Source organism: Prevotella sp. P5-92, assembly GCF_002251245.1.
Lineage (GTDB): Bacteria > Bacteroidota > Bacteroidia > Bacteroidales > Bacteroidaceae > Prevotella.
Map to the genome: position 1 here is coordinate 1 of NZ_NPJG01000007.1, position 57,671 is coordinate 57,671.

Below are 57,671 nucleotides of genomic sequence, written 5' to 3' on the forward strand. Positions count from 1 at the left end.
TTTTAATCTGCGTATTGCCTCAAGTCGCATTGTGGGGTAAGGGGAAGGTATGCACAAATCGGACAAAATTCACGCTCATACTATCATGATGCATAGTGTTCAAGCTCTTTACTGCAATTGAGATTGCCATTGAGATTGCTTGCGGATTTTAGGAATAAACAAAGGAATAGTTCACGTTGAAACATACATCAGACACCTTCATGGTGGTAATGACCATAGACCTATCCTCGGTGGTGAAACAGTATTGGTAGGAAGGTTCATCGGATGCAGATACGAGAGTGTAGTGTTTCTTCAGATAGTCTATTATCAGACGGCTGTTGGAGATAAGTTCCGTATCAATGACTGAATACAGGGTGCTGTCGCTTCGCAAGAAACTATAGAGAATAGCCTCGTTGCCATTACCCGTCTTATATGCCAACTGAAAACTATCAGCGGTCTTGTTCTCTGCCTCGAAATGGTAACGCATCATTGTAACACTCATGTAAGCTGTTACTTCATCCAAGGACGCACCTTTGATGTGATACGGCTCTACCCATACTTTGAGCTCGGATGATGGTTTTTCAGTTCCTTCGATAATGTCATTATCACCACAAGAGGTAAACACTGTTGCCACCAACAATGACAGGATGGCGGTTAGGAAATACTTTTTCATTGTCTTTTTATTTTATTGGTTACTAATGTTTTGAACTATGTTCTCACGTCCACATATATATATGTATTCATGTCTATATGTATTCATGTCCACATGTGTACACGTCCACACATATACATGGCTACTTATCCACATGGCTACATCACCTCATGAATTTCTTTCGACCTGATTTTCTTCACCTTTCCGTGCTTGGACTCATAAGCCTCTATACCTTGTTTCATTACATATTCCATAAAGGAACGGATAGTAAAGCCTTCTTTGTGGGCAATGGCTTGCACCTTGTCCACAAGGGCTTTTGAGCATATAAAGGAGAAGTGTCGCCAAGTGTCATCAGGCTTTTCCTTGGTTGTTGCTTTCGTAGATGGTGCTAGAGCATCATTCTCTGGTAAAGGAGCAGCCGGATCTTCATACCTGTCCTGCGGCTTGACGACAGCATTTCCCAAGATATTGCCAAGCAGGATGTCCATATTCTTCTTTCCCATGGTCTTTATTGATTACGTGAAATAATCTCCTCCGTCAACGCAAGGTAATCTTTGGCTCCATTGGAGTTAGGGTCGTACTCGAAGATGCTTTTTCCGCTTCCTGCCGACTCGGCGAGGGCTATGTTCTCACGGATTCGGGTCTTCATGGTGATGCTTTCGTAGCGAGACTTTACGGCTTGCTCAACCACCTTGTTCAGTTTTCGATGGTTGAAGCGGGCTATGAACACACCTCCCAGGCGAAGAGAGGGCTTCACTCTTTGGAGGTTGGTCACAAAAGCATCAAGCATCCTCATTCCTTTGAGCGGAAGCAGCTCAGGAGTCATTGGCACGATGATTTCATCGGCTGCAAGAAAGGCATTCGTGGTGACGATGCCCAATGAAGGTGGGCAGTCGATGAGGATGTATTCATAGTCCTGTCTGATTGGGTCAAGAAGCCTACTGAGCAGCTGTTCTCTTGCCAGGAGATTGGTCAGGGCAATCTCCGCACTCGCCATTTCAAGTGAAGATGGCACAAGGTCGAGATTTTCCCTAATATGCTTCACTGGCAATGGTGCTCCATCTACGAGAGCATCAAAGATGCTGGTCTCAATCTCATCTTCGTTAGGGATGAAATACAATGTGAGATTTGCCTGTCCATCGAGGTCGATGAGCAGGACTTTCTTTCCCATTTGCGCCATGCAAGCCCCGATAGAGGCTGTGGAAGTGGTCTTTGACACCCCTCCTTTGTGGTTGGCGAACGTAATGATTTTCTGTTTCATACTTATTTCCATTATGTATATATGTATAAATGTGTACAACTATACAAGTCCACAAGGCTACGTGGCTACTTGTATTAACGTGTACAAAGTTACTGACGTTACTTTGGTTAGCCTTGTCACTTCTCCTGACAGCCTTTATAGTCAGGAGAAGTGTTAGGTGGTCAGAGTATAAACACCTCGTCTCTGAGTACTGTCACCTCTGCACCATTGCTCACTTGTACAAGCAGTTCCTTTCCATAATCTTCAATGATTGTAGCAAAGCGGCAGCCTTTCCATGGGGTTCCCAGTTCGCAAGACTCTCCCAATAATTCTGATTCATATTCGTACATATTCTGTGTAGGTTTAATGCGAGAGCACAAGGCTTGCTCATGCTCTCGCTTGTTTCTTATTCAAAAGTGAAGACCCGAATATAGAAGTAGGTTTCTTCATTCTCATACTCATACTCGTTGATGAAGTCAACCATCTGTTCCTCTGTGCGTTCTCCTTGTTCGATTCCGGTCTTTGATACCCATTCGTTGATAGCATCCTTCACCGTATCGTAAACGTCATCATAAGCGTCCTCAAATGGTTTGCCGTTTGAACTGACACAACACTCTTCGGGGAAAAAAGAGCCTTCATCATGGACGTAGTAAACTTCGCATCCACATTAACAAACTCGGTAACTGATAGAGAGTTCATCGTGTAGATGATGGTTTATCTCCTCAAAGAGTTCGGTGCACGCATCCCATGCGCTTTCTGTCTCAAACGATAGAAGAGTATTCTCGTCATCTTCCTCATACTCTGCCCAATAGATATGCCCTCTGACGCTGATTTGCTTTGCTCCGTAGTCGATGCCATAGAAGTCTGCCAATTCGTTCAGCCATACATTCTTGGTGTTCACATTCATGCCCTGAAGGGTCTTCCAAAGGTCGCTCACAGCCTTGCGAGAACCTGTCACCTTGTAGGTGGTAGTTGCCTGATTTGCCATAACTGTCTATTTGTTTATTGTGAAATGTGGGCGGTAGATGCACCGCCACACTATTAGTATTCTGCTATTACTGCGAAGGTGGCATGATGTTCAAGCCATTCTCTTACGCATTCCATATTATACTCGCTTGTGATGACTGCCGTTTGTTCGTCTATTGCGGTGAAACGTGTGCTTTCGTAATCGTCAATCCACTCTTTCAGATTGCCAACTCCCCAAAAAGCCACATCGTTAAAGACTTCATCTATTACTGCAATGGGCGAGTTAAATCTGACAACAAGTGTCTTATAATGAGTAATCATCTTGTTCCCTCCTTCCTTTTCATCCATTCATCACGCTTCTTCCGGCACTCTTCAAGCGTTGCGCATACACAAGAGAAGAGTTCGCCGTCCACATGTCGGTAGTCATATTGTACAAGTGTACGTCTCTTTCTGCCTATGCCCGACTGATATTTCTCGTATTTCTCAGCACCTGCGATGGTGCAGGTGCTTACTCCATTGATAGTCATTTTCTGTTCCATATCTGAATTGATAGAATTGTTACCATTCTGTGTAATAACTCTGGTCATTGCTTTCGCATTCTTCTGCCCACTCTTCATCTGTGAAGTCACTATGTAAGCAATCCTCGCTGCAATAGTAGGCTACTCCCATATCCACACAATAGCCTTCACGCATGAGTTTGCCGCACTCAGAGCATCTACGGCAGGCTCTGTCAGTGTCCCACCAATAATCCACAAAGGACTCAGCAATTACGTCTTCGCTTGTGTTCTCGTCCCACTTGTCACGGTAGAAGTCCGCAAACTTGTTCAACTCATCCTTGCTGAAAAGTTCCTGGTCTGTGCCACTAACACCCTTGGTCAGTCGGCTCAAAATCGATTCTCTTGTCGTCATATTGATATTGTTTTTTCTCCCTTTCGTAGATCAACTACTTCGGGAATGGTTAAAAATTATGTTGCTTTCAGAAGGTGTTACGGCTATCTTGGCAAGGTTTTGATGCAAAATACTACCCGAAAGGTGTGGAGATTTTCCATCAAAGCGGGCAGCCTTGACCTTGCAGGAGATGAGACGTAACCATTACCTTCGCAACAGAATTTCTACCGATTCCCAGAAGTCGATGTATGGCAATCATTATAACAGGAACACCCATTCGGCAAAGAAAAGGAGATGCATAAAAAAAGCGACCCGAAGGCCGCTCTTTGATGACGAGAAGGGTTATTTGCCCTTCTTTGTCTTGCTCTCCTGTGGAGCAGGAGTTTCTTCTTTCTCCACAGCTTCGTAGAACTTGGTTGCGACGAGAACCACACGGTTGTGCTTAACTCCATCGGCATCCTGCCATTCCTCAGGCTTGAAGTAGCCTTCTACCGTAAGGAGAGTTCCCTTTACAAGGCGATCGAAGGAAGAGGTGTTCTCGTTTTTGCGCCATGCCTCTACATTCATGAAGGCTGATGTGCGGTTTGTTTCCTCGCCATTCTTCTCAGTACGGCTGATGGCCAGTGAGAAACGTGCAACGCTTGCTGTTGAGAACTGATGGATGCTTGCATCCTTACCTACGAAACCGCTTACTACGAAAGAATTTTCAATCTTTTTCATAACTTTGATATTTTAGAAGTGAAACATTTATTTTTTACGTTGCTATCAGAGTTGGCAAGGAAAGCAGGCAAGCAAGGAATTACCGAATTATTTCACCTTGGCACAGAAAAGTTTTTTGGATGATGTCAGACGAAAAAGTTTTTGAAATAATTCAGGTAATAAGGCACTGATACTTGATACAATGCGGCTTGCACTAACTTTGCGACGGAAAAAGTAAGTGTGTCTGCTTCGTCCAAAATAAGAAGTGGAGAAAAGTGCAGAAAATCAAGTAGTCGGTGTTAGGTAAAGGAAACAGGTATCTATATCAGATAAACAAGCGATGCACAAACATCGTGCCGATAGCCGTTGAAGTATGGTCGGAAACTGAGCAACAGCATGAAGAGATTGGGGATGCAAATACGATGAAAAAGACGGAGAACGCACAAGGAAGGGAACATGAGGAAGGCACACCTGGGGATTAGGATGTCGAGAGTAAACGCAATACGGTTCTCGCAACGATTCACAGAAGCTAAAGAAAGAAGTAATTCAGCAAGGAGAAAAAAGAAGGACTGACCCTGCCGTCAATGAGCAGCCATCGGGCTCAACTTATGGCATGTAAGTTTAAGTTTAGAAATACTCATGTATATATACATGTTCTCCAAACTCAAATGTTTTCATGGTTTCAAGTCTATTACCCATACTTTCGAATGTAAAAAAGACGATTTTCCTTCAGTAGGGAGAAGGTATAAAAAAGAGCGACCGAAGCCGCTCTTTATGTAGTATCAATATGTAGATTTACCTGGCAAGGTATGTTTCAACCAGTGTATGCAGTTGTTCTATCGAGAGGTTGGAAGTACCTGTTTCTTCAATCTCTGCATACGCTGCTTTGTTTTTTGATATAACAAACTTACGCTCTTTTCCTTGTATCTCGCAAAGAAGATGGAAATTGCCTTTGTAAGTTTGTTCTACACGTACATTCTCATATAGAATGCCATTAATATCAAATGATGGTGAACTGCTATCAGGCAAGAAGCCCCAATTTGCCAGATGGTTGTTCAAGCAAGTTTCAACAGCAGCTATCCATTGCTGACCTACACCACATTCTTCTGCGTATTTACGGAACTTACAGATAGCAGAAGCAACCTCTTTGATAATGGTTTCTGCCTTTCTGATACCATTATCTTTGGCGAGAGCAAGAGCATCTTCAAAGGTTTGACCTTGCAGCTTTCCTTGCATCATAAGGCAGTGCATAGTCTCTGGAAGGAAACCTCCGACATTGAAAATATAGGTCATGTCATATGCTGGCGATAACTGCCAATGACCGTTTTCGTCCATTAGGAAAGAAAAGTTCTTATTGTGGTCATCGGTGTTGTTGGCAAGGATGTTGAACACCATCCTGCGAAATACCTCTTCCTGTGTGGATTCAGGAAGTCGCATCTTACGACATACCATCAGCAGTTTCTCGTAGCTGTCTGCTTCGGGGTATAAGGCAGCCAGTGTCTGCATGTGAAGCTTACGTTCCTCATCACGATCGAAACGATGCGTTATGAAGTGATTCTGTCCCTCAACTTCAATAAGTTCACATGGCATCATGTTGATACCAGCAGCTGTAGCCATTTTGTAATAAGCCATTTCAAGCTCAGCAGAAGAACGTGAAGGATCACCAAACTTAAGAATACAGTATTCAAACTCTTTTTGCCCAGCTATCTGTCCGCTTCTTATCTCACCAGTCTTTGGATTTATGGCAATGATGGCTTTAGGCTGTCTGCCACCTGCAGAGGTGCCAACAGCTATCAAGGATTGCATCGTCAAAGACTCATCTGGCATTATCTTTACGTTCTCACGCTCAGTGAATATCTTTTGAGCCAAGTCCGTCAAAGCTTTAAGATTGAGTTGTTCGGACTTCTTAATGCCAGATGATTCAGGGATAAACTCCAATGCTCCCATTCCTCGCTTGCCAATGAAAGAGAGAATTTCAAGAGGAGTGATTTCCTGGTTTCGGATGCCGTTCTGTATTCTCCAACATTCGAAGACTTGATTTCCCCAAGCATCAGGAAGCGAATCAGCAAGAAAAGGAGGCAATTTACGGTAAAGCTTCATTTCCTTATCTCCCATGATAGGACGACGGCTTGCAGGTGACTTGGTAGAAGCAATAAGAGGGAAAGGATCTAGTTCGCCACCGATAACAGCAGGATTGAACTCGAAGTACGAAATTCCTTTCCTGCCATCCCATGACAAACGACCGATTTCCTTGTTCCAGAGCATTATTTTAAGGGAGCTTGTTATCATGATTTCTTATGTCTAATTCGTTGAACCTTCTTTTCTGACTTGATGAGATATGCAGAATCTGGAAGTTCTGGCATCAGTTCGTCTATAGTATTTATCTGGCCGATAGCCTTCATCAGCAATAAGAACGTACCAAGCGACATATTGCCTGACGTTCCGTTCTCAAACTTGTGAATGGTAGTAATGGTGATACCAGATTGCTCAGAGACATCCTTCTGCGTCATGTTACTACGCAGACGATAATCTTTGAATCTCGCTCCAAGCAGCTTTATCAATTCTGGTATGGAATATTCGTAATAGTCAGCCATAATGTCACACTTTTATTTTATATTTTGCTATAATTTATATATTGTTTTATCGTCTATTTTATATTATGCTTATATTTACGACTGCAAAATTACGCAATGTTTTTGAAATAAATGCATAACGGCAAGGAAAATGTTGGATAAAGAGCAAATTTTATGGTTCTGTAAGGAAAAAGAGAGCCCAAAACACAAAAAAAGCGACCCGATGGCCGCTCTTTGATGACGAGAAGGGTTATTTGCCCTTCTTTGTCTTGCTCTCCTGTGGAGCAGGAGTTTCTTCTTTCTCCACAGCTTCGTAGAACTTGGTTGCGACGAGAACCACACGGTTGTGCTTGACTCCATCGGCATCCTGCCATTCCTCAGGCTTGAAGTAGCCTTCTACCATAAGGAGAGTTCCCTTTACAAGGCGGTCGAAGGAAGATGTGTTCTCATTTTTGCGCCATGCCTCTACATTCATGAAGGCTGATGTGCGGTTTGTTTCCTCGCCATTCTTCTCAGTACGGCTGATGGCCAGTGAGAAACGTGCAACGCTTGCTGTTGAGAACTGATGGATGCTTGCATCCTTACCTACGAAACCGCTTACTACGAAAGAATTTTCAATCTTTTTCATAACTTTGAAATTTTAGAAGTGAAACATTTATTTTTTACGTTGCTATCAGAGTTAGCAAGGAAAGCAGACAAGCAAGGAATTACCGAATTATTTCACCTTGGCACAGAAAAGTTTTTTGGATGATGTCAGACGAAAAAGTTTTTGAAATAATTCAGGTAATAAGACACTGGTACTTGATACAATGCGGCTTGCGCTAACTTTGCGACGGAAAAAGTAAGTGTGTCTGCTTCGTCCAAAACAAGAAGTGGAGAAAAGTGCAGAAAATCAAGTAATCGGTGTTAGGTAAAGGAAACAGGTATCTATATCAGATAAACAAGCGATGAACAAACATCGTGTCCATAGCCGTTGAAGGATGGTCGGAAACTGAGCAACAGTATGAAGAGCTTGGGGATGCAAATACGATGAAAAGACGGAGAACGCACAAGGAAGGGAACATGAGGAAGGCACACCTGGGGATTAGGATGTCGAGAGTAAACGCAATGCGGTTCTTGCAACGATTCACAGAAGCAAAAGAAAGAAGTAATTCAGCAAGGAGAAAAAGAAGGACTGACCCTGCCGTCAATGAGCAGCCATCGGGCTCAACTTATGGCATGTAAGTTTAAGTTTAGAATTACTCATGTATATATACATGTTCTCTAAACTCAAATGTCATGACCTCAAATGGCTTAGAACAGGAACAGAGATTGAGTTTACAGGTTTATGAAAGCCATATATATGTATATGACGAAATAAACTTGTATGAATAGATGATACTCCATTTTTTCTTTCTCTTTACTGAAGAAAGTTAAATTTTGGGGTGTTTTGACTGATTTCAGTATAAAAATGTCACAATGAAAAGTATTTGTGGTAATTTTGCATCATCATTAGAACAGGTAATATAGATTGCAACTCATACATCTTATCGGCAAGATGTCGGGCCAAGATAGAATTGCATTCTCCAAAAAGCATGAAAGCATATGTCAGAATGAACACATACAAGTTCTTCGAGGTGTTCATGTTGAACAACTGGATCTGCAGAATAAAGCAAGATTACGCTACGTTTTGATATGAGCACATAGCAATATTGTGTTATTGAATGTTAAATATGTTAATTTTACAATCTGCAAAATTAGGTTCAAAATGAAAAGAAGAGAAAGCAAAATTTAGACAAATAGCTGATAATCAAGCTAAAATGTTTTCAAAAGGACAGCGGCTCAACTATCGTTCATTTATTTGTAATACACTGATATTCAGACGTGTTGAACATCTGCGTGGGAAAGTAGAAAATGTTAATTAGAAGACATCTCCCCAATGGAAGGTCAAATCATGGCAAAACAGCAAAACCGCTGATATTCAAAGGATTAACAGGGAAGTGCAGAGAGTGTGACCAACGGCTCAATTACCGACCGTTATACACTATATTCACTGATAGTCAGAGTGTTACACGCTCTGTATTGGAAAGTAGGACGTGAAAACAAGAGAAAACAAATAGGAACACTACGGCATATTGCGTTGAGAATCAGTGATTTACAGAAGTAAAACCACCGTTTCCAACAACGGCTCAAACTCTGTTCCTGCATTGTGTTTATATCTGATTATCAATGTGTTAGATGCTCTGCATCGGGAAATAGACTTTCCCTTCTTTAGCAAGAAAGCCATTGACGCACATTTTGCTGATCTCCTTGAAGAGATAGACATTGATAATTATTACACTGCAGACCAAATCATGGAGATGTATAATATGACAAGGACAGGCGTTATCACTTTTGTGATGCGTCACAAAGTTCCAAGAGTAAACCGTAACGGGAAAGCTTTCTACTCCAAGGTGCATATTGACTGATTAATCCTTTTGACGGTGGGAATTTATAGAACCCACCTTATGTCATACCAAACTACATCTTGGGAAGAATTGGCAAAGAAACCTTCAATCCGCAAGACACTAAAATAGGGAGTGTCGTTATACCAGCAAAAAGCGTAGCGTGAATTTCTCAATATTCAGTTAACAGGAGTTATCTCATTATTACAATTAAGCTTTTTTTTAATTAATTAGTGTTAATAGGGGGGGGTAATACGCTTGTTTCAAAATTTTATTAGTACCTTTGCATGCCAATATTAATATTGGCAACAATTAGCGCAACAACTAACGATAGTTGGGAAAAAGTAAAATATGATTTGGATAACAATGAGCGGTATTAAGAATCTGGGAAGAAAAGCCCTCTTGCTATTTTTGATATTGTTAACGGGCAACATCATTTCTGCTAAGGCGCAGAATATTGCTGTTAAGAACAATATCCTTTATGACGCAAGCACAACTCCGAATTTCGGAATAGAACTGAGGCTGTCCAACAAATGGACAGCCGGGATAAACGTCGCCCTTAACCCATGGTCTTTTTCCGACAACAAGAAACTCAAGCATCTGCTTGTTGCCCCACAACTTCGCTACTGGTTGTGCGAATCATTCTCAGGACATTACTTCGGAGCAAACATAGCTTATGTGCATTATAACGTAAGCGACATCAAGTTTCCCTTTGGACTTTATAGTGGTGTTGACGGTGAGCGCCGACAGGGCGACCTTGCCGCCATAGGTGCATCCTACGGTTATTCGTGGATACTCTCTCCCCATTGGAGTCTTGAGGCTGAGGCGGGTCTTGACCTCGGCTATACCTGGTCTGACAGGTACGACTCCCCTAAGTGCGGCACCTACCGTGGTTCCGACAACAAGTTTCTTGTTCTGCCCAAGTTGGCGTTGAACATAGTGTATATAATAAAATAAAGGTAAGGAAAGGATATATTTATGAAAAGATTTTTTCTGATTATCACTCTCACGGTTATGGCATGTATAGATGCCATATCGCAGACGTCACCGCAGATGTCACTGTGTGTTGACGGTGTGGAGCGCGAGGGCAATGGCTACCGTGTCCGCTATTCCTTCACCCTGCCTCAGCCGGCATCCGACTATTCCTATCAGGTGACTCCGCTCTTCACCTGCGGCACCGACACCATCTTTGAGGAGTCAGTCACTGTGCGCGGCAAGCTCAATGCCAAGAAGCTGCGCCGCCGCGTGGTGCTTGGCGACCGCAATGCCACTCTACCCTCGTATGTGCCTTCGGGTATCGACTCAGTCATCACTCGCACCGCCTATCTGCCCACCGACCGCTATCCCTGGGTAGTAGGCTCCACACTTCAGATCTGCACGTCAGTAGAGGGGGAGGGTTGCTGCGAGGTAAGTCCTGCCGTAGTCCTTTGCTGCGACAGTTTCCTCTGCGAGCGTCCCTTCCATCCCGTGTTCTCCCCGGTTGAGGACAACACCGGCAAGGCGGGCGAACTGCAGCGCAACAATCCCGTGCTTCAGCACATATCCAAGTATCGCCCTTACGACAGCAGCCGCATACTGCGCAAGGAGGAGGGAGCCTTGTATGTCTTCTTCCCCTTGGCCAAGTGGACACTGCTGCACGATTTCCGCGACAATGCCGCCACTCTCGACACCATCGTGAGCATCACTCGCCAGATTATGGCTGACTCCACGTCGAGCGTAAAGCTCATACAGATTATCGGTCTTGCCTCGCCCGAGGGAAGCGTGAAGCGCAACAACCTCTTGGGTCAGAACCGTGCTGCCGCCCTGCGCGACTATATCAAGCAGAGGGTAAAGACAGGCAATGCCATGTTTGAGCTATGCAACGGCGGTGAGGCATGGACAGAGCTGCGCGACCAGATTGCCGACAGCAATATCGAGGGACGCGACCAGCTACTCAACATCATCGACACCGAGAAGAACCCCGACGAGCGTGAGCGCAAGATGAAGCGACTCAATGGCGGAAAGACATATAAATACCTTAAGGACAACGTGCTGAGCGACCAGCGCAATTCAGGATACATCCGCATATACTACGACTACGTGCCCGATTCAGCCGCCGCGGTAATCAACCGTGCCTCAGAACTATTGCGTGAGGAGCGTTATACAGAGGCACTCACGATGCTCCGCACCATAGAGTCAGATGAGCGTGCGCAGAACGCCCTCGGCGTAGCCCTCTATATGACGGGCGACAAGCAAGAGGCTCTCTGCCGCTTCCGCCGTGCCGCAGCCTCAGGCAACGAGGATGCCCTCCGCAACATAGAGCAGTTGGAGTAGCTATTTGGGAGACAGGTGTATCTTCCGCAAAAACACCAATAGAATAGGTAAATAAATTAGTATAAATAAATCTTAGTAGTTATGAAGAGAATTAACAATTATGTTCTCAACGGTGCGTTAGCATTGTTGTCAACCGCAGGCTTTGTTGCCTGCTCGTCCTCCGACGACGTAACCGATGCTCCCGTCAACCCCACCTATGACGGCAAGAGCGTGAAGACCCAGTTTGCGATTAATATCGCGACACCCTCTAATGGTAAGACAAGGATGAGTGATGTGAATACTCAGAATAATGGCAATTATCTGGGTATGACTAATGTTAGATTGCTGACATTGGCAGATAGTCCTGCAGATAATATTGAATTGACAAGCGTTATTCCATTGGCAGATCCAAACACTGATATTACAACTCGAAGCAGTCATATTTATTCAGATGTTAATATACCAGTAGGAACATCTGATTTCTTGTTCTATTCTACACGCTCAATCCTTGGAACAGATATGGATAATAAGTTCAAAACAGGAGCTATTGTAAGCGACATGTTTACCAAGAATAGTCCCTCATATTTGTCAACGAAAGATATTAAATTTAACTCAGAAACGATTTTGAGTGCTTCAAATACAGTTGATACATATAAGGCGGCTTTTGAAAATTTCCTTAATAGCGTTATAGCAGTTTCAGGTTGGAGCACGACAAATAATAATACTTTGAAATCTGCATATAACAATATAATATCCTCATATTCTAACGGTCAATATGCGGGTTCTGCAAATGAAATTAAGAAACTAATGACAGATTTGTATAATGCTGTTAACCCAATATCAAGTTCCTCTACTGCTTCAGATGAAGATAAGAATTTGGCTAGTGCTATTATGGCTGCTATAAATAATTCAAGTAATGAAGTATATTTTGTAGAGGATGATGCAAATCCTGGTACTTTGAAATATGGTTCTACAGTAGCACAGTTCTATTATGATTTCCCATGCTATAATGGACTGCCAGAAGGTTCCGCCTTGTTGACTTTTGACAATAGTTCGAATAAGTTCATTTACGATGCTACTCCGCAGATAGGTGGTACAAATAAGGTGAATTCATACAAGCTAACATATCCTCTTCCAATTGTTTATTTCGACAATACACCTGCCAAGTGTATAGATAAAGAGTTGGAAACTTCAGAATGGAAGACAACAACATCCGATTGGGATTATTCTACAAATTGGACAACAGGTTGGTATAATAGTGTTAAAGCAACATCACGTTCTATAGCTCTTCAGAATAATATCAATTATGGTGTAGCTTGTCTTGAAACTAAGTTTTCTTGTGAGGGTACAACTCTCGAAGATAATAGAAAAAATGTTGTTACTGGTTCACAGAATCAGACGATAACAATTCCGTCAGAAGGTTTTCAGGTTACAGGTATTCTGATTGGTGGACAGCCAGAAAATGTGAATTGGCAGTTTATTAATGCAGGAACTAATAGAGATTATGTTGTTTATGACAAAGAACTATCAGATATCAAAGCAGGGAGGAATGGAGCATCTTCAGCTGCAAATTACACACTTGTGTTTGATAATTGGACTTCTGCTTCAACACAGGAACCAGTAAACGTAGCTATAGAACTTGTGAACACAGCTGCTGATTTCTATGGTGTAGATGGTATAGTTGCAAAAGGTCAGAAGTTCTATCTTATTGGTCGCTTAGATCCTACTTCTGCGGCTACTGATATTAAATGGCCTACCTATAATGATACTCAAGGTGAAAATACATTACCAACTTCATATCAAGGCAGATATCCAGTTAAGTTTAATACAAAACGCGTATTTGTTCAGGACTATACTACTAAAGCCAACTTCACTATCAATAGCTTGAAGAACGCATACGTAACAATTCCCGACCTCCGTGCAACGAAGCTCCAGCTCGGTCTTTCTGTTGACCTTAAGTGGCAGAGTGGTTTGACATTTGATGTTCCTATTGAGTAATACAATAAATACTCTGTTATAATGGCGTCACGAGATCTATTGTCGTGATGCCATTATAACGGTATTAACAACAACAATATCATATATATAATAAGGTAATGAGAAGCAAGTATTGTCTGCTGATGCTGCCCGCTGCGGCGGTGGTGCTCTCGTCGTGCTCCATCATCGACGAGGACAACTCCGACTGCGGATTGGACAACAAAATCGTATATCGCCTGAAACTCAGAACAAACATCCAAACCGAACTCGAAACACAGCTCGGCACGGAGGAGGAACGCCCCGTGGCACAAGCACTCAGCTCCTCACTCAGCGGTATATTCACTGACTGGGCACACGACATCTCTCTCTCATTCTATGACACCGACGACAAACTGTATAAAACGGAAAAGCATACGATGGATGCGTCGCAAGCCGAATACGTGGTGTATCTGCCAGAACGTGACTACCGTAATCTCGTTGTGGCAAATATAGCCGACGCTGAAAATATCCGCCCCCTCGATGACACCCATCCCGATGACATGAAGTTGCAGTATGACAACCTCACCGACACCCTCAACAGCCACACCACCGGTCTCTTCACCGCAAGACAGGTGATAGAGGTGTGCGGCTGCACCGAGACATATTACGTTGATCTGTATATGGCTAACAGCTGCGCCGCCCTTGTGGTGGATACCACGGGTGTGGATATACGCGGCATGAAGGTGTTCACCCAGGACTTAGCCACCTCCTTCGCCGTGGCTGACAGCACCTACGCCTTCACAGCCAATCCCGTGGTGCGCTCAACTGAGATACCTCTCCCTGGTCAGCACCGCACCTGCCATTATGCCGTTAGCTTCCCGTCGAGGAACAACACCGTAGTCACCGCTTCCGCCGTCAGTCAAGCCCCGGCAAGGGCAGACTCCCAGGCAGAGACCCTCTTCCGCATAAAGGCATACATAACCCTCCCCGACGGCTCTGTCACTGAGAACATCATCTCTGTGGAGCAACCCCTCCTCGCCGGTTATCTCAAGATAATAAAGATGAAGATGAAGCAGGACGGCTCGCTCACTCCCGAGAGTCACGACGTGGGAGTAAGCGTGACGCTGGACTGGAAGCAAGGGGGGACTTATGAGCCGGAGATATAGAAGCCTTGATTTTTTTTTAGAGATGATGATAACTGATTTGAAGAACATATTTTTTACTATGGCAGTGTTTTTGGCGGCTGCCTTCGTCACCTCTTGTTCGGATGACGACAGTCTTGCCTCGCGAGGTCTGGAGACAGTTGAGATGCCTATCTCCATCTCCATCCCCGCCGAAGGCTTCGTCAATCCCACTGATGTGGGCATAGGCAATGATGAGCCTGCTTCGACGTTAGCCGTCACCCGCGCCCTTGGAGACCCCGGTGAAGCGGAGTCCTTTGTCCTCCCCCAATATCTCTACATATACCTCGTTACCACCACAACCTCTGGTACCACCCAAGTCATCTTCAAGAAGCAAGAGGTGAACCCCGAGGACTGGAAGCTCTCCACTTCCGGAGGTAACACAAATGATCACTTCTCGGCTAAGGATGGCCTTTATGTCTATCAAGGTCATCTCTCCATCAACCTCCCGCTCAACCGCAAGGAGGGCAGGGTGTATGTGGTGGCAAGCAATCTGGACTTGGATGACAGTGGCACAGAAAAGAAATATAATCTCGTGACCGATGTCTCGTCTTGGAGTTCTTATACAGATGTCGAGGATAAAGTTACGTTCACCAACCAGTCTTCCTTGCGTAACAATATGCAGAACCTTTATTCCTCGCCATATAACCTCAAAAACAACGACGGCAAATATTACGGCATCATAAAAGACTATGCCTCAAATGTGCCGCACATCGACATGGTGCTGTATCATGTGGCAACAAAGGTTGACTTGCAATGGACTATCGACGAGCAGTTTCAAGGCACTAAGGCATGGAAGCAGGTGGAAAAGGAATCAAATGGTTCAGATGATACAATGCGCAGCACAATGGATAACACATCCGAAGACTACAACAAGGTGTTCTTCTCCTACATCGAGGCGCGACTCCTGCCTAAGGAACAACTGCCAATATTCAAGCCGATGAATGTGACGTCATACTCTGGGTCATTCGATGCGGCTTTTCTCGGAGAAGAGAAGGATACGGGAAATAGTCAGTCATATACAGATGCTAATGGAAAAACCAAAACAAGAAAGGAATACTACCAAGTGCTCCCGAAAACAGAAAAGTCGGGCATGTACTACGGTCGCAAGGCCATCTATGTGATGCCGAAATTTGTTGAATCAGATTCTGGAGATTATTACGACATTACGTTGAAGATACTGGTGAACAATTACACCACCTCAGAGAAAAAAGAGGATGGATCATATTCTTCCCTTCTCTCTAAAGAAGACCATGCCACCACAGGTCATCATGCCCAGATAAAGATAATGAAGTCACGCCTCGACGATGCTTCTAAAAGCACCGACGGCAATCCGATATTCACCCCATGGATAAGGGCGACAATCCATGTCAACATTGTGAAAGACGTGGAAAACATAGTGAAGTTTACCGATCCAGTTCAGTAAATAAAATAGATAATAATATGCTGATTAAAAGAAGATTATACACTACGATAATAGCCTTGCTTGCCCTCTGCACCACGGCTTTTGCGCAGACGGGTAGCTTCAGCGGTCCTGTACGATATGTCACAACGTCGGGCAACTATGCCAACGACGGAACATCGTGGGCGCAGGCTAAGAACAACCTGCAGGATGCCATAGAGTCGCTTCACGACTATATGACCCGAAACGGCATCACGGAGGGACGCGTGTATGTGGCGGCTGGAACATACCGACCCACCACTTCTACCCCCGGTGGCGATGGTGTGCTATATACTTCTTTTCTCATATATGAAGGCATAACGGTGTATGGAGGATTTGATGCTGCAAATCCCGAAGCCACTCCCGAAGAACGTATCGTCTTTGATGCTGACGGTTCGGAAAGGACAATCTCTCAGGCCACAGGATTGAAGTGGCGAATGAAGAACACCACCACGCTCAGCGGTAATCACAGTAGCTCTACGGAAGACCCGATGAAGTGGAACTCATTAAAGAACGAATACGACGAGTCGTTTACGGGCAACTCATACCATGTGGTATGGTTTGCCACCAACACCTCAACCCATTCCTCCGGTCTTAATGACAAGAACCGCGGCGTGGCTCTTGCCCATACCGCCGGTCTCGACGGCTTTACCATACGCGACGGCAATGCCTCCAACCGCACCGTGCCCGAGCAAACTGACGGCTCTCATGCTTATCACAACAGTTATGGCGGCGGAGTGTATATGGTGGGCAACACCGTGATGCGCAACTGTATCATCCGCCAGAACTCATCGTCGCTGCGTGGTGGAGGTGTGTATATGGACGGCGGAGGACTGATGGAGCAATGCTATGTCACCCAGAACCAGTCGGGTGGAGTGGGTGTTACCGACGGTTATGGAGGTGGAGTGGCTTGCGACGATGGCGGCATAGTGCGCCATTGCCTCATCGAGAACAATGCCGCAAGATGTGGCGGCGGACTCTCCATAGCTTTCTCCTCGCAGCCTGCCAACGACAATGCGAGATATGCTTCATTCGCCACAGGATGCGTGGTGAACAACAACACATCATCGGCAGAGGCAGGAGGAGTATTTATGAAGAATGGCGGTCTGCTCAACCACCTCACCATCACATACAACAAATGTGTGGGAGCGGGAGTGGTGTATAACAACCGGCGCTACGGACGCAGTGGCGGACTCTATGTGGATGGCGGCGGTATGGTGACCAACTCCGTGATATGGGGCAATGAGGTGGCTGCCAACAACAATGTGCAGTATGCCACATACCGTGAGCATGCCTCTACACCAAAGGTGAAGCTCGACTTCGTGGCTCTCTCCAAATACAACTACGTCGATTGGAGCGGTACGGTGAAGCGCACCAACGGAGTGTATTCCTTGAATGAGGAAAATAGCAACACCTCGACTCCGGGATATTACCCTGACTTCACCGACGTTCCCGGCTCTGCTGGTGTGATTGACAATACTACTGCCACGGGGCGATGGAATCCCCGCGCCTCGTCATATCTGCGTCATCAGGGTATGCAGCTCAACGACTATCCCACTTCCGGTAATTATGACACCAACGGCAATGACATCGTTGCTGCCCATATCACTGAGGATATCATAGGCAATCAGTTTGCCCCCCGCTGCGTGCTTGGGGCTTTTGTGGCCAATAGCCTTAATGGTGCAAGTGCCTCGGTGGCAAGTATTGAGGACAATACCACTCCGATAAGGACAGTGTTTATCGACCCCACCACCGATGCCGTAGTGTCGCTTGATAATGATGCGACGTTGGGAAGCTCTTGGGAGAACGCTTTCAGCAATATCAACGATGCTTTGGATTATGTGAAAACGCTTAAACCAATGGCAGACAGCCCCGTGCAGATTCTTGTCAAGCAGGGCACTGCCACAACGGCTGGAAATTCCTATCTGCCCCATATCCGCTCGTCTTTTATAGATCTTCCGAGCCACGTGCGACTGTATGGCGGTTTCGCCTCGTCGCTCACTAATATTGACATTTCCAAGCGCAATCCTAAGGCTTACCCAACCCGCATAACTGCCAACATCACTGGTAGCGACTATGCCGAAAACGGTTGTCATATCATCACAGTGCGCCATGGAGCGACCGACGTCATTGTGGATGGATTGCAGCTCTACTTCGCCAATGCCCAGACGAGCAGTGTGCTGCCCACCCTCGCTTTGGAGGGAGGTGCGGGCATAGCCGTCATCAACAGTTATGACAACCTTCCGATGAATGACATTAAGATACGCAACTGTATAGTAGCCAACTGCACCGCCTCGCAAGGCTCCGCCCTTTTCCTGCGCAACACTCCAGGAGCCGTGATGCAGGTGGATGTGGAGAACTGCATCTTCCATAACAATGCCGTGACCCGTCAGCAGGCAGCCACCGTTGAGGCTACGGGCAGCAACGCCACGCTCACCCTCAACCACTGTCTCATCCGTGGCAACGTGGGATATGGCGTGATGGCAACTGATAATGCCAACATCAAGGTGAAGAACACTGCCCTTCATGCCAATATCAATTATGGCTCAAATAGCGGCTCTTCTAATCTGAAGATTACCGACCTTACTGCCACGGAGTCCAATCCCGACCCTAATGTCGTAACCTTCACAACATCAAGTGGAAAAATAGAATTATCCGACGGAGCAACGAAAGCAAATAATATGATGGACTTGGGAGTTAGTGATGCTGTTGCAATCGCAGTAGCCACCTCCAAGTTCTCCTATCACTCCTCATATACCTCCACCTATCCCAAGTTCGTCAACCCCACGAGCAACATTGGAGTGAACAAGGAGGGCGACGTGACGATGTACGGTGGCGACCCCAACTGGATGCCGATGAACACCAATCCCATGGTGAATGCCGCAAACGAGACAGGTTCCTCAGCCACTGATTCTAACTTTGGCAAGGACATGACAACTGTATTCTTCCGCAACTATGGCGGTGCAGCCGACATTGGTGCAGTGGAGAACCACAATGAAGTGACAGAAGGTGACACTTCCAATGAGGATGTTGAGGGAGGCTACCAGCCACCTTACGGCAAGGTTATTTATGTGCGTGACTACCGCAATGCCGACGGAACAATAGACTACTCAAGGGATGGTGACGGTTCATCATGGCAGAATGCCATCAATGGAAACCTCGAGTCAGACAAATATACGAACAACCACAACTTTAGCGGAGTGGATGCCGAGTTGTATGAGGAAGGTTATCAGCTCACAGGTCTCCAGTGGGCAGTGGACGAGGCTTTTGCCCGCTCGTTGGAGAGGAATGCAGACAATTTAATCAAATACACAGAGATTCCAGGTGTGACGCACTTCAATCCCGGAAGTCAAAGCACAGTCAATCCTAACCGTACAACTATAGATGTCTCAACTGTTGACAAGAGTAAGCGAGTTCAAGTCTGGATAGGCGAGGGTGAATACATCCGTCGCGAAGGCTTCTTCATGCGTGATGCAGTGGATGTATATGGTGGTTTCCCTGGCAAGGGAGGCGACCCTCAATCCCCTGGTATGAAAGAGCGTGTACCCAAGACCTCTATCCTTGAGACATTGACAAATGGCGAGGTGACTGAGACAGGTGTTACTGGTACAGGAGCATGGGGGCCTCAGGTGGATGACTATAAAAACAATTTAGGTCTTTATAAGAATCAAATATCAAATTTTGAACCTGTTGATCGGACAAACTGGAGAATAAAGAGTTTTTCTTCAGAAGAGGTCAATGGAGAAGGCTCGAATGGTAGGGTAGAACAGGCTATTGATAATAGTACATCTACTTATTGGCATACAATAAAAAAAGGAACCAATCAACAGCACATAACATTGGATTTGTCGTCATCGCAAAGTTTTAATGCGGTGAAATTATATGCGAGAAATTATAAGATTAAGAATATTTTGATAGAGTATTGTGATAATTCCCCAGTCACTGATTATGACTTGTGGACGGATAACAAAAAACAATTCTCTTATACTATGTCAAACGAGAATCCATGCTATTGTTTTATGGGAGAGGCTGCTACAGCTCGTTATGTCAGAATCAATATCATAAATACTTATTCCAACAGCTATACCGATTTGAAGGAAATATATTTGGGAACAGGTACATCTTCTTCTGATTTTTCCCCTTTAGATAGAACTCAGTGGACTGTAGAGGAATTTTCCACTGAAGAAACTAATGGTGAGGGTACTACAGGAAGGGCTGCACATGCAATTGACGGTGATGAAAATACTTATTGGCATACAGCTTGGAAGGATCCATCTTTACCTACTTTGCCACAATACATCACTATTGATATGAGACAGGAGTATTCCATAAGTCAAATGAAATTGATAAGTAGAAGCTATAAGCCAAATTCAATAACGATTGATTATTCATCAGATTATTCTTCTTGGAATACTATATCAGGATTAACAGTTGATAATGAATTAGAGAGCCTTACAGACTTTGGTTCCACAATTAGTGCCAGATATATCAAACTAACAGTAAATTCTGTATATGGTGACGGAAAATATTTTGACCCCAAAGACATACAGTTTGGAAACAACGGAATATTTGTTAAAGGTGTTTCCGGGGGGTATACATACGATCTCAATGCATATCAGATGGCATACAAGACACAACGCGTATTGACCCAGCCATATCCTTATTTTAAAGGAAAAGGAAATATCAATGGTAGCACTCAAGGAAATAACCTGGAGTTTGATAACAACCCAATTAATCCATTCTGTGTCATTACCAGTTGGGATGGTTTTGTTATCCGCAACGGAAGAACCAAGATTACACATCAGCGTGACGGTGGAGCTGGAGTGGCTTTGCGTATCAATGGACGTTTGGCTAACTGTGTGATAACAAATAATATTCTGTCGTCAAAATCAAATACTCGTGGAGGTGGCATATTCCAAAATGGTGGAATAATTGAAAACTGTGAGATTGATGGTAATATATTAAATGGTGAAGGCGGTTCTGACAATAATGTCTTTGGTGGAGGACTTTATCAAAGAACTGGTACTGTATTCAACACTTCTGTCATTCATAATAAGATTACAGGTAACGGAACAAGGCAAGGTACTGGCGTGTTCTTTGAGAATGGTAGATTCTATAATAATACAATTACGGCTAATGAAGGACCATATACACTGTATTCTGGAAAATGGTTCTCAAATGGCCGTATAGATGTGTATAACTCCATTATTTATAATAATACAACAAATAATACCAAAGAATTCGACTGTAATACAGGCGAAGGTAATATAACTCTGAAAAACTGTCTGTTTAAGAATAAAACTACTCACAGGACTTTTGACAATTCCTATACTAATGTTGATGCTTCTTCATTCGTTTATATGGATGACAAGAGTTTGTCAGTCTCAGACCTCTTCAACGATCCGGACAATGGTGACTATAGTCTGAAAGAAGGGGCTATTGCCATTAACATGGGAACTGACCAGTTGGGTAAGAATATGGAGGGTACTGCCGATATTGTGCTTCCTTCATACGACGCGCAATATGCCGACCGCATCCAAGACTGTACCGTGGATATCGGTGCATACGAGTTTAATGGAGCTTATAGCATTACGCCGGATGAGACGACAAGCACAGACAAGGCGGTATTCTATGTCACTCAAAACGGACGCGGCACTGGCTCGGCTGCCAATCCTGAGAATGCCGCTTGCTGGACTAAGTTGCAGAAGGTGCTGGATGCTGCGGGAAGATATTTGTATTCGCATAAAGGCGATGTAGTCAAGAAACAAGTGATTGTGAAGTTGGCGGGCGATGCACCAACGGAAAGTGTGGAGAGCGGAAATAAAACCTACAAGTATTCTGGCTTTGTATATCGCCCCCGCCGCTCAAACAAGGTGACGGCTTCGGGACAGGAGGTGAACACACGCGACTATACTATCATCGTGCCTCATGGAGTGGAGGTATGGGGAGGATATAGCGACGCCTACACAAGTGCTGACGACAACGGATTCTATACCAAGGACTCTGAGGGCAACTATACCGACAACCGCGACGTGCTGAAAAACCGCACTACCCTCAGCGGTGTGTATCAGGCTGACGACCAGGATGTAAACGTATATAATGTGGTGACGTTTACCAATGATACATATACCGAAGAGGGAACACTCAAGACACAAGATGCTCTTAAAAACATATCAGCCCGTGCCGTGCTCGACGGACTATTCATAGAAGACGGTAATGCCGACGGCGAGAAGCAATCTACGGGACAAAGAACAGACACTCGTGTGGGTGGGGCTGCCATCGTCACGGGATATGCACATATACGCAACTGCGTGGTGCAGAACAACAAGGCTACGGATGCCGGGGGTGGACTGTATCTCGAAGAGGGCGCATTGGTGAGCGGAAGTATCGTGCAATATAACGAGGTAACCAAGGGTGACGGAGGAGGACTATACGTGGAAGAACCGGCATCGGCATCCTCTGAGAATGTCAACGCCGCAACCAACCCTGCCCGCATCTTCACGTCCGACATCATATATAACACGGCAAGCGGAGCGGGAGGAGGTATCTCGTTCACCACCGACGGCACGCCGAATGTCAGGGCAAACAGTGTGCTGTTCTGGCAGAACACGGGTAGCGAGCAGTCGAACGTCAACGGAATGGTGACACCCTCGGATGCAGGGAACACCAACCTTACCATCGACGACTATCCCATATCCTTCTGCGCCACAGAGACTACTCGTGAACCGGGTATCAACAACATCGCAGTGCATACCGATGTGGATAAGGGTGTGCGCTTCGCCACAGAAACGTACAACCATGACTATACCGACAGCGAGGGAAAGGCTGTCAATAGAATGCATAATAGTTATGAGTTCTATAATATAAAGAAATACAGTCTGTTGGCGCGTGGAGGTATGGAGTATAAGGACTATAAAGCCCTTGTCGAGAGTGATGCCCTTACCGCCGAAGACATGGCGAATGTGACCCGCACATTTCAGGGCAACGACTTCATTGACATCGGGGCCAGGGCCATCGGCGAACTGGTGCTGCCTGTGGCTACTGCCGGCAATCTCATGACCCGCATCTTTGTGGTGAAAAACGAGGAGGACGTGGCTACTACATCAGTGGAGGTGATGCAGAACCAGACAGTAAGCCCTTATTACCAGCAGGAAGGCTCGTCGTTCGCCTATCCCATGCGCTATCTCGACGATGCACTTGAATACGTGAGGGATGCACGTAAGCTGAAGAAACTTAATGATGCACAAACCGACTCTGTGTATGCATATAAAAACCAGGAGTTTGAGATTATCCTCAGCGGCGGTACATATTACCCCATGCGTAACATCAAGGGAGAATATGTGAACAGCCGCGGACGTACATATCTCGTGCCTGAAGGCGTGACCATCGTGGGAGGTGTGGAAGTGAAGCAGACAAGCACAAGCGATGGAGAGTCGTATTATGGAAATATCGCTTCTGTTGGAAATCTTCAAGAAAGCAATGTTGCATCGACAACATTTACTCATGGCAATTCAACCGTCGTTATCTCCCATCCCGAGATTAAGGACATCATAAATAGCAGAAAGCTCTCCGACATCAACCACAACAACATTGCTGAACCGTGGGAGATGGCAGTGCAGACCATTCTGTCAGGACAGGTGGTGAACGGTAATTCCAATGAAAATGTATATCACGTTATTGCTTGTATTGCTGATGAAAAACACGTAGGAGGACTGCCTGATGCTACGATTACATATCACGACAGCAAGAGTGAGAAATATGACTCAAATGCCGGCAACGGCACTGTTCCATGGGAGCGTGGTGTGCCTGTCATCATCGACGGTGTGGAGATCGAGGACGGCATGGCTATAGGATATGACGCAACAGCCGTGAACAGTAAATCAACATACTATAAGGGGGGTGCCATCTGTGTCGAAGGCAACTGGACTACAGGTGATTTCTTAAGAACATATACGGATGGTAGCGGCAATGCTATCGAGAGGCCTGTAGGATATAGAAGCATACCTATTGAGGTGCGCAACTGCAACTTCCGCAACAACGGAGGATGCCTTGGAGGTGCCATCTTCACCGACAGCGAACTGAAGGTGTTCGCCTGCAACTTCGTGCAGAACTATGCCAAGGTGGAGACTGACAAAGTCAACGGCACCAACGTGACATACGCAGGACGTGGCGGCGCCATCAACGCCAGCTACAACACCGTGATAGTAAACTCGCTGTTTGCAAACAACGAGGCTGACACAAACTATCCAAATGACGGAGGCGACCTGACAGGTTTGGGAGGTGCTGTGCTGCTCGGAGAGTATGCCTCGCTACACATGATAAACTGTGACGTGGTTCGCAACCTTGCTTACGGTTATCCTGCCGTTTATTGTTATTCAGCAAACAAGGGCGGAGACACTACGAACCCCGACCTCGTGAAAAACAATCCGCATAAGATTGTCAACACCATATTCTGGGGCAATGAGGTGACGGGTGACAGCGGGATGGACAAGGTTGCCAACTTTGCCCAGGACTTAAATAGTAGTACCAAGAACGCCGAGATGCTGTGGTTCTGCGCTTACGAGGCAGGTAAGGGCAACGCCCCTGTAAACTCCAATAAAAACATAGATTACCGACTTCAGGATTATACGGGATTCGGAACTTTCATACCTTCGCTGTGGACTGGCAAATATAACTATCTCGATGCGGATAACACAACTATCAAAGAGTCAACAGAAGATAATCCCGACAAGGATCCCGGGACAGGGCTCAACCCCGTGACTTGCAATATCATCATAGACTCTGACAACGACGCCATCAACGGACCGAACTTTATCAACCCGTCGTCAAAGGCAGGAAAGGCTGGATATTACACCTCTGCCGACTGGATGATAGGTCGTATCAACAACCTCGTGGATAATGGATGGACATTCCTCCAGCAAGACCTGAAGGGTGATGACCCTAAGTTTGTCTATATTGACGATGAGGGAAATACCGTTAGTCAGAGCACCTCAGGGGCAAAGGCGGCGGGTGCCGGTATCTACCGCCGCACTGCTTACGACTATGACAATGTCAACACGGGTGAGACGGCTGTGCCTATAGGCAAAGACGAGTATATGACATACGCCGATGGTACGGGCAAGGCGATGCTGCGTATTTCCACTGACCCTAACCCTACTCACCACCAAACTTACATTGATCTCGGCGTGTATGAATACCAGCACGTTAAGCTCGACCCGTCGGTGGAGGACGGACATATCGATGTGCTTTGGGTGACGCAGCAGGAGAGAACCAGTGCCTCGGTGGCTGACGGCAAGACTTGGGCAACGGCTACGAGCGACGTGCAGCGAGCTATAGAGACCTTGCTCGCATCGCGCAACGGACACGACAAGGAAATCCGTATGCTCGAAGGACGATACCAACCCGTATATACCATCAACGGCAATCTCGGTTTCACTATCACTACCGACATCACCACGGGTGTAGTGCCGCCCGATTGGAGTGGCTCGACATCCAAGGGTGTGAACTCCCTTACTATACGTGGAGGCTATAGTAAGGATGTGCAGGGATTGGAGAACATTCACGACTATCCCGTATATCTTTTTGCTTCAGAACGCTCAGGTGTGGATGGCAATCTGCTCGGACATGTGTTTGTGATAGGTGATGTAAGGCAGAGGGAATCGTCGGGTTCTTCTACAGATAATAAGGTTACTACCAATGTGAAAGACTATGTAGTTCCTGTATATCTCGACGGATTGACCTTCTGTAATATTAAGTCTAAGCCGCATAAAGATATTGCCGGAAACAGTTGCTCAGGCGGAGCCGCTGTGTTCTATAAGGATCAGAAGATAGATGACAATACTTTTGTTGGCAAATCATACGTTACGGAGAATGGAGAGAATGTCAGCGATAATGGTGTTGAATATACACAATATCCAATCAGCGGCACAGAATCTAAATATCCTCTCTATAAGCTGACGATGAACCGCTGCGACTTCCTCATCAATGGAGCAACCTCAGAAGTGCCGGCAGTAACGATAGGCGAGGGTGGAGGTGAGGCTCTGATATATAACTCCGTATTCCATAGTAATACGGGTAGTCCGCTCGTCGGTACAGACACTAAGGTGGTAAACTGCACTTTTGCTCTCAATGGCGGTAGTATTCAATTCAGTAACACTGAACAGGGCAAGTCGGAAATGCATAACTCTGTGCTTTGGAGAAATAATGGATATGAGACTACTGATGAATGGACAGGACTTTCCTCTGGAAGTATGACATATAATGCCATATCGTCGCTCAGTCCAGAATATGAAGTCAATAATAATGTGACCTTGTCATCTGACAACAACAACGTGCTGCAAGGCCCGAACTTCTTTGACCCCGCATTGTCTGCTGCCGATGATGACAATTGGGCTAAGGCTTCGCGTGACTTCCGTGTCAACCCGAGTGCAAAGATTATCGGTAAGGCATCGCCTAAGAAATATGTGGAACTCGTGAAGGACCTCACGGGAAGGTATCCTTATACTTCTGACGTGGCTATTTCGAATGCCAATGATGTCAACGACCCATATTATGTGGACTTGGTGAAGCAGGACTTCGACCTTGCCGCCAACACCCGCCATTACGGCTCTGCCGGTATGGAGCGTGGAGCTTACGAATGTATTGCCACTCTGAGCCGTGTGCTCTATGTCAATCCCGAACGTGTGTCGTCAAGTGCCGACTACAATGGATTCTCATGGGAAAAGGCATATACCAAGGGCAATCTCCAGAAAGCCATCGATGCCGCAGCCGTTTATTCTAACGTACATAATAAAGAGAAATCGTATGTCTTTGTCAAGGGTATGGCCACATCTACCGGTGAGACCATCACCATGCGCGACAACGTAACGCTTTATGGAAGTCTGCCGTCAACCACAGGCATCAATACGGGAGTAGTGGAGACAACGCATGATGACGGAAGTAAGTCATACGATGACGACAAGATTATAGATTATATCAAGGCAATGGATTCCGACCGCGACGGTATGGCTTCTTCTTATTCCAAGCATACCATAGTCAATGGAGTCAAATCGACAGAGGATTTGGACTATTGCCTCTTCGACGGCCTTCTGATTGGTAATGCCGATAACGGTGATGCAAACTCATCCGCTTCGCCCGTGGTGGATATACAGAAAGGCAATGTGGCTCTACGCAACTCCATCATTGCCAACAATGAGATTACTTCCACTAACCAGCCGCTTGTCAATATGAAGTCGGGACTGCTCTACAACACGCTCATACGTGACAACAAGGTGGCTGAAACTTCAGATGCTCTCGTCTCGCTTGAAGCTAACGGCTATATGCTCAACTGCACCGTAGTAGGAGGTGACTTGGCTCAAGTCACCCCCGCCTCAAATGCCATTAATAATATAATGTATAAGGAGACAGACGCGGCCATGCCTTTCGCCCCGTATTTCCGTCATTCTTCTACGGCTTATCATGGAAAGATACCTGAGGCTGATGTAAGCAACCGCAACCTCTGGTATCAGTTGCATGAGAGAACTACTAATATTGAAGGAGGCGACAATGGCACGTCAAAAGATGCCGCTGGCAAATACGATGGTAAGAGCCATGTGTCAGAAAACCTCAAGCAGTATGTTGATTATACCTCAGACCGTGACCTTCTCGGCAATCCCCGGTTCCTTGGTACCCGGGTGGATAAAGGATGCTTTGAGACATGGTCAACGGGTGCGATGACGGAGTCAGGCACTGTAGATCCCAATGATCTCTTTGTCGATGCTGACCCTGATAATTACAACAGACAGAATTATCCGCACGAGGGTTCGGTGGTTTATCTGCAGCCAGCAGGTAAATTAGTATGTAAGAATATAACCGACGGAGCGGGTAATGTGACATCGCATTACTTTACCGATGACAATCCTCTGCGCCCTGGCTACGTCCTTTCATTAGAGGGCGGTTCGCTCTACGGTCAGGGCAACACAATCCACCTCCGCTATGTGTCTGCCGAGAGAACAATTGAGGGACAATACTCCCTCTTCTCACTGCCATTTGACATGGACTATGGGACGGACGATAAGGGCGTAATGCCTTTCGTTACTACCACCACCTACGATTCAAATAACAATGTTACGGAAAAAGCCGTTGCCCCATTCTCTCGATACGAGTATGACGGTGAGGCACGAAGCCACTATAAGTACAGCTTTGCAGAGAGCAACTCTACATGCTGGAAACAGCTCACTACAGCTACCCGAACAGCTAACGAGGGTATGCTCATCGACCGAGGCTCTACAGCTACAAAGCAAACACTTCGCTTCACCGCATACGGAGCGACTGCCGCTGACTATCCTTATCGCGAGTCTGCCGATGAGGATTATGTCACCCTCACTCAATATGACGACCGCACATCAACCGGCGGCGGCTCTGACTTTACCTCTGTATATAATATGGGATGGAATCTCAAGGGCATGCCTTATCTCATCAGTGCATATCCAATATCCAAACAGATGGAAGATGGCTCCTATGCCATGAATGTGCCGCATGTCATATACACTATGGAACCCAAGGGAAGCTATGTGACGAAGCGATCGTGGGAATCTGATAACACACTCTCGCCCGGAGATGCCTTCTTCACACAGACGGCAACCATCAACGATGTAGAGAAACTCCAATTTGCCCAGCTCTTCTATACCTCTTCTGCTACTCCTAACACGGCCAGCACCCGTTCCGCCCTCAACATCTACTTGTCTTACGCAGATGCAACAAGTGAGGATGCCTCTAGGAGCGTTGGCGTTTCACATGCGGCTGGCGTTGTCAGTCTGCAGCCAGTGGATAACACCTCTGACGAGTACGCATCCTTGGTATATTCCATCAACCGCGACGGAGCGAAGTTCATGTCGATGAATCCCGCTATCCCCGACATAGCCGTATGCGGAGCAGGAGGCGAGATGATGTCGTTGGTAGGTGCTGCTCCTGTTGAAAAGGAAATATCCTTGGCTACGAGGGTTGGCTCAACCGGTCGTTACACCTTCTCGCTCGATAGGAGTGCAGGCGTTTCACCCGCCACCACCGAGGTATGGCTAAAGGACTATCAAACGGGCATTGTCACTAATCTCATGGAAGAGGCTTATACTGCCGAGATTACCGCAGGCGAGACTCCTGCATCCCCGGTGCTTACCACAGGTAGATTCTCATTGACAATCGGCGGTGTGCGTCCTGACATCGGTGAACGTGATGAAAACAGTGCCAGATGGACAATATCCATCAACCATTGCCGTGTGTCGGTCTCTGGTCTCTCCACAGATTCCGATGTCCTCTTCTACACCACCGATGGCATACTCCGCCATCGTGCCACTCCATTCCTTGGCAAATGCGAGGCAGAGCTTTCTCCTGGTGTATATGTAGTCAGGGCAGAGGGAAATAGCAAGGTTATAGGGCTTGTAAGGAGAGATAAATAGGGAATTTTGTAATATGTCATAATAATACCTAATCATAATTTTAGTAGATACCCAGTATAATTTTAAGTAGATAGCCATTATAATTTATAGTTGATACCCAAAGTAAATGTATCACAATAGGGCAAATGGTTTATGTTCCGCAGTGCGGAATGTACGTTCCGCAGTGGCGTATGTACATTCCGCAGTGGTGAACGTACGTTCCGCACTGCGGAATATAACTTAATTCCCCGTTTTATCCAAATTCACTTCCCCTTTCCTTATACATTTCCATCGAGCAAGATGATACATTCACTTCAGTAATTCACAAAAACCTTAAATAAGATAAATTTTCTTTGTATTTTCGAAGATATTTATTACTTTTACGTATTTAATTCGAAATAAATCGATATACTAATGAATATACCTCAATCAGACATATTGTCAACAAGTCGCCTTGGGAAAATATTCTCAAATACGGTGGCTACATACAAATACTTTTGGTTTGTATCCATTATGCAGATACATGCCAAAGAGGACTGCCAAGTCATGGAGTCTCATCCCTGGCTATCCTGTGTCGCCAGGTCATGCCCTCATTATTCCCAAACGTCATGTTGCCTCGTATTTCGATCTCACCAATCACGAGCGCGAAGCGATGAACGTAATGCTTCAGTATGTACGTCAAAAGGTTGAAGAGCGGTATCATCCCGATGGATTTAACGTTGGTATCAATATTGGCGAGGCTGCCGGACAGAGTGTCTTCCACTGCCATATGCACCTTATTCCTAGATACAAGGGTGATGTGCCAAATCAGAAAGGCGGGGTGAGGGGAGTTATTCCGAGTAAACAGAAGTATTGATATAAAAAAAATTATAAATATATATCATCAATATTGTTTGTCTCGCAAATTATCATTATTTTTGCAGACGCATACCAAAAGGTATTGCAAACTAAAGTTGAAGGCTATATGACGAAACGTGAAATATCCAAACTGTTTGAAGACAGAAAGATTCGTACCGTATGGGACGATAAGGAAGAGAAGTGGTACTTCTCTATTGTTGAAGAATGAAAAGCAGGGACGAAGGTCTTAATGTCAACTGGGGTACAATTTGTACCCTGGTTCCGTTGGTCAGCGAAGATGGCAAAAAACACTTGCAATCTATCGTAGAGTGACTGCAATGAAAAGGATTGAAAACGGTCGGATTTGAATCATAGGGGACAGGTACATTGGTTCACTCTTTCGGGTCGATGAACTAAGTGAACCTATCCCTATGATTCGCTTATAGTTTCATTATGTCATTTTCTGACAATCCCGTTGCCTTAATGATATCTGCAATGCTTAAGCCCATCGACTTTAAGTTCTTGGCTGTTAACATAATACCTTCTGCACGACCTTCTGCACGGCCTTTTGCACGGCCTTCTGCACGGCCAATTTCTATGCCTTTTATAACACCCTTTTCCTCCGCTGTGTCCAAACTGTTCTTCATATCACGATAGGCCTTGAGGCTATCCTCGTACTCACGAAGTTCTGTTGGGGTAAATCTTGCTATTTCTGCCACCTGGAACAGACGGTCGAAAATCTTGTCTCGAAGTGCAGCCGGGCGGTCTGTGAGTTTGGCAAGATTCTTCAAGGCGTAAATCCACTTGTCATATAGAGTGACAAGTTCGTCCTCAGTCTTGTTGAACTTGGTCACTTCAACATATATAAACTCCAACTTGTCGTAGAAGACACGCTTTGTTGCGGTGTCGCAGAGCTGAACCTGATGGCTAATTGCCTGTTGGTCAAAGGCTTCTTCATTCATTTCGTAATTGACCAAAGCAACGGTATAGACTGGGTCAAGCTTAAAATCCCAATCTCCCTTAGGTGCCTGTTCGCGTATAGGGTATGTAGAATAGAATACTGTCCTGTCCTTCAAATACTTCTGCGATGCATTCTGCATCTCGACAGTGAACTTCTCTCCATCGACACTCTCACAATAGACGTCAAAAATGGCCTTGCGCTCGGTGTATATGTCACCAACGTGTTCGGAGTTATTGTATTTCAAGTCCTTGATTACCTTACGTCCGGCGAACAGGCAATTAAGGAAATTTATCAGCAGATCCTTGTTGGGGGCTGTGCCGAATATCCGCTTAAAGCCGAAGTCGGTGAGCAAACTGATGTATCTGTCTTCTATTGCTGCCATATCATTATCTCTTTAATTGTTCTTCGGCGGCAAAATTATAAAGAAAATATGAAATCTCCAAATTTTTGGCGGAATTTCTTATGCGCCGGGGGCTTTTTATTACCTTGATTATTAGCCGCTGGCGAGATTCCCACGCTCCCAGTGGCTGCGCTGCGTTACGTAGTAGTTTGCGATATAGGATACTCCAGTTGGTTACAAATTGTAACCAACTGGAGTTATATATAAAATGTGTTTGTTTATTTAGAATAGCTTGACTCTTTCTCTCTTCAGTTCATCGTATAAGTCCACGGGGCTTAACTGCCAATAGTGGGTGTTGGCAGTGGAGTCTATTTCCCTCTATTTATTGACATCTATCATAATTAAGGCTTAATAATTGATATTCATCAATGTATCCGTTGTTTCCACCTATTCCGCCCAACGGTATCAAGAACTTTCCGTATTCTCTCGATATTCTTTTGTTTGGGTTTTGCTAAACCAGAAGCATATTTTAAGCAAATCTCTTGGTGGTTAGAATAATAATATGTATCTTTGCAACAAAAATGAACAACTATGATATACTTGAATCTGTTTCAACGGGAATCTACGGGAAGAAATGATAGACCAGTGGACGACGTGGTGATGAATGTAACGGTTATATAAAACACAGAGACCTCGCCGTGTTTATTTGTTTCATCAAGCGCAGGGCACGATTGTAGTCTTCGTTCATGAAGATGGTGATGTCGTGGGGACTGCGGGTGGTGGAGATGACGACGGAGTATTCTATGCCTCCACCAAAGAGAAGGGTGGAGGCAAGGGCGAGGAAGATGTCTTTTAATATGGTTGTTATCTTCATATCATGTCAAATTATTTCTTCATCAGGCATTTGTCGATGAAGCGATAGCGGGCTTCGACGTCGGGAAGAATCTCCTGGCGCGACTGGCGGTCAATCATCATCACGGGGGCTACAGCCTTGCCGTTGATGGGATCCCATGTGGGCAGACCGAGTCCGTTGGGGTTGCCTGTCTTAATGAAGTTGACGAAGAACTTGAGGAATACCTCTGACACAGCATAGTCGTCGGCTTTCCAGTCGAAGACATCGTTGGTGGGGAGGTTGCCCATCTGATATTCGATGTCGGCGGAGTGGACTGCTCCGGGTGTCGGCGGCATTGCGGGAGCTGAGTCGTCCTTTTTCTGTACCCCGCCTGCAAGGCCTGCCACGAGGTCTTTCTGCTTCATATCAGGACGGGGGTGGCAATACTTGTAGCGATATACGGGCTTGGGACTTGTGCTCTGCTGCATGTCGAGCCATTTCCATGTGGAATAGACTATGAAGATGTCGCCGCCAAGGGCATAGCCGGGCAATCCGAAGATGTCGGCATCGGTGTGTATGCCATATAGGGGCAGCACTTCGCTTGCCTTCACTCCAAGCCAGTTTTCAACGGCAGGGGAGAGGCCGGCGATGGTGGGCGCTCCGCCTGCGAGGAAGGCGAAGGCGGGCATCTCGGCATTGTTGTTGCCGATGAGGCATGGCACTTGTGCCTGTTCGCCTGCAGCATAGATATCCATGGGTTGTTTGGGCATGAAATACCCGTCGATGTTGTATGTGGGCACGCTCTTCACGGCTGCAAGGCGCATGAGTTCGTCGGCTGACAGTTTTCTTAAATCTGCTATTTTCTTATACCCCATGCTCTTCACCTTTTCCACACCGAGCTGTTCAGCCTCCGCGAGAGTCTTCCAACGGTCTTTGCCGAGGACGGAGCCGCTGGAGCCCATAGCCTGTGCGATGATGTTGCGGCTAAGGGGAGAAGCCATCAGAGCACTCACCGACATGGATCCAGCCGATTCACCCATAATGGTGATGCGGTCGGGGTCGCCACCGAAGGCAGAGATATTCTCCTTCACCCACTGTATGGCAGCCACCTGGTCGAGAAAACCATAGTTGCCCGACCCACGATAGGCGGTCTCTTTCGACAACTCGGGATGGGCGAAGAATCCGAAGATGCCTTCGCGGTAGTTGGCGGTGATGGCTACGATGCCGTTGCGGGCGAGTGTCATTCCTGCATAGCGGGGTTCGCTGCCGCTGCCTGCCATTAGTCCGCCGCCGTTGAAGTAGATGAACACGGGCAACTTCTCGTTCCATGTCTTCGACGGGGTCCATATATTAAGGTAGAGGCAGTCTTCGCTCATCTCCTTAGTGCCGAACATCATGTCGCCAAAGAGGTTTTCCTGCATGGGATTTGGACCGAAGTCCTTTGCCTGTCTCACTCCCTCCCATTTCTCCACGGGCTGTGGAGCCTTCCATCTGAGGTTGCCAACTGGTGGTGCAGCAAATGGCACGCCTTTGAATACTTTTACTCCCGAGCAGTCGATGCCCTCGAGGATTCCGTTTACTGTCTGCACCTGTGGTGCTGTCTGTGCTGCCGCTGTGATGTATGTTGCGGCGAGCATGACAATTGATAGAATAATATTTTTCATACTTATTGGTTTATATTACTGTTTTCGGCGGCTAAGTTAATCATTTTCTTTGAATTTTGCAATAAAAAAACAATTTTTTGCTTGTTTTCCCAATAAAAAATATATCTTTGCAAGCGAAACTTGAATTAATTTATAACAAAGTACTTTAAAATAAATAAGAAATGGATAATACCGCATTTTTTAAGCTGTCATACGGACTGTTTGTAGTGACAGCACACGAAGGAGACAAGGACAATGGCTGCATCACCAATACCGTTGTGCAGCAGACCATCACGCCTAACCGTATCTCCGTGACAATAAACAAAAACAACTATACGCACGACATGATAAAGCGTACGGGAGTGTTTAACGTGTCGGTGCTCTCGGAGAAGGCTAAGTTTGAGACGTTTAAGCACTGGGGATTCCAGAGCGGCAAGGATGTAGATAAGACCGTGGGCATCACCTACTTCAGACTGGAGAATGGCGTAATATATATAGTAGATGGTGTCAATGCGGTGATGTGTGCCAAGGTGGAGCAAGAGGTGGATCTTGGCACTCACACCATGTTTATTGCCGAGGTGACCGACGCGTTCAGCACGGAGGAAGACTCTTCAGCCACCTACGCCTTTTACCACAAGAACATCAAGCCCGCACCACAGCCGGCAAAGAAGAAAGGATGGATATGCACGGTGTGTGGATATATCTATGAGGGAGAGGTGCTGCCTGAGGATTTCATCTGTCCTACATGCAAGCATCCTGCCTCTGACTTCAAGAGAATAGAATAAGAGCCGTTGGATGTTAGTTCTTTTCCAACTACGAAGGTGTGAAGGTGGTCATAGCTTTTTCTTACAACTATAGGCGACCTCACACCTTCGCTATTTCTGTTATCGTAGCCAAAAATACCACTATTTATACTCTTTGAGTCCATTATTTCTGCTTTTTAGTGCAAAGTTATATTTTTTTTAGAAAAAAAAAGAATTAAAACGATGAATAATTCAAATATTTTGTGTATTTTTGCCGGTGAATTTATTAATCAAAAATAGTTTAGGTTATGGCTAAGTATAATATTACCGAGAAGAAAGAGAAGGAAGCGGCCTACAGAACACTGGTCAATCCTCAGTTGATGGACGAGATGAAGGAAAAGATTCTCGACATTATCGTGATGAAGAAAAAGTATAAGGACAAGGACTATTCCGCAAAGAAACTCGCGGAAGACCTTGGCACTAACACAAGGTATATCTCTGCAGTAGTCAACGTAAGATTTCACATGAACTACACGTCGTTTGTTAACAAGTTCCGCATTGAGGAGGCAATGACGATACTTACCGACAGACGATACCAAGACCTGAATATGGAAGAGGTGAGCGACATGGTGGGCTTTGCCAACAGACAGTCGTTCTACGCCTCGTTCTATAAGATAATGAACATGACGCCACGCGACTATCGCCTGCAGCACCAGGAGCACCAGGCAAAGGCCAAGGCTGCACGCCTGAAGAAGAGACAAGACGAAGAATAAGAGAGGACTGATGGACGTGAAAAAGGACGGTGAGGAACTGATGTATGTTGACGAACGTTTTGCCGACGTGCAGATACTCAGATACTATGTAAGAGGATATGATGATCTCACGGACGAGCAAAAGCTATATACCTATTACTTGGCTGACGCCATGAAGTGGGGACGGGATATAATATACGATCAGAACTGCAAGTACAATCTGAAGATACGCACGGCGCTTGAGGCTATATACACCGACGGGCATACCGACCGCGACAGCGGGGAGTATAAGGCCCTGGAGCTGTATCTAAAGCAGGTGTGGTTTGCCAACGGCATCCACCACCACTACAGCATGGACAAGTTTGTGCCAGGTTTTTCTGAAGGATACTTCCGCAGAGTGGCACCGGCAGCCTGCAGACGCATGCTGCCCCATCTCGGCGCCGACGAGATTGACGCGATGATAGACGAGATATCACCCGTGATCTTCGACCCGCAGATGATGGCGAAGAGGGTGAACAAAGCCCCCGGATGCGACCTTGTTGCCACCTCGGCATGCAACTACTACGACGGGGTGAAGCAGGAGGAGGCTGAGCGGTTCTATGCAGAGAAGAAAGCTTCGTGGACAAAGAATGCCCCTTCGTTCGGACTCAACTCACGACTGGTGAAGGATGAGAACGGCATACACGAGGAGGTGTGGGGAAGGCATGGAAAGTATGGAAAGTTGATAGACAAGATTTGCATCAACCTCGAGAAGGCACGACAATATGCCGAGAACAACCGGCAACGGAAGGTAATAGACCTGCTCGTGAAATACTACGAGACAGGCGACCTCAGCGTCTTCGACGACTATTCGATTGAATGGCTGAAGGAGACGGAGGGAAAGATTGACTTCATCAACGGATTTATTGAGGTTTATGGCGACCCCCTCGGACTGAAAGGTTCATGGGAGGGACTGTTAGAGATGGTGGACGAGGAAGCCACAAAACGATGCCAGAAGATAAGCGACAACGCACAGTGGTTTGAGGACCACTCGCCAGTAGATGAGCGATTCCGCAAGGCTGAGGTGAAAGGCGTGGTGGCAAAGGCCGTGCAGGCGTTAGCTCTCGGCGGCGACGAATATCCCTCGACTGCCATTGGCATCAACCTGCCCAACGCCGACTGGATACGTGCTCAGCATGGCAGCAAGAGCGTTACTATAAGCAATATCACCGAGGCATATAATGTGGCTGCAAGAGGTAATGGAATGCTGGAGGAGTTTGTGTGTGATGAGTTGACAGTGAAGATGATACGACGTTATGGCGACCGTTGCGACGAACTACATACCGACCTTCATGAGTGTCTCGGACATGGTAGCGGACAACTGCTGCCTGGCACCGACCCAGACGCACTGAAGGCCTATGGCAATACGATAGAAGAGGCCCGCGCCGACCTGTTTGCACTCTATTATATAGCCGATGAGAAACTCGTGGAACTCGGTCTGCTGGAAGATAGGGAGGCATACAAGTCGAACTATTACACCTATATGATGAACGGACTGATGACTCAGCTCGTTAGAATAAAGCCAGGCTGCCAAATAGAGGAGGCACACATGCGCAACAGGGCTCTAATAGCACGGTGGTGTATGGCAAATGGCGACGCAGTGAGAATGGTGAAAAGAGACGGGAAGACCGTCGTGGTGGTAAACGACTACGAGGGTCTGCGCCAGCAGATAGCACAGTTGCTCGCTGAGATGCAGCGTATAAAGAGCGAAGGCGACTACGATGCCGCCAAAGCCCTCGTGGAGGAATATGGCGTGAAGATAGACCCGCAGTTGCACGAGGAGGTGCTTGACAGATACCACCGCCTTGACATCGCTCCGTATAAGGGATTCCTTAATCCCGACTTTATTGTCGGGGGTGATACACGTCAGGAAGAACCGACGCTGAAGACTGCAAAAGACATAAGGCTTAGTTACAAGACGACCTTCGTGGAGCAGATGTTGGAGTATAGTAGGAGGTATAACGGGAACTGATGGCTGATTGCTGATGACTGATTGCTGATGTTCGCCGTTGTAGGGTCTTTACTTTATGTAAGACCGCAACCCGATTAGCATCGTCTGTTGTGACAGATATTTCGGCGGTTTTGAGATGGATTTTTGGCGAGCATTTTGACCCTTTTGCAGCGGAATGCTGTTACCAAATAAATATATTTATTTTTTGATGAGAAATAACGAAGAGATAAACGAGAAAGTGAAGGAGATAAAGAGGTCGTTCCGACTGATGATGGACGGAGTGGCCTCGCAGTCGATGCGCGAGAAAGGACTGAACTACCACGTCAATTGGGGCGCGTCGATACCCATGCTCAAGCAGAAGGCGGCGGAGATAGGCAAGGACTATGACCTCTCCATAGCCTTGTGGAAAGAAAATGTGCGCGAGTGTAAGATACTCGCCACGATGATAATGCCTGCCGATGTGATACTGCCCGAGGTGGTGGATATATGGATGGAGCAGACACCGTCGCAGGAGATAGCCGAGATGGCTTCGTTCCATCTATACCAGCACCTGCCCTTTGCCGCCGAGAAAGCGTATATGTGGATAGCGTCGGCGACAGAGATGCAACAGCTCTGCGGCTTTCACGTGCTCTCCCGTATCTTCGGTCGCGGTCAGGAACCCAACGAGCGAGGCATCAACGAGTTTCTCGACCAGGCGCTTGCTGCCCTCCAAGGACCCTCGTTGGCGGTGCGCAAGGCAGCCCTTTCAGCCTTGCTAAGGTTTGCTGATTTGGGTCTTGTATATGAAAGATTGGCTAAAACTGCCGCAAAAAGCATTAATTTAGACGTTTTTTAGGCCATAATGTTTTGTATGTCCCAAAAAATATGTAATTTTGCGCTTGAATTTTAAAGCAAACCCGATGAAACAGGACGAAGCTAAGGTGAGGGCATTGGAGATACTCGACGGTTTTCTCGAGCAGAACAAACATAGAAAGACTTCGGAGCGATATGCCATACTCGACGCGGTGGCAGCGATGCGCGACAACTTCACGCTGGAAGAGCTCGGCAGAAAACTGATGAACGATTTGCGCTTCCCCGTAAGCCGGGGCACTCTATATAACACGCTCAACCTGTTTGTGAAGTTGAGAATAGTGATGCGTCACCGCATCTTGAATGTCACCTCATATGAGTTCTGCCGTAACGAAGGACGCAGCATAAAAATGGTGTGCTCTACGTGCGGCAAGGTGTCGTTGATGAAGTCGCAAGTGATTGATAACACCATAGACACACTGCATATGAAGCGATTCAAATGTGACAGTTATGCACTCTATCTGTATGGCATATGCAGCACATGCCAGGCAAAGATGACGAGGACTAAAAAGAAGGATAATTAAAAATATATCTATACAAATATGAATAAAGGTAAAGTTGACGTCCTGCTCGGACTGCAGTGGGGCGACGAAGGCAAAGGAAAGGTCGTTGACGTGCTGACACCACAATACGACGTAGTGGCACGCTTCCAGGGTGGTCCTAACGCTGGACACACGTTGGAGTTTGAAGGAGAGAAATATGTACTCCGTAGCATACCCTCAGGTATATTCCAAGGAGGAAAGGTAAACATCATAGGCAATGGCGTGGTGCTGGCACCAGACCTGTTTATGGACGAGGCAAAAGCCCTTGAGGCTACAGGCCACAACCTGCGTGAGCGTCTTCACATATCACGCAAGGCACATCTTATCATGCCTACACACCGCGTGCTCGACGCTGCCTATGAGGCTGCCAAAGGAAAGAGCAAGGTGGGCACCACGGGAAAGGGCATCGGTCCTACATATACCGACAAGGTGTCGCGTACGGGACTACGCGTGGGAGATATCTTCGACGATTTCAACCGTAAGTATGCCGAGCGCAAAGCACGTCATGAGGAGATTCTGAAGTCGATGGGCTTCGAGTATGACATCACCGAGGTGGAGAAGAAATGGATGGAAGGCATAGAGTATCTCAGACAGTTCCCCGTGGTGGATTCAGAACACGAGATAAACGGACTGCTGCGTGAAGGAAAGTCGATACTCTGCGAGGGTGCTCAGGGCACACTGCTCGACGTGGATTTCGGTAGCTATCCCTTCGTCACCTCATCGAACACCATCTGTGCAGGAGCCTGCACCGGACTGGGTATAGGACCGAACAAGATAGGCGAGGTGTATGGAATCATGAAGGCATACTGCACACGCGTGGGAGCAGGACCATTCCCTACAGAACTCTTCGACGAGACAGGAGCCACCATACGACAGATAGGACATGAGTATGGAGCAGTGACAGGACGCGAGCGCCGTTGCGGATGGATAGACCTCGTGGCACTGCGCTACTCGATTATGGTCAACGGCGTGACACAGCTCATCATGATGAAGAGCGACGTGCTCGACGGCTTCGACACTATCAAAGCATGTGTGGCATACAAGCAGAACGGCAAGGAGATCAACTACTTCCCGTACAATATCGAAGAAGGAATAGAGCCTGTGTATGTAGAACTGCCAGGATGGAAGACCGACATGACACAGTTTACGTCAGAGGAGCAGTTCCCAGAGGCCTTCAGCAACTATATCAAGTTCCTTGAAGAGCAGCTCGAGACCCCGATAAAGATTATCTCTATCGGTCCGGATCGTGCACAGACCATAGTAAGAAAATAACAATCAAGAAGAGATAATGGCTCAGAAACCAAGCATTCCAAAAGGAACACGCGACTTCTCCCCAGTGGAGATGGCAAAGCGTAACTATATCTTCGACATCATACGCGAGGTGTATGCTCTCTATGGCTTCCTGCAGATAGAGACACCTGCCATGGAGACACTGCAGACCCTGATGGGCAAATATGGCGAGGAAGGCGACAAACTGCTGTTTAAGATACTCAACAGCGGCGACTATCTCAACAAAATCTCTGATGAGGACCTCATGGAACGGAATACCTTGAAGCTCGCCGCACGGCTCTGCGAGAAAGGACTGCGCTACGACCTCACCGTGCCCTTTGCACGATATGTGGTGATGCATCGCGACGAACTGCAGCTGCCGTTCAAGAGGTATCAGATACAGCCGGTATGGCGTGCCGACCGTCCGCAGAAGGGACGCTATCGCGAGTTTTATCAGTGTGATGCTGACGTGGTGGGCAGCGACTCGCTGATGAATGAGGTGGAGCTGATGCAGATAGTTGACACGGTATTCTCGCGATTCGGCGTGAGGGTGCAGATACTCATCAACAACCGGAAGATTCTCACCGGCATCGCCGAAGTGATTGGCGAGGCAGATAAGATAGTGGATATCACGGTGGCAATAGACAAGCTCGATAAGATAGGCATTGACAACGTCAACGACGAATTACGTGCCGACGGCATCAGCGAGGAGGCGATAGAGAAGCTACAGCCCATCATCAACCTCACGGGTACTAATGCAGAGAAGCTGAACGTCATTGCCGACGTGCTCGCATCGAGCGAGACAGGCCTGAAGGGCGTGGAGGAGACAAGATACATACTTGACACCCTCCAGCAGGTGGGACTAAACAATGAGATAAAGCTCGACCTGACCCTCGCACGCGGTCTTAACTACTACACCGGAGCCATCTTTGAGGTGAAGGCATTGGACACTCCAATGGGCAGCATCACCGGCGGAGGACGCTACGACAACCTCACAGGTATCTTCGGTATGCCTGGCATCAGTGGAGTGGGTATCTCGTTTGGTGCAGACCGCATCTTCGACGTGCTCAACGCCCTCGACCTCTATCCAAAGGAGGCGGTAAGCAGCACCCAACTGCTCTTTGTGAATTTCGGCGAACGCGAGACGGCATACTGTTTGCCCATCGTGGCAAAGGCTCGCAAGGCGGGCATACGTACAGAGATGTATCCCGACGCGGCAAAGATGAAGAAGCAGATGAGCTATGCAAACGCCAAGGGCATCGCCTATGTGGCGATAGCCGGCGAAAACGAGATGGCCGAAGGTAAGGTGATGTTGAAGAATATGACCACCGGCGAGCAGGCGTTGGTGACTCCCGACGAACTGTTGGGCATGATAAGATAAGCATCAAAGTCGAAAGAAAACATGATGAAGAGACTTAAGAATTATATGATAGGCAGTATGGCAGCAGTTGTTGCCTGCTGCCTTTTCTTGTCGTTAAAGACAGAGGAACGCTTCCGCGTGTTTATGATAGGTGACTCGACGATGGCAAACAAACAGTACGAGAAGACGCCTGAAAGAGGGTGGGGCATGGTGCTCCAGTGCTTCTTCGACGACGAGGTGGTTATAGACAACCATGCTGTCAACGGCCGCTCGTCGAAAAGCTTCATAGCAGAGGGACGCTGGCAAAAGGTGATAGACCAGGTGAAGCCGGGCGACTATGTGGTGATACAGTTTGGCCACAACGACGAGAAGCCCCAGCCCGAACGACATACCGACCCTGGCACGACGTTTGACGCCAACCTGAGACGCTTTGTGGTGGAGACACGCGAGAAGGGCGGCATACCGATACTGATGAATGCCGTGGTGAGACGCAACTTCGTAGTGGAAAAGGTGAAGAACGACGACGACGAGAAGCTGCGCCTTATTGACGCACAGGCGAAGAACGACGTGATAGAAGACGACACACTGCGCGACACCCACGGGAAGTATCTCGACTCGCCACGCGACGTGGCAAAAGAGCAAGGCTGCGTGTTTATAGACGCCAACCGCATCACGCATGAGTTGGAACAGTCGTTGGGACGCGAGGCATCGAAGAAGCTGCACATGTGGTATGAGCCCGGCGAGACGAGTCTGATACCTAACGGACGACGCGACAACACACATTATAATATATATGGTGCGCATGTGGTGGCTCGGCTCTTGGCCAAGGCTATGGGCCACGAGGTGAAACAGCTGCGCCGGCATCTCGTAAACTACGACATGGCAGTGTCAAAAAACGGACAAGGCGACTATTTCACCATAGAAGAAGCGCTTGCCGCCATACCAGAAGGAAAGAAGACCACCATCCAGATACTGGGAGGCGAGTGGCAACGACCGGTAGTACCAAAGGCAAAGAAGGTAAAATTTGTGTTGCGTAATGGTGCAAAATGGAAAAAATAATGTAAAATACAGCAAAAAAATAAAGAAAAACTTGTAAGAATACCTATTTTTTAGTATATTTGCATCAAGTTTTCGGAAAGGTAAAAACAAAAACATTAACTTATAAAGAACATTTATTATGAAGAAAAAGTTTATCTGTTCAGTTTGCGGATACATCTACGAAGGTGAGACCGCTCCAGAGAAGTGTCCATTGTGTAAGGCTCCAGCTGAGAAGTTCTCTGAGCTTAAAGACAACGGCGAGGCTAACTTCGCTACAGTACACGTGCTCGGCGCAGCCCGCAACGAGGGTGCTAACGAGGAAATGATCAAGGACCTTGAGGCTCACTTCAACGGCGAGTGCACAGAGGTAGGAATGTATCTTGCAATGAGCCGCCAGGCTGATCGCGAGGGTTATCCAGAAATAGCTGAGGCTTACAAGCGTTACGCCTTCGAGGAGGCAGAGCACGCTTCTAAGTTTGCTGAGCTGCTGGGCGACGTCCTCGGTGACACCAAGGCAAACCTCGAGGCACGTATCGCTGCAGAGAAGGGCGCATGTGAGGATAAGTTCCGCATCGCAAAGAACGCCAAGGCTGCCGGTATGGATGCAACACACGATACAGTACACGAGATGGCAAAGGACGAGGCTCGTCACTGCGCTGGCTTCATGGGTCTGTACAAGCGTTATTTCAAGTAATCTTATTGCTGAAATACAATAAATGGAGAAAAAAGCCGTTTCATTATATAGATGAAACGGCTTTTTTATATCCTAATGGCTGCCATGGCTCTTGTCGCCGGGGCATGCTCTGACGACTCGTTTACCACGAGCCGAAAATATCTGTTGTCTTTTTCCACCGACACGCTCACGATGGACACTGTGTTTAGTGGTGTACCCTCATCGACATATTCTTTTATGGTGTATAACCGCAACGACAAGGCTTTGCGTATCAACCAGGCACGTCTGATGCGTGGCAACCAGACTGGCTTCAGGGTGAATGTCGATGGACAGTATCTCGACAATGCCAATGGGTCGCAGGCACAAGACTTCGAAGTGCGTGGCGGTGACAGTCTGCGTGTGTTTGTTGAGCTCACCTCGTTTCAGGCTAACAGCGACGTGCCGGAAGTGGTGGAGGACGAACTGCTCTTTGTGCTTGAGAGCGGTGAGCAGCAGAGGATACCGCTCCGTGCCCATTCATGGGACGCTATATGTCTTCGTGACCTGAAGGTGAGCAGGGACACTACCATCACGGCCCTGAAGCCGATAGTGGTGTATGGTGGCATCAGGGTGGATAGCGGTGCCGTGTTGAAGGTGATTTCACCGGCAAACCTCTATTTCCACTATGGTGCAGGCATCGATGTTTATGGTCGTCTCGTGGTGGAGGGCAGGCAGGGCAACGAGGTGGTGATGCGTGGTGACCGTCTCGACCATATGTTCGACTACCTGCCATACGACAGGGTGAGCGGACAATGGCGAGGCATAAGGTTTATGCCCTCATCGACACGAAATGAGATTACCTATGCCGACATACACAGTGCCGACGATGCTCTTGTGTGTGATTCAGCCGCTTTCGACCCGACGGAGTGCAGGCTAAGCCTCACCAATGCCACAATACATAACTGCAATGGATATGGTCTCTCGGCAGTAAGCTCGTATGTGAAGATGGTGAACTGCCAGGTGAGCAACACCTTTGGCGACTGTATATCGGTGGTAGGCGGACGTCTTGAGGTGACATACACCACGGTAGCTCAGTTCTATCCTTTCTCAGCCGACCGTGGTGCAGCCATCAGCTTCTGTGGTTTGGAGACACTCGCTCATAGAGGAAGCATGGAGTGTGTTAACAGTGTGTTCACGGGATATTACGACGATGTGATGATGGGCGACACGCTGATGTATGACTTCCAGTTTACCAACTGTTTCATACGTACACCGGAGATTGCCGACACAGTGTTCCGTGACGCCCATTTCAAGGATGTGGTGTTTGAGTCGCCCGTGGATTCATGTTACGGAAAAAACCATTTCGTATGTGTGGATATAGACCGTCAATACTACGACTTCCATCTCGACTCCCTCTCCGCCCTTCATACCAAAGCCCTCCCCTTGGAGGCTGTCCGCGACGACCGTGACGGTAAGATGCGCGGGACAGAGCCGACCATCGGGTGCTATGAGGGATTTGGAATTAAGGATTAAGGGGTTGGAATTTTGGATCCGGAATTAGGAAGTTATAGCTTCCAGTGTTTTTTTAGGATAGCTATGAACTGTTTCAAGTTACGTTGTTCCCTGAAATACATGTGTGAGCAGTCGATAAAGAATAAGGGTGAATTGGGATAGTGAGTTCTCCAATTCTCAATATTCTCGCTCCATGCCCTACGCAAATTTTTCTTATAGAGTTTTATTTCTTGGGCATTGTCGGTGTTAGGAAGGTTGTCCATGGGTTGGTTGACCATGACATGAACCACAGGACCAGAATAGTTGAGTGGAGGCATCGAGTGATAGATGCTGTCGAAGATCCTGACGCGCTCGGGACTATTGGCATATCCAGCGCCAATATTCAGTCTATTGTATAGAGTCCTGTCGTAGATACCTTCAATATTCAAGACCTGAAGTTTTAGTCCGTCATGGTGCTCTTGCATATATGCCGCCAGGGCAAGGGACAGTTCTGCACCGACACAATAGCCAGTGATAGCAAATATCTCCTTGTCTTTAAGAGCCACGGAGATGATGTCGTCATACACTTGGAGAAGACCGTCAAGCGTCACCTCTTTCTTGTTGAGGAAATGGTTGATGAACGACTCGATGCAGAAGACGGAGAAATGCTTTTCGAGACAGCTTACCACAGGTTCGTTGTAAGGATAGTAGTCAACAAAGCCATTAATGAAGATGATGACTGGTTTGTCAGTATAACTACCCTCGCTCCAGAAATATATTTTTTTGTCAACCTCTTTTTCAAGGTTAGCAATGGTGATGGCATTCTTAACGTCGAAGGTGGTGAAATAAAGGTTTTCGGCAGTTGCTGCCTTGGAAACAAAAGAGGCAATCTTGGCTTCTGTCATACCGTGAAAGAGCTGTGTGTCGGCGGAGATAGACTCATCATGACACATATCTCGAGCTATGCGCAGAAGCTTATGTAGGGTGGAGTTGTCGCTATTTTTGTTGATGGAATCAATGAAAGACGCTAACTCAGAGAGAGAAGCATACTGATAAATGTTGGTGACACTCAAGTTGACGCCCAGACGCTCGTGGATGGCATAGATGAGTTTGATAATGGAGATAGAATCGCCGCCAAGGGATGAGAACGTGTCGGAACGGCCAATGAAATCCACCTTGGTTATGTCGCTCCATATCTTTGCCAAAATCTTCTCGGTGAATGTCACGGGTACGAGATAGTCCTCAATATCCTTGTTTTCGTTGGGAGAAGGGAGTTTGGAACGATCGACCTTCCCGCTCGTATTATATGGGAAGCTCTTCAAAGGAACTATGAAGGCGGGAAGCATATATACTTGCAGATTCTGGGTCAGGTAGAGGCGCAGAGCGTCGATATTAAACGACTTAGGATCCGTTACCTGGATGTAGGCCACGATTGTCTTTATGCCGTCGTTGTCGCGGACGACAGCAACAGCATCGCTTATGCCGTGGCCATAGTTCTTGATTTTCGACTCTATCTCTCCCAATTCGATGCGGAAGCCGTTTATCTTCACCTGAAAGTCAGAACGACCATGAAAAATAAGGTGACCGTTGGGAAGCCGTGCCGCAATATCGCCGCTCTTGTATAATGAAGTGTTGTTGCCGGCAAGGCGGTCTTGCCTGGAGACATAAGGGTTGTCAACAAACTTCCTGGCGTTGAGATCATGAAGGTTGAGATAGCCGCCGGTGAGTTTATGTCCTCCGATATGGAGTTCGCCAATGGCATAGTCTGGAAGGAGATGTAAGTTGTCGTCGAGAACATAACAGGTAACACCGGGCATGTTCATGCCAATGTCGTTGGTGCACGACTCTGCGGATATGATATTATATGTAGTGTCAACGGTGTTTTCAGACGGTCCATATACATTGATCAACGTCCTTCCCTTGCTCCAGAACTCCAAGGCCTCCTTTGTAGTGGTGTCGCCGCCGATGATGATATAGGACAGCGACGGGATATCAACGTGAGGCAGATTAGACAGCATGATGGCCGGAAGAGTAATCAAGGTGATATTGTTACGGAGGAGGAAAGAGACGAGCAGCTGGGAGTCTTTCCTCTCTGTATCTAATGGCAAGTATAGGGTGCAACCGGATGCCAAGGACGGGAATATCTCTACAACAGAAGCATCGAAGACGACATTGATATACTGCATGATGCGTGTTGATAAATTTAGGTTGAGGAGTGAGATATTGTTGGCTATGGTATATGCCAATAACCTATGGCTGATGGGGATACCCTTAGCCATACCAGTGGTGCCCGACGTGTAAATGATATATGCAGTGTCGTCTAACGACGGTGGCTGAAGAGCGAGGGTGTCGTCAGTGTCGGGTATTCGCTTGACGTTTATGGTGGGGAGAGTCTCGAAGCAATCCTCTGTCTCGTCACACACGACGACGAGGGACAGGCGGCAGTCGTCGGCTATATGACGGATGCGGCTCTTGGGGTTGTTACTGTCAAAGGGTACGTAAGTGTTGCCAGACATGAGAATGCCCAGAATGCCGATGATAGTGTCGGCGCTTTTGGGAATGGACAGTCCCACGTTGCTATGAACGATATTCATGCTCCTGAGATGAAGAGCCAGGGCACGGCTCTTATGATAGAGCTCAGAGTAGGAGAGCGACGTGCTATCGTAAACCACTGCCGGCTGTTGGGGAAACGAGTTGACAACAGACTTAAAACGACTCAAGAACGATACGGGCTCTTCTACCTTGTGAAGAAAAGAGTTCTCAATGTCTGTTAGTGCCTTTTCTTTTTCTGGGGAGACTAGACGGATGTCGGAGAGTCTGATATCGGGATTGTCGGCAAACTGACAGAGCACATAAGAGAACAATTGCGTGAGCGACTCTATCAGTTTTCTGTCTATCTTGGGGTTATGTCTGATCTCGCAGCTTACGACACTGTCAGTCTCGATGGAAAGCATGATATCTGTTGACAACGGCATGTGTACATGTTTCCAAAGCCGTGTGGTACAACCCTGAAACTCGAGTTGTATGCTATTGAGACATAGCGGATAGTTGATGCCCACGTTTAGCGGTGTTAATACTCCGTTGTTATTTTCTTGGTGAAACAACTCGCTGAGATGAAAATGGCAGTGAGCCCTCTCGTTGTCCCTGTTTTCGTTAGAGTAAGTGAGAAGGTCGAGGAAAGACTCGAAATCACCGAAGGCGAATCTTATGGGCAGATTATTGATATATGTGCCGTAGATAGCTTTGTCTTTCGGCAACATGTTGAGTGAATGTACCAAAAGCAGTTCGCGCGTGTTGAACATCTTGGATAGGGCAAAAGCCCATGCCGAGGAGTAGATGCGGAAAAGAGTGGTATGAAGGCTTTGGCACAAAGAGGTCAGCCGTTGCTCCAGTGCGGGACTTAAGGTGAAGGGGAACGAATATGACGACTCGTCATCATCAGATATTGACGCCTCTTGCGTCATGGAGATGCTTATGGGCGTATTGGAAATATACTGTCTCCAATATTTCTCATTGTCTTCCTTAGACTGGGAGAAAAGATCTTCTAAGGATGTAGTATGGCAGATGATGTCGTTGGTCTGTGGGCAAGGCGAGTAACGGTGTTCTCTCAGCTGGTTGTAAATGACTGACAACCTGTCGAAGAATAGTCGGGCAGTATTGCCGTCGAGAACGATATGGTGTATGAGATGGAGCAAGAAAAAGTCGTTGCCTGACTTGATGCAATAGAACCGGCACGGAAACTCGCAGTTTAAGTTGAAAGGTCGTTTGGCCAAAGTCTCAATAGCAGAGTCCAGAGAGCCGTATTCGATGATGTCTTTACTGTCCAGGACGTGTAGAGGCACAGCGAAATTATCAGAGTCATGAACGAAATAAACATTGTTGTCAACAACTTGTATGGTAGAGGAAAACGGCAGATATTCGAGCATGATGTTTCTGTAAGTCTCCCTAAGTGTAGAAACAGACAGATCGCCAGAAATCTGAAAAGTGAAGTTTATCTCATTATATTCAGATGAGGGATATTTCAGACAGTCGTCCAAATATAGTTTTTCTTGAAGTATGTTCAATCTTATCTTGTTCATTATCAGAAGAAATATGTAAGTTTAAATACAAGATTAAATCTTTCTTGGGGGATAGGCACGATAAAGCTGCCGCCCTGCAAATAGTCATTGTTGGTGATGTTATATAGATCTAACGAACCTTTTATGGCTTTGTATTGACAGTCGATGCCTGTGTTGACCACAGCGCAGCTACTCAGTTGGTACAGTGGGTCGGAGAAGCTGTTACAGTTGACAAAGATGAGATTAGACGTCAGTGGCGAATATTGTTTTGTGACGAACGATATGTTGGCCTTGACATTCATCTTCCAGTCTTTTTTCTCCAGTAGTCTGTAGCAGGTTATGGCGTTGAGCTTGAAGTCGGGCACACCGTTGATGTGTGAGTCGGTAACGATATAATTTTCGCTGTCAATGACTAGCTGGTAAGAGAAGTTCAACTGCGCATACCATCTGTTCTTTTGGTAAGACAAGACATTCTCGATTCCCAGAACCCTGAGCGAACCAGCATTTGACAATATATTGCCTGTGGTGCTGGGATTGAAATAGATATTATCAGAGAGAGAGTTGTAGTAGATGTTGCAATCATACTTCAGCGACAGAGACTTGAAGTGGTGGCTGTAGCTGAGTTGGATGGCGTCCATCTTTTCCGCTTCCAGGTTGCTGCCGCCTTCGTATGTGGATATTGTTGTAGCGCGGTAGAAGTAAGGTGCATCGACAAAAGAGTGGGCATAGCCCAATTTTAGGTTGCTGTAAGGAGAGATCTTATAAACCAATGACAGACGTGGCGAGATCTCGTTAAGATTCTTGTCGTTGTAGCGGTGTTTGTTGTCGTAGCGAATACCTCCATTGAAGATGATACGGTTGTTCCACGATAACTTAAGCTGCGAGAATGCAGACATATACAATTCGTTGCCGGTGATGATAGACCTGTTAGCGTCGGAGAAAGTGATGAGGACTCTATCAAAATGGTCGCCGCATATCATCGTATTGTCTTTCATCGTGTAGTTCTCGATCTGTACTCCACACAACAATGCGCCGTTTAAGGACTGAGTTCCGAAAGAGTAGGTGGACTGAAGTATGCCGCCATAGGTATAGTCGTTCCATGCTTGTACCTGATACAAGCCATTGTCGCATGTGCCAGGTAGTGCCGGTCCGGGATTGAGGATCTCGCCCGGTCCGACAGGCATGAACCTACTGTCCTCCATGATAGAGTCGCCGCAGACATCATAGTTAGAGCAGCTTTCCATATCCACGTAGGTCTGGAGCTTTGCCGACCATTTCTGCCATGACTTCTCGTAAGATAGTTCGATGTGAGTGTTGTCTCTTGAATGTCCTGGTGTAGTCCCGTTAATTTCCCTGTATCTGTCGTATGAATAAGGAGCTAGGTGCAGGAGGTTGGAGTAAGCCACTACCTTTTTTGAGCTTTGCGTGTTTAAGAGGAAAATGAAACCGTTCCATCTAGCCGTTATGCCGATGTCGTATGAAGGTTTGTGGTTAAATCCATTAAGATACATATACCCTGGTGTAGGCACGCGACCATAGAATTCCTTGTCACCCATCTGGATGTCGCGTCTCTCACCTTCTGAAGAGTAGCACGAAGCCCATGCGAGGAAGTCGATGCCGTAAGCGCTTTTTCCCATTAGCAGGTCAGCCTGGTATGTGTTGTTTTTACCTATGCCAGTCTTTATCTTCAGGCCATCGACATCAGCTCCCCTCTTTGTGATGATATTTACCACGGCGGTCAAAGCCACATTGCCATAGAGCGAAGAAGCAGGGCCGCGGAGCACCTCTATCTGCTTTATCTTCTCCAGGCTTGTGCGGAAGTCTGGCTGTTCGGAGTTGGTAGTTCGGCTGTTAAGACGGTGTCCGTCAAGCATGATAAGAATCTTTTCCTGAGTAGAGGAATAGACACCGTGCATGGATACGTTAGTCTCCAATCCTTCCACCTTCGACATTCCCGGTACGAACATCACGAGCAGGTCGCCCAGGTTTCTCGCTCCACTTGCCTCTATCATCTCTTCGGTAATGAGAGTCACTGGGACAGGAGCCTCGTCGATGCTCTCGGCCTGTTGTGAGGCGGTGGTGATGGTGGCAGTCTTGCCGCTCTTCATCTTCTCGATCATATCCGCAAAGCGGAGAGGGTCGGAGAGGGTGGGAGAGTAGTAAGGGTTCTCCTTAAGTAGCAGCGAGGCGTAGTGTGTTGACTGTTCGTTGTCGTCTTTTTCAAGATAACAGAGCGAGAGAATATGGTAGGCTGTGCTACGTGTGCGTGAGCTGAGGTTAGACATGTTGTCGGTGAGCAGTGTTACTGCAGTGTCGAATTGGCCTATTCTGTATGCAGCCTCTGCTTGTCGGCATATCTCCACGTCACTCTGTGCCTGAGCGAACGACGAGAGTGATAAGAGTATGGCTGCTATGATGAGGAGTCGTTTCATTTATTTCTTATTTATCGGGATGATGAGTGAGAATGAGGAACCGCTGCCTAAAGTAGAGTCAAACTCTATGCGTCCTCCATGCTGATGGATGATGTTGAGAGTGATAGCCATGCCTAAGCCGGTGCCCTGTCCCACGGGTTTGGTGGTGAAGAAGTTGTCGTAGAGCTTTTGTTTGACTTCGTCTGTCATGCCGCCGCCATTGTCGTCGAAGCGCAGACGGAGCATCTCGCCTTCTGATGATGTAGTCACCTGCAGTTCTGGGTGATACTGTTCGCCTTCGATATTGGCCCGTTCCCAGATGGCATAGAAAGCGTTGTTTACCACGTTGAGGATGGCGCGGCTGATGTCTTGTGGTACTATGGCAATATCGGTAAGGGTGTCGTCGTACTGTTCCTTTATCGACGCGTTGAACCCGTTGTAGTTAGCTCTCATGGCATGGTAGCCGAGCCACACGTATTCGTGGACGAGGGCATTGATATTGGTGGGAATGCGTAGTCCTTCCTTTCCTCTTGAATACTGCAGGATATTTTGTATAATGCTGGTGGCACGTTCACCGTGCTCACGTATCTTGGCGATATTCTCCTTCAGGTCGGCCATGATATCCTCGATGTCCTCCATATCGTCTGACGAGATTTTATCGGCATTGTCGTCGATATCGTCAGCCAGGTCTTTTATAAGCGTGTCTGAGAGTTTGCTGAAGTTGATGACGAAGTTGAGTGGGTTTCTTATCTCATGAACTATGCCAGCTGTCAGCAATCCCAATGATGCCAGTTTCTCCTGTTCTTTTATCTGCTGTTGGAGAGCCTCTATCTGTTCTTTCAATTGTTCTGTTGTTTCCATACCCTATAAGTTTAAGACTTTTTAATAGGCAATGTTATTGTAAACGTTGTCTCTACTTCCTTAGTTGATTCTATCTTTATGTCTCCGCCGTGGTTGAGAATGATCTCACGGCTTAGATATAATCCCACGCCAACGGCTTCTGCTGTTGTCTTAGTGGTAAAGAATGGATCGAAGACCTTGCCGATGATGGTCTTTTCAATACCGATACCGTTGTCGTATATGGCTATTATGGCGTTGTTGCCGTCGCTGCTTGTGGAAAGCGACAGTCTCATGGTAGGCTGGTAAGGCTTCTGTTTGTATTTCTTACATACAGCATATACGCCGTTTCCGATGATGCTCATTATCACGCGGCTAATTTGGTCGGCATCAACCATTGCCATGATGTTATCGTCGAGGCCTTGTGTCTCGACCGCGATGCCACACTCCCTGATGTTGTCGGCGAAATACTGTTGTGTCATCTCGATGTTCTTGCGGCATACTGCAGCTACGTCAGTCTCGACGAAGTTACATTTCCTGTCTTTGAGCATCTCCTCCATGGCCTTAAGTATTCGTGTGGTGTTGATGCCGTGTTCTTCGATCTTTGTGAGGTTGGTCTTGAGCATGTCAACGATATCCATACAATCCTCGTAGTTGTCGGGTGTCATCTTTTCTTCGTCGTCCTCGAGGTTTTCGGTGATGTCTTTTATTAGTCCGAGGCTCATGTGCGAAAAGTTGTTAACGTAATTCATCGGGTTGAGGATTCTGTCCACGAGACCCTGTGTGAGTTTGCCGACGGTGGCCATGCGTTCTTGTCTGAGTAGCTGGTATTGTGCGGCATTAAGCTCGTCAAGGGCTTTCTCAAGACTGTTTGACTTCTCCTCGATCTCGTCTTTCTGCTGACGTATCTGTGAGGTGCGTTCCTCGACGATAGTCTCGAGTCTCAACTTTTCCTTGAGCAGTCGGCTCATGCGCCATCTAACCACGGCATAGGTAATGATGGCGAGCAGCATGACATAGAGAAGTATGAAATACCATCTGAGATAAATGGGGTAGTGAACTATGAGGTTCAGGCTGACGGGCTTGGTCGTTGTACCGTATCTGTCGCGTGCCCTAACCTCAAAAGTGTAGTTGCCCGATCGAGGGTTGGAGAGCTTCACCATGGTCTCCTTTGTCCATTCCGACCAGGGCTGATGGCTGCCGAGCCGATAACTGTATTCGGTGTCGCCGATGGTAGATGTAATGTCGGTGGAGAAGTGTATGGTGATGCTGTTGACATCGCTGTCGAAGTCAAGGCTGCTGAAAGGCATTTTAGTGTCGAGTCTGTCTCCGTTGCTGAATCCTCCCCAAAGTACGGAGTCGTTGTCCATGACGATACGTCTGATATATACCGCCGCCTTATGGTTGAGGTCGGCGTCCTTGTATGCTGAGTTCCAGCAGATGAGTCCGAAGTTTCCGCCCATCCAGACATTGCCTCCATTGATGTCCATAGCCCTGACGTTCATGTCGTGGACTGGTCGCAGGAGACTGTTGGTCTTTTTGTAGTCCCCGTTCCATGAGTGGACTTGGAGGTTCTTTCCCTCGTTGTCTGTTGACCATATCTCGTCGGCATAGGGGAAGACGAGTTGTGGATATTTTCTTGAGTTGTCCCATTTGTCGTTGGAGTTGTATCTCACCATTTTCTTGCTCGTGTTGTCCCAAATAAAGCTTCCCGTCCTACCGTTTATAATGATCTCGCCGTCGCGTTCGATGATGGTATAGTTATATCGCCCCTCTTTGGTTGTCTCACCTTCAGGAAGCACCTCGTTGAGTTTGCGGTAGTCGCCAGTGCATCTGAATACCTGTCCATATATGTTTCTTATCCAGAGACTTCCATCGGATGACTTAAAGAAATGTGTTGCTTTCTCGATGGTGTTTATCTTGCGTGACAGTCCACCGCCGTTGTCGGTGTTTTGTCCGAAAGCATTTTTGTTGATATTCCGTTTAGGGTCGGCGATGAGGAATACTCCATCCACTTCTCCCGCATAGTATGTGCCGTCGCCATTGGAGATGGTCTGTACGGTGTGTTTCTTTGTCAGTTGTCTCGCCTTTCCGTTTTCTATCAAGAAGACACCCTCAGCTGTAGATGCTACGAGGCTGCCGTTGGAGTCGTTGGAGATATTCCAGCAGGCATTAGAGATGTTTCCCACTCTTTCAAAGGTGTTGTTGCGTTTGACGAACAGACCTCTCAGTGTTCCTACATACAGCGAGCCGGCGGTATGATTAATGCTGAGTACCTCGCCGAACAGTCCGTCGCTAGCCTGGAAGCTGGTGTAGGCGGTCTTCACGTCTGCAACGAACACACCATTGTCTGTCGCTCCCCATACGTTGCCGTACCGGTCGCAATAAACGGCATTGATGTTGTCGTCGCAGAGACCGTTACGCTCGGTGAGATGGTAGGTCTCGTTGCCAGAGGCATCGGTCACTACGAGTCCGCCACCCGCTGTAGCCATCACGAGACTGCCATCGTCGAGGGTGGTCTTGTCGTTGATCTTTACACCTTTATATGTGGCGGTAGTCACGGATGGGGTCTTCATGATGATATAGTTGTCCATGGAGTGGTCTTCGATGCCGGCAGTGCCGATAGACGTCTCGATACATATCTTCCCGTTTTTCTCGCTGATGCCTGTCACTTCGCCGATGAAGCCTTTGTTGTCGCGCGAGAAGACGGTCTTCAGTTCCATATTACCGTTTTTTCCAGAGGTAAGGTACCCTAACACATTATAACCTCCCACCCATATACGGCCTTTAGAGTCGAGATAGAGTCGGGTGATTCGGAATATGCCGGGAGCGTGTATAACGTGCCATTCAGCGTGGTCGTAGTACAAGAGCCCTTCGAAGTTAGCGACATAGACACGTCCTTTGTCGTCGCATATCACATCGAAGTTACGGTTGTGCGCGTTATATGCAGCAGGACGGAAATTCACAAAGAACGGATGTCCTACGTTAGCCCTTGCATCTGTGACGGCAAGGTAGAGCAGCAGTATGAGAATAGAAAGAAGTCTCTTCATAAGCTTTTTTGCAGTTAATTTTTGAAGGTTACACGAGGCACGTTATTGCCTATGTAGTAGTTCCACTCGTCGTCGGTGAAGTCGCGTTTGAGTGCTTTCTGTATCTGTCGTGCCATGGCATCGGTAGAGATGATGAATCTCGACACCGTACCAGACTCATCCCCCACGTATATCACATCATCGTCGGCATTGGAAAGGCAGTAAGCCCATCCAGCGAGGTCGCGCAGCGCTACAGCCTCGCTGTTAGCCGCATCAGCGTCCCAAAGGTTTACTACCCTGTCGTAGCTAGAGGAAAAGAGGAAGTCGTTGTTGAAGCAGAGGTCGGTAATCTCGGAGCGGTGTCCCACGAGTTTCTGTCGGCTATAGCCATTGACATCGAGGAGATAGATGTCGCCACTGGTAGTGCCAATGGCTGCTTGCTGACGTTTGTCAGACCAGGTGTATGCAGTGACGGTTCCTTTCACCATGAGTTCTTTCTTGTCAATCTTTCCGTCAGGATTGATGGCCCAGACACCTCCGTCTTTCCCAAAAATCATCACCGTGCCGTTACGATCACCGATGGCGGTTATAGGTTGGCCGATATCGTATGTCTTCTTCACCATGCGCCGTGTGGTGTCGAAGAGGTAGGCGTGACTTGCCGACACGATGAGCATCTGTCTCTTGCCAAGTCTTACGATACGTTGCCATCCCTTGTTTTCTGGCAGTATGATGGGAGCGGTAACTTGCTGGTTGACAATAGACAAGAGGGTGCCATTAAATGCGAGGGCGAAGATGGTGCCTTCGCTGTCAGTGGCAACACCTCTGAAGCTGCAGCTATTGTCGTTAGTGAGAAGCTGTTTTGTCCATTTACCACTGTCGTAGTTCCATCGTGTGATCTCGCCGTATCTGCTTACAGAGACGTAGTCGCCCGTCTTGCTGATACGTGTTATTTCTGAGACTCCTCCCCTATGGATAAGACTTGAAGAAAAGCTATTGCTGTTTTGGCTTAACGACTTGAATATTACTGGAATATTGACATTGCCTTTGTAGTCGATGGTGAATTTCCATGCGGCGAAAGCCAAGAGCTTCGATGCGTCGTGGTTGCCGGCAAGATACTGTGTGGATGATAGTGAAGCAAGGGAACGTCCGAGGGCGATATAACTCAGCGTGTCAGCCACGTTGCGAGCGTGCTCGGCTTGTCGCTGTTGGGTGACAGCTAATTCGCGCTGCTGTTCGGCCATGGAACGAGCTTCCACTTCATTGCGCGCAGCTTCCTGAGCTTTCATCTGTTCGCTTTCGGCCCTTGACCTCATCTGGTCGGCAATGTTCATCTGATAGAGAGCTTCCTCGCGTCGTTTGTCGGATATCTCCATCTGCTGGTAGGCAATGTCTTCCATCTGTTTGCTGATACGTTCCACTACAAAGGAGTTGCCTTCCGTCTGTTCGTATTTCCCCACCTTCTGTCGTAGAACCTCATTCTCGGCGTGAAGCTTCTCGTTGGTTCTATACAGGAGCGATGTAGCGATGGCAAGAGCCACTGCCGCTACACCTATTATATACAAAGTAATGCTTTTCTTCACGTCGGTAGTGTCTTAGTGTCTATTGATACTCTTTATTCCAGTCTCCTAATAGCCATCAGCGTGATGTCGTCGCTCTGCGGTTCCTTGCCGGAAAAGTCATTCACGTCTTTCAATATTTCCTGGCATATGTCATGGCTGCTCTTACCGGCTCCCTTGTTTTCGAGTGTGGTCTCGAGGCCCTTCTCGTCGAACATCTCACCGCTTGTGTTAAACGCTTCGGTGACACCATCGGTAAACAATACGAGCATGTCGCCCTTGTCGAGTTGGAGTGTTGACTGTGTGAACGTGAAGTCGTCGAACATTCCTGCAACGATATTCTCGCTCATGGGTAGGGCGTCGACGGTTCCGTCAGCCCGTACCACATATGGCGGGTTATGTCCTGCATTAGTGTATTCAACAAGGCCTGTATCGGTGTTATATATACCATAGAATACGGTGACAAACATCGAGTCGATGCTTTCGTGGCAGAGCATGTTGTTGACATAGTTGAGACATTCGTTGGTGTCTATGCCTCTCATGCCAGTGGCTCTAAGGAGAGTGCGGCTGACTGCCATGAAGATCGATGCGGGAACACCCTTGCCTGAGACGTCAGCAATGACAAATCCCAGTCTTTTCTCGTCTATCTTGAAGAAATCAAAAAAGTCGCCGCCCACCTCTTTTGCTGGCGTCATGGTGGCGAAGAGATCTACCATGTCAGCCATTTCCTCAATAGGCGGGAATTTCTGAGGTAGTATAGCCTGCTGTATCTCGCCGGC

General features: G+C 47.1%; 40 protein-coding genes (1 of these 40 running past the window's edge). 18 read left to right on the forward strand and 22 right to left on the reverse strand.

Going from position 1 to position 57,671, the window contains the following annotated elements; translation table 11 throughout:
* Positions 1 to 148: 148 nt before the first annotated feature.
* The 10 genes from CIK99_RS00775 to CIK99_RS00810 all read right to left on the reverse strand — a co-directional run bounded on the left by CIK99_RS00775 (position 149) and on the right by CIK99_RS00810 (position 4,445).
* The gene (locus tag CIK99_RS00775; RefSeq protein WP_094378781.1) at positions 149 to 652 is read right to left on the reverse strand and encodes a hypothetical protein; all 504 of its coding nucleotides are present in this window, start codon (positions 650 to 652) and stop codon (positions 149 to 151) included.
* A gap of 137 nt (positions 653 to 789) precedes the next feature.
* Positions 790 to 1,134, reverse strand: a complete 345-nt coding sequence (locus tag CIK99_RS00780) for a hypothetical protein (protein WP_094378783.1) — start codon at positions 1,132 to 1,134, stop codon at positions 790 to 792.
* Positions 1,135 to 1,139: 5 nt separating this feature from the next.
* Positions 1,140 to 1,892 carry a ParA family protein gene (locus CIK99_RS00785; RefSeq protein ID WP_094378785.1) on the reverse strand — a complete coding sequence of 251 codons (753 nt, stop codon included), beginning with the start codon at positions 1,890 to 1,892 and terminating at the stop codon, positions 1,140 to 1,142.
* Between the two features lie 161 nt (positions 1,893 to 2,053).
* Entirely contained in the window at positions 2,054 to 2,221 is a 168-nt protein-coding gene (locus CIK99_RS14795; RefSeq protein ID WP_144007540.1) for a ribonuclease P, read from the reverse strand.
* 56 nt (positions 2,222 to 2,277) lie between these two features.
* Positions 2,278 to 2,424 carry a hypothetical protein gene (locus tag CIK99_RS15655; protein WP_254047672.1) on the reverse strand — a complete coding sequence of 49 codons (147 nt, stop codon included), beginning with the start codon at positions 2,422 to 2,424 and terminating at the stop codon, positions 2,278 to 2,280.
* Between the two features lie 114 nt (positions 2,425 to 2,538).
* A complete protein-coding gene (locus tag CIK99_RS15660) occupies positions 2,539 to 2,859 on the reverse strand; it encodes a hypothetical protein (protein ID WP_254047673.1) in 321 nt (106 codons plus the stop codon).
* A 53-nt stretch (positions 2,860 to 2,912) separates the two neighbouring features.
* Positions 2,913 to 3,158 (reverse strand): hypothetical protein, encoded by a 246-nt coding sequence (locus CIK99_RS00795; protein ID WP_173805282.1) that lies wholly within the window; start codon positions 3,156 to 3,158, stop codon positions 2,913 to 2,915.
* Positions 3,155 to 3,376, reverse strand: a complete 222-nt coding sequence (locus tag CIK99_RS00800; protein ID WP_094378790.1) for a DUF3873 domain-containing protein — start codon at positions 3,374 to 3,376, stop codon at positions 3,155 to 3,157. Before CIK99_RS00800 ends, CIK99_RS00795 begins: the two co-directional genes overlap by 4 nt.
* Positions 3,377 to 3,395: 19 nt before the next feature.
* Positions 3,396 to 3,746: a hypothetical protein gene (locus tag CIK99_RS00805; protein ID WP_094378792.1), complete on the reverse strand. Its 351-nt coding sequence runs from the start codon at positions 3,744 to 3,746 to the stop codon at positions 3,396 to 3,398.
* Between the two features lie 321 nt (positions 3,747 to 4,067).
* Complete coding sequence (locus tag CIK99_RS00810; RefSeq protein ID WP_027326084.1) at positions 4,068 to 4,445, reverse strand: single-stranded DNA-binding protein; 378 nt, start codon at positions 4,443 to 4,445, stop codon at positions 4,068 to 4,070.
* Between the two features lie 275 nt (positions 4,446 to 4,720).
* Here CIK99_RS00810 and CIK99_RS14800 point away from each other — a divergent pair, with 275 nt between their 5' ends.
* On the forward strand, positions 4,721 to 4,906 hold the full coding sequence (locus CIK99_RS14800; RefSeq protein WP_094440819.1) for a hypothetical protein: 186 nt from the start codon (positions 4,721 to 4,723) through the stop codon (positions 4,904 to 4,906).
* Positions 4,907 to 5,219: 313 nt separating this feature from the next.
* Here the strand turns inward: CIK99_RS14800 and CIK99_RS00815 are convergent, their stop codons facing one another.
* The 3 genes from CIK99_RS00815 to CIK99_RS00825 all read right to left on the reverse strand — a co-directional run bounded on the left by CIK99_RS00815 (position 5,220) and on the right by CIK99_RS00825 (position 7,625).
* Complete coding sequence (locus CIK99_RS00815) at positions 5,220 to 6,689, reverse strand: type II toxin-antitoxin system HipA family toxin (RefSeq protein ID WP_254047674.1); 1,470 nt, start codon at positions 6,687 to 6,689, stop codon at positions 5,220 to 5,222.
* A 20-nt stretch (positions 6,690 to 6,709) separates the two neighbouring features.
* Positions 6,710 to 7,018 (reverse strand): helix-turn-helix domain-containing protein, encoded by a 309-nt coding sequence (locus CIK99_RS00820; protein WP_094378793.1) that lies wholly within the window; start codon positions 7,016 to 7,018, stop codon positions 6,710 to 6,712.
* 229 nt (positions 7,019 to 7,247) lie between these two features.
* Positions 7,248 to 7,625: a single-stranded DNA-binding protein gene (locus tag CIK99_RS00825; protein WP_094378795.1), complete on the reverse strand. Its 378-nt coding sequence runs from the start codon at positions 7,623 to 7,625 to the stop codon at positions 7,248 to 7,250.
* A gap of 2,146 nt (positions 7,626 to 9,771) precedes the next feature.
* Between CIK99_RS00825 and CIK99_RS00835 the strand changes: the two genes are divergently transcribed.
* The 7 genes from CIK99_RS00835 (at position 9,772) to CIK99_RS00865 (ending at position 30,558) form a co-directional block, all read left to right on the forward strand.
* The gene (locus CIK99_RS00835; RefSeq protein WP_094378799.1) at positions 9,772 to 10,377 is read left to right on the forward strand and encodes a DUF3575 domain-containing protein; all 606 of its coding nucleotides are present in this window, start codon (positions 9,772 to 9,774) and stop codon (positions 10,375 to 10,377) included.
* 21 nt (positions 10,378 to 10,398) lie between these two features.
* Positions 10,399 to 11,733, forward strand: coding sequence for a tetratricopeptide repeat protein (locus CIK99_RS00840; protein ID WP_144007848.1), 1,335 nt, complete (start codon positions 10,399 to 10,401; stop codon positions 11,731 to 11,733).
* Positions 11,734 to 11,814: 81 nt separating this feature from the next.
* Positions 11,815 to 13,710: a hypothetical protein gene (locus CIK99_RS00845; RefSeq protein WP_094378803.1), complete on the forward strand. Its 1,896-nt coding sequence runs from the start codon at positions 11,815 to 11,817 to the stop codon at positions 13,708 to 13,710.
* Between the two features lie 98 nt (positions 13,711 to 13,808).
* Positions 13,809 to 14,834: a FimB/Mfa2 family fimbrial subunit gene (locus CIK99_RS00850; protein WP_144007849.1), complete on the forward strand. Its 1,026-nt coding sequence runs from the start codon at positions 13,809 to 13,811 to the stop codon at positions 14,832 to 14,834.
* Between the two features lie 37 nt (positions 14,835 to 14,871).
* Positions 14,872 to 16,275: a hypothetical protein gene (locus CIK99_RS00855; RefSeq protein WP_144007850.1), complete on the forward strand. Its 1,404-nt coding sequence runs from the start codon at positions 14,872 to 14,874 to the stop codon at positions 16,273 to 16,275.
* A 17-nt stretch (positions 16,276 to 16,292) separates the two neighbouring features.
* Positions 16,293 to 29,723, forward strand: coding sequence for a discoidin domain-containing protein (locus CIK99_RS00860; RefSeq protein ID WP_158215862.1), 13,431 nt, complete (start codon positions 16,293 to 16,295; stop codon positions 29,721 to 29,723).
* Between the two features lie 502 nt (positions 29,724 to 30,225).
* Positions 30,226 to 30,558 carry an HIT family protein gene (locus CIK99_RS00865; protein WP_094378812.1) on the forward strand — a complete coding sequence of 111 codons (333 nt, stop codon included), beginning with the start codon at positions 30,226 to 30,228 and terminating at the stop codon, positions 30,556 to 30,558.
* Positions 30,559 to 30,979: 421 nt separating this feature from the next.
* Here the strand turns inward: CIK99_RS00865 and CIK99_RS00870 are convergent, their stop codons facing one another.
* The 3 genes from CIK99_RS00870 to CIK99_RS00880 form a co-directional block, all read right to left on the reverse strand.
* Entirely contained in the window at positions 30,980 to 31,882 is a 903-nt protein-coding gene (locus CIK99_RS00870; protein ID WP_094378814.1) for an Rpn family recombination-promoting nuclease/putative transposase, read from the reverse strand.
* 631 nt (positions 31,883 to 32,513) lie between these two features.
* On the reverse strand, positions 32,514 to 32,714 hold the full coding sequence (locus tag CIK99_RS00875) for a hypothetical protein (protein ID WP_094378816.1): 201 nt from the start codon (positions 32,712 to 32,714) through the stop codon (positions 32,514 to 32,516).
* An 11-nt stretch (positions 32,715 to 32,725) separates the two neighbouring features.
* Entirely contained in the window at positions 32,726 to 34,336 is a 1,611-nt protein-coding gene (locus tag CIK99_RS00880) for a carboxylesterase/lipase family protein (protein WP_094378818.1), read from the reverse strand.
* Between the two features lie 161 nt (positions 34,337 to 34,497).
* On the opposite strand from CIK99_RS00880, the gene CIK99_RS00885 reads away from it, so the two are divergent.
* The 10 genes from CIK99_RS00885 to CIK99_RS00930 all read left to right on the forward strand — a co-directional run bounded on the left by CIK99_RS00885 (position 34,498) and on the right by CIK99_RS00930 (position 45,043).
* Positions 34,498 to 35,100: a flavin reductase gene (locus CIK99_RS00885; protein WP_094378820.1), complete on the forward strand. Its 603-nt coding sequence runs from the start codon at positions 34,498 to 34,500 to the stop codon at positions 35,098 to 35,100.
* Positions 35,101 to 35,366: 266 nt separating this feature from the next.
* On the forward strand, positions 35,367 to 35,831 hold the full coding sequence (locus tag CIK99_RS00890) for an AraC family transcriptional regulator (RefSeq protein ID WP_094378822.1): 465 nt from the start codon (positions 35,367 to 35,369) through the stop codon (positions 35,829 to 35,831).
* A 10-nt stretch (positions 35,832 to 35,841) separates the two neighbouring features.
* On the forward strand, positions 35,842 to 37,821 hold the full coding sequence (locus tag CIK99_RS00895; RefSeq protein ID WP_094378824.1) for a dihydrofolate reductase: 1,980 nt from the start codon (positions 35,842 to 35,844) through the stop codon (positions 37,819 to 37,821).
* A 187-nt stretch (positions 37,822 to 38,008) separates the two neighbouring features.
* Positions 38,009 to 38,635, forward strand: coding sequence for a peptidase (locus tag CIK99_RS00900; RefSeq protein ID WP_094379073.1), 627 nt, complete (start codon positions 38,009 to 38,011; stop codon positions 38,633 to 38,635).
* Positions 38,636 to 38,699: 64 nt separating this feature from the next.
* Entirely contained in the window at positions 38,700 to 39,173 is a 474-nt protein-coding gene (locus CIK99_RS00905) for a Fur family transcriptional regulator (RefSeq protein ID WP_094378826.1), read from the forward strand.
* A gap of 18 nt (positions 39,174 to 39,191) precedes the next feature.
* Positions 39,192 to 40,463 carry an adenylosuccinate synthase gene (locus tag CIK99_RS00910; RefSeq protein WP_094378828.1) on the forward strand — a complete coding sequence of 424 codons (1,272 nt, stop codon included), beginning with the start codon at positions 39,192 to 39,194 and terminating at the stop codon, positions 40,461 to 40,463.
* A 16-nt stretch (positions 40,464 to 40,479) separates the two neighbouring features.
* On the forward strand, positions 40,480 to 41,841 hold the full coding sequence (gene hisS, locus CIK99_RS00915; RefSeq protein ID WP_094378830.1) for a histidine--tRNA ligase: 1,362 nt from the start codon (positions 40,480 to 40,482) through the stop codon (positions 41,839 to 41,841).
* A gap of 21 nt (positions 41,842 to 41,862) precedes the next feature.
* The gene (locus CIK99_RS00920) at positions 41,863 to 42,879 is read left to right on the forward strand and encodes a rhamnogalacturonan acetylesterase (protein WP_254047675.1); all 1,017 of its coding nucleotides are present in this window, start codon (positions 41,863 to 41,865) and stop codon (positions 42,877 to 42,879) included.
* A 118-nt stretch (positions 42,880 to 42,997) separates the two neighbouring features.
* Positions 42,998 to 43,552, forward strand: coding sequence for an NADH peroxidase (locus CIK99_RS00925; RefSeq protein ID WP_094378832.1), 555 nt, complete (start codon positions 42,998 to 43,000; stop codon positions 43,550 to 43,552).
* A gap of 51 nt (positions 43,553 to 43,603) precedes the next feature.
* Positions 43,604 to 45,043: a hypothetical protein gene (locus CIK99_RS00930; protein ID WP_094378834.1), complete on the forward strand. Its 1,440-nt coding sequence runs from the start codon at positions 43,604 to 43,606 to the stop codon at positions 45,041 to 45,043.
* Positions 45,044 to 45,075: 32 nt separating this feature from the next.
* On the opposite strand, the gene CIK99_RS00935 is transcribed toward CIK99_RS00930, so the two are convergent.
* The 6 genes in view from CIK99_RS00935 to CIK99_RS00960 are tightly spaced (at most 32 nt apart) and all read right to left on the reverse strand, a layout consistent with a single transcriptional unit that may run on beyond the window.
* Entirely contained in the window at positions 45,076 to 49,080 is a 4,005-nt protein-coding gene (locus CIK99_RS00935) for an amino acid adenylation domain-containing protein (RefSeq protein ID WP_094378836.1), read from the reverse strand.
* A gap of 2 nt (positions 49,081 to 49,082) precedes the next feature.
* Positions 49,083 to 51,491 (reverse strand): TonB-dependent siderophore receptor, encoded by a 2,409-nt coding sequence (locus CIK99_RS00940; RefSeq protein ID WP_094378838.1) that lies wholly within the window; start codon positions 51,489 to 51,491, stop codon positions 49,083 to 49,085.
* A complete protein-coding gene (locus CIK99_RS00945) occupies positions 51,492 to 52,331 on the reverse strand; it encodes a sensor histidine kinase (protein ID WP_094378841.1) in 840 nt (279 codons plus the stop codon).
* An 11-nt stretch (positions 52,332 to 52,342) separates the two neighbouring features.
* Positions 52,343 to 55,357, reverse strand: coding sequence for a sensor histidine kinase (locus tag CIK99_RS00950; protein WP_094378843.1), 3,015 nt, complete (start codon positions 55,355 to 55,357; stop codon positions 52,343 to 52,345).
* A gap of 14 nt (positions 55,358 to 55,371) precedes the next feature.
* Positions 55,372 to 56,916, reverse strand: a complete 1,545-nt coding sequence (locus CIK99_RS00955; protein ID WP_144007851.1) for a hypothetical protein — start codon at positions 56,914 to 56,916, stop codon at positions 55,372 to 55,374.
* Between the two features lie 32 nt (positions 56,917 to 56,948).
* On the reverse strand, positions 56,949 to 57,671 hold the 3' portion of the coding sequence (locus CIK99_RS00960) for a PP2C family protein-serine/threonine phosphatase (RefSeq protein WP_094378847.1). The gene runs 447 nt beyond the window's last position; 723 of the gene's 1,170 nt are visible here — the last part of the coding sequence; its start codon lies off the right edge, out of view; the stop codon is at positions 56,949 to 56,951.

What these genes read in the sequence shown, in the direction of transcription:
- CIK99_RS00775 (WP_094378781.1), bottom strand. Translation starts at nt 652, where the DNA reads ATGAAAAAGTATTTCCTAACCGCCATCCTGTCATTGTTGGTGGCAACA.
- CIK99_RS00780 (WP_094378783.1), bottom strand. Translation starts at nt 1,134, where the DNA reads ATGGGAAAGAAGAATATGGACATCCTGCTTGGCAATATCTTGGGAAAT.
- CIK99_RS00785 (WP_094378785.1), bottom strand. Translation starts at nt 1,892, where the DNA reads ATGAAACAGAAAATCATTACGTTCGCCAACCACAAAGGAGGGGTGTCA.
- CIK99_RS14795 (WP_144007540.1), bottom strand. Translation starts at nt 2,221, where the DNA reads ATGTACGAATATGAATCAGAATTATTGGGAGAGTCTTGCGAACTGGGA.
- CIK99_RS15660 (WP_254047673.1), bottom strand. Translation starts at nt 2,859, where the DNA reads ATGGCAAATCAGGCAACTACCACCTACAAGGTGACAGGTTCTCGCAAG.
- CIK99_RS00795 (WP_173805282.1), bottom strand. Translation starts at nt 3,158, where the DNA reads ATGATTACTCATTATAAGACACTTGTTGTCAGATTTAACTCGCCCATT.
- CIK99_RS00800 (WP_094378790.1), bottom strand. Translation starts at nt 3,376, where the DNA reads ATGGAACAGAAAATGACTATCAATGGAGTAAGCACCTGCACCATCGCA.
- CIK99_RS00805 (WP_094378792.1), bottom strand. Translation starts at nt 3,746, where the DNA reads ATGACGACAAGAGAATCGATTTTGAGCCGACTGACCAAGGGTGTTAGT.
- CIK99_RS00810 (WP_027326084.1), bottom strand. Translation starts at nt 4,445, where the DNA reads ATGAAAAAGATTGAAAATTCTTTCGTAGTAAGCGGTTTCGTAGGTAAG.
- CIK99_RS00815 (WP_254047674.1), bottom strand. Translation starts at nt 6,689, where the DNA reads ATGCTCTGGAACAAGGAAATCGGTCGTTTGTCATGGGATGGCAGGAAA.
- CIK99_RS00820 (WP_094378793.1), bottom strand. Translation starts at nt 7,018, where the DNA reads ATGGCTGACTATTACGAATATTCCATACCAGAATTGATAAAGCTGCTT.
- CIK99_RS00825 (WP_094378795.1), bottom strand. Translation starts at nt 7,625, where the DNA reads ATGAAAAAGATTGAAAATTCTTTCGTAGTAAGCGGTTTCGTAGGTAAG.
- CIK99_RS00835 (WP_094378799.1), top strand. Translation starts at nt 9,772, where the DNA reads ATGATTTGGATAACAATGAGCGGTATTAAGAATCTGGGAAGAAAAGCC.
- CIK99_RS00840 (WP_144007848.1), top strand. Translation starts at nt 10,399, where the DNA reads ATGAAAAGATTTTTTCTGATTATCACTCTCACGGTTATGGCATGTATA.
- CIK99_RS00845 (WP_094378803.1), top strand. Translation starts at nt 11,815, where the DNA reads ATGAAGAGAATTAACAATTATGTTCTCAACGGTGCGTTAGCATTGTTG.
- CIK99_RS00850 (WP_144007849.1), top strand. Translation starts at nt 13,809, where the DNA reads ATGAGAAGCAAGTATTGTCTGCTGATGCTGCCCGCTGCGGCGGTGGTG.
- CIK99_RS00860 (WP_158215862.1), top strand. Translation starts at nt 16,293, where the DNA reads ATGCTGATTAAAAGAAGATTATACACTACGATAATAGCCTTGCTTGCC.
- CIK99_RS00865 (WP_094378812.1), top strand. Translation starts at nt 30,226, where the DNA reads ATGCCAAAGAGGACTGCCAAGTCATGGAGTCTCATCCCTGGCTATCCT.
- CIK99_RS00870 (WP_094378814.1), bottom strand. Translation starts at nt 31,882, where the DNA reads ATGGCAGCAATAGAAGACAGATACATCAGTTTGCTCACCGACTTCGGC.
- CIK99_RS00875 (WP_094378816.1), bottom strand. Translation starts at nt 32,714, where the DNA reads ATGAAGATAACAACCATATTAAAAGACATCTTCCTCGCCCTTGCCTCC.
- CIK99_RS00880 (WP_094378818.1), bottom strand. Translation starts at nt 34,336, where the DNA reads ATGAAAAATATTATTCTATCAATTGTCATGCTCGCCGCAACATACATC.
- CIK99_RS00885 (WP_094378820.1), top strand. Translation starts at nt 34,498, where the DNA reads ATGGATAATACCGCATTTTTTAAGCTGTCATACGGACTGTTTGTAGTG.
- CIK99_RS00890 (WP_094378822.1), top strand. Translation starts at nt 35,367, where the DNA reads ATGGCTAAGTATAATATTACCGAGAAGAAAGAGAAGGAAGCGGCCTAC.
- CIK99_RS00895 (WP_094378824.1), top strand. Translation starts at nt 35,842, where the DNA reads ATGGACGTGAAAAAGGACGGTGAGGAACTGATGTATGTTGACGAACGT.
- CIK99_RS00900 (WP_094379073.1), top strand. Translation starts at nt 38,009, where the DNA reads ATGAGAAATAACGAAGAGATAAACGAGAAAGTGAAGGAGATAAAGAGG.
- CIK99_RS00905 (WP_094378826.1), top strand. Translation starts at nt 38,700, where the DNA reads ATGAAACAGGACGAAGCTAAGGTGAGGGCATTGGAGATACTCGACGGT.
- CIK99_RS00910 (WP_094378828.1), top strand. Translation starts at nt 39,192, where the DNA reads ATGAATAAAGGTAAAGTTGACGTCCTGCTCGGACTGCAGTGGGGCGAC.
- hisS (WP_094378830.1), top strand. Translation starts at nt 40,480, where the DNA reads ATGGCTCAGAAACCAAGCATTCCAAAAGGAACACGCGACTTCTCCCCA.
- CIK99_RS00920 (WP_254047675.1), top strand. Translation starts at nt 41,863, where the DNA reads ATGATGAAGAGACTTAAGAATTATATGATAGGCAGTATGGCAGCAGTT.
- CIK99_RS00925 (WP_094378832.1), top strand. Translation starts at nt 42,998, where the DNA reads ATGAAGAAAAAGTTTATCTGTTCAGTTTGCGGATACATCTACGAAGGT.
- CIK99_RS00930 (WP_094378834.1), top strand. Translation starts at nt 43,604, where the DNA reads ATGAAACGGCTTTTTTATATCCTAATGGCTGCCATGGCTCTTGTCGCC.
- CIK99_RS00935 (WP_094378836.1), bottom strand. Translation starts at nt 49,080, where the DNA reads ATGAACAAGATAAGATTGAACATACTTCAAGAAAAACTATATTTGGAC.
- CIK99_RS00940 (WP_094378838.1), bottom strand. Translation starts at nt 51,491, where the DNA reads ATGAAACGACTCCTCATCATAGCAGCCATACTCTTATCACTCTCGTCG.
- CIK99_RS00945 (WP_094378841.1), bottom strand. Translation starts at nt 52,331, where the DNA reads ATGGAAACAACAGAACAATTGAAAGAACAGATAGAGGCTCTCCAACAG.
- CIK99_RS00950 (WP_094378843.1), bottom strand. Translation starts at nt 55,357, where the DNA reads ATGAAGAGACTTCTTTCTATTCTCATACTGCTGCTCTACCTTGCCGTC.